Genomic DNA, 57,671 nt, shown 5'->3' on the forward strand with positions numbered 1-57,671 from the left:
CGCTGCTGCCGCTGCCTTCGCTGCCGCCGCCGCCGCTGCCGCCGCCGCCGCTGCTGCCGCTGCCTTCGCTGCCGCTGCCGCTGCCGCCGCCGCTGCTGCTGCCTTCGCTGCCGCCGCTGCTGCTGCCGCTGCTGTTGTTGGTCGCGCTGGTCGTGCGTCCGGTGGCCGGGTCCTCGTCGCTCGTGGTTCCACCGAAGTCGAGGCGGCCGAAGAACAGCGGAGTGGTGGGGTCGTCGGCCAGTTCGGCCACACGACGGGCCAGCGTGCGGCCGAGCATCTCCGCCGCGTAGGGGTCGCCGGCCACCTGGTCGCCGGTCGAGAAGAGGGCTTCGGCCCGCTCCCGCATCCGGCGGAGCGCCGCACGCGAGGTGGCCAGATGGGCGCGTTCGGCGACCAGGTCCGTGTCGGGGTGGGTGTCCAGGTCAGGTGCGGGCATGCTGACGTCCCATCGTTCACATCTGCTGCGCGCTCGCGTGTCCGGTGGCGGATGGCCGCCCGCCCGGCGCGGTGACGTCCGTTCCGGTGCAGCTCACCTCGGCCGTCAAGCGGGCTGCAACCCTACGCCCTTCCGGAAACCCCTTCCACCGAATTACCGACCAGACCACCCGTGAGTGCTGGCGTGGCGTATGACGACGTACCGCTGCGGGCACTGCTCCCACGACCATTGCGTGCGGCCCGGTCTGCGGGGCGCGGTACGTCGCGGGCGGGCCTGGGCGCCGGTGTTTGTGGGCCAGCGGGGGCGGGACCATTCTGGGTCGGCTGATCTCGGGCAGGAACGGCAGGCCGGTCTGGCCGCGCCAGTTGGGCCGGCCGGTGTGTCCGGGTCGGCCTGGTAGGCGCGGGCTCCGCCACCGGGCTGGATCGCCGGCTCAGTCGGTTCGCGAAGGGTGAGCCTTGCGGGCCTCAGCAGCGCCGGTGGTAGAGGTTGCGACGTGGGGTGCGGAGTGGGTCGATCCAGTTGGGCGGGAGGAATTCGGGTCGGCCGTCCGGCGCGATGCGGACCGTCCAGTCGCCCCGATGGAGAAGACGGTGATGGTGGCCGCAGAGCAGGACCGCGTTGCCCAGCGTCGTTGCACCGCCGTCGGCCCAGTGGCGGACGTGGTGACCGTCGCACCAACGGGGTGGTCGGTCGCAGCCAGGGAAGGCGCACCCGCCGTCGCGCAGCACCAACGCGCGCCGCAGGGGTCCGGTGAAGAGCCGGCGCTGACGCCCGACGTCCAGGATCTGGCTGTTGCCGCCCAGCACGGCTGGCAGCACGGCAGAGTCGCAGGCCAGGCGCCGTACAGCGCCCGGCGTGAGCCGCGCACCGGTCTCCAGGATGCCCACGCCCATGCCGTTGACCAGTGCATCGAGCGACATGGTGACCACCAGTTGCGGCCGATCCCCGCCGTTGTCGGGTAGATGGCCGGAGCGCAGTGCCAGCCGGCAGATCTCGCCCAGTGCGTCCGCCCGGCGTTGGCCCGCGCTTCGGTCGTCGTGCTCCCCGGTCGGGGCGCAGAGTGGATCGATGGCCTCACGCAGCAGGCTCGCGGTCTCGGTGTCGAGGTTTCCGCTGAGGCGTACCTGCCCGTCCTTGGGCTCGGAGAGGGTGACGTGCCGGCGAGCCTCGGCCCGCTCGGCGGCCCGGTCGAGGGCGGCCAGCTCGGCCTGGTCGGCCAGGTCGGGTGCGACATGCGTGAGGACGCGTTCCCCGAGACGACTCAGGATGGTCGGGTCGAAGCGATCGGCCCAGGAGATCAGCAGCTCGGTGGCCTTCTCTGCCACCGCCGGCTCGGCCTCGACCGGCAGGGCCGCGACCGTCTCCGCCACCACCCGGCCCTGCTCCACGGTGAGGGTGCCGTGGAGCACGGCGTCGCGCACCGTCGGCGGTGCGGCGTCGATGGTGGCGGCGAGCTGGACCATCTGCCGGGCCGACCGGCCGGAGAGCCGCAGCCGCTCCCGCAACCAGACGGCGGTGGACGACGCTCCCTGGGCGACGGCGACACCACGTGCGTCCAGCTCGCGCACCAGAGCGAGCTGGACGGCCGCCAGACGCTGCGCCGCCAGATGGGCCGCGTCGAGCGACGCGAGCAACTCTTCGTCGGGGAGGGCCCACAGCACGGCCTCGGCGCAGTCGTCGACGGCACCCGCCGCCTGCGCCAACGCCCTCAACATGCAACAACATTAGAACAGGCGTACGACACTTTCGGCCGAGGAACCCGACAGCGCGGTCCCCGATCCGACAGTGCGGCTAGGTGGACGGTCGAGGTCGAGGGGGCGCGGTGCTGCGGCTGGCGCAACTCGAGGGGTCATGGCGGGTCGGGCTGCTGGCCGGGATCATGTGGGCATGACCGAGGCTCGTCCCGAGCCGCGTCGGATGGTCAGTGACCCGCAGGTGATGCGGGCGTTGGCCCATCCGGCCCGGCTCGCGATCATGGAATATCTGAGTAGCCGCGAGGGTGGCGGTACCGCCACCGAGTGCGCGGAGATCGTCGGGCTGTCGCCGAGCGCGACGAGTTACCACCTGCGGGCGCTGGCGAAGTTCGGCCTGGTGCAGCAGGCGCCCAGCCGGGGGGACGCCCGGGAGCGGGTGTGGCAGACGACTAGCTCGAGCCTGATGGTCGACGCGGGCCGCGAGGCCGGGCCCGAGGCGCGGGCCGCGGAGCAGGCGGTGGTGGAGGCGCACGCCGTGCTGGCCATGGAGCGAACCCGGGAGTGGTCGCGTCGGGCCGGGGAGGAGCCCGCCGAGTGGTACGACGCCGTGATGTTCAACGAGGCGCTGCTCGTGCTCACGGCGGAGGAGTTGGTGGGGCTGAACGAGGCAGTCACGGCGCTGCTCAGGCCGTACCAGGCCCGACGCCGAACCGACCCGCCGCCCGGCGCTCGTGCCGTGGCGGTGCAGTACCGGGCGGTGCCGCTGGCATAGCCGGGGGTTGTGTCGATCAGTTGTGAAGGATTATTTTCGAAGTATGTCCTTCAGAACTGAGACATCGCGCTGGCCGGATGTGTGGCTCGCCAGCGCGGCCCGTGGCACCACGATCTGTGGCGACTTTCTCGCCGCCACCGCGCTCGCGCTGGCTCTGCAGGGCGCCGGTGCCGGAGGGTTGGCCGTCTCAGGACTGCTTCTCGCGGCCACTCTGCCCCTGGTGGTGCTGGCCCCACTCGCTGGACGGCTCGCCGATCGGGTGGACAGTCGTACCCTGCTGGTGACCATCGGGTTGGCGCAGACCGTGATCTGCGTGCTGCTCGCCGTCGCCGACGACCCGGTCCTGGTCGTGGTCCTCGTCGCGCTGCTCGCCTGCGGCCTCGCGGTCACGCAGCCCTGCCTGGCGGCGCTGCTCCCGGAGATGGTCCGCCCGGCCGACCTGCCCCGTGCCAGCGCGATCAGCCAGACCGCTGTCTCCCTCGGCGCGCTCGGCGGCCCGGTGCTGGCCGGGCTGCTGGTGGGGCAGTTCGGCACCCGCGTACCGCTGCTTGTCGACGCCGCGACCTACCTGGCGCTGATGGTCGCGGGCCTGCTGCTGCGGACCCGGCGCGGCGGCCGACGTTCCGCCGCCGACCAGGCGGGCCGTGCGGATCAGGCGGGCCGTGCGGATCAGGCGGGCCGTGCGGATCAGGCGGGCCGTGCGGATCAGGCCAGCGAGGCGGGGCAGGTCCCGGCGGGAGGCGAGGGCCGCGCGGTTGGTTCGGGCAGCCGGGTCAACCCGGGTGGTACGGGCCAGGGCTGGCGGCTTCGTCGGGATCCGCTGATGCTCGTCATGGTGGTCAGCACCGCCGTGGTGATCGCGGCGATCGGCGGCATCAACGTGATCGAGGTCTTCTTCATTCGGGAGACGCTGAACGGGTCTGCCACCACCTACGGTCTCGTGGGTGCCGCCTGGATGGCCGGAATGTTGCCGGGCGGCTGGCTGGCCGCGCAGCTGGCGCGTCGGCTCGACGACGACGGCGCGCTGGTCCGCGGAGTGCTGATCACGCTCGCCGGGTGCAGCCTGATGGTGCTGCTGGCCGCGACCGTGCCGGCAGCGGGCCTGTTGGTGCCGCTCTGGCTGGTGGGTGGCGCGGCCAACGGCGCGGACAACGTCTTCGCCAACCTTCTCACCGCTCGGCGGGTGCCGGAGGCGATGCGGGCCCGCGCCTACGCCAGTTACGGCGCGGCCGTGCAGGGCGGCTCGATGGGCGGTTACCTGGTCGGCGGCGCACTGCTCACCGGGTTCGCGCCCCGGCCGCTGATCGCGGCGGCCGGGGCGGCCGGGCTCGTGGTGGTGCTGGTCTTCGTGCCGGTCGTCGCCCGAGCGGCGGCACGCGTGCCACCAGCCACCGACGCGGGCGGGTCGAGCGACCCCGAGCGCGCGGGAACGACGGCGCCAGAGGGCCAGCGACCGGGTGGGGCTGATGCGGGGTTGGCCACTCCGGGCCGGCCCGCCGGGCCGGAGCCGAAGGCCGGGGTTACGGTCGGGTCATGGCTGAGCGCGTCGCACGCCCGCGGGTCGGGCACATCCAGTTCCTGAACTGTCTGCCCATCTACTGGGGGCTGATGCGTTCGGGCACGCTGCTCGACGTGGACCTGCACAAGGACTCGCCGGATCGGCTGAGCGCGGCGCTGGTCGCCGGCGACCTCGACATCGGTCCCATCACGCTGATGGAGTACCTGAAGCACACCGACGAGCTGCTTCTCCTGCCGGACCTGGCGGTGGGCAGCGACGGGCCGGTGCTCTCGGTCAACATGGTCTCCACCCGCCCGCTCGCCGAGCTGGACGGCGCGCGGGTGGCGCTCGGCTCGACCTCGCGGACCGGGGTCATGCTGGCGCAGTTGCTGCTCGCCGAGCGGTACGACGTGCGGCCCGACTACTTCCGCTGCCCTCCGGACCTGACCCAGATGCTGCTGGAGGCCGACGCGGGGGTGCTGATCGGGGACGTGGCGCTGCGGGCGTACTACGAGGCGCCGTTGCGGGGTCTCACCGTGACCGACCTCGGACAGGCGTGGCGGGAGTGGAGCGGGCTGCCGATGGTCTTCGCCGTCTGGGCGGTCCGCCGTGATTTCGCCGCCGCGCACCCGGGCCTGGTCAAGGAGGTGCACGAGGCGTTCCTGCGCTCGCGCGACCTCTGCCTGTCCGAGCTGGACCAGGTCGCCGAGGCGGCGGCGCGCTGGGAGACGTTCGACGCGGCGACGCTTGCCACGTACTTCCGGACCCTGGACTTCTCGCTCGGCGAGCGGCAGGTCGCCGGGCTGCGTGAGTTCGCCCGGCGGGTTGCCGCGCTCGGTGAGGTGCCGGCGCTGCCGGACGGTGGCCCCGAGTTTTTCGCCGGCTGAGCAGCCGGGTTGAGCAGCCCGGCTGGGCCGTCCCGGCCGGGCCGTGCCGACCCCGCCAGGGCCGCGCCGACCCCGCCGGTTCGTGCCGACCCCGCCAGGGCCGCGCCGACCCTGCTGAGGCCGGCCGACCCTGCCGGTCCGAGCTGTCCCTGCTGGGCCGTGCCGGCCACGGCAGCGACTGCCCCGAGCTGGCCTGTAGCCAGGGCCGTGCCGATCCGCGGCCCTGGCCGTCGTGCGCGATCAGGCTCCCGGGCGGAGCAGTGCCTCGGTGATCTTCTCGCAGTTCTTCATGCCGTAGTCGTAGCCCATGTTGATCGGGTACTTGACCATCACGCCCATGGTCCAGGTGTCGCCGATGGCCAGGCAGTTGATGTGCATCTCCTGCTCCTTGGTCCGGTTGATCCACCCGTTCTTGATGGCGATCTTCTTCTGCTCCGCCACCGGGAACGCCTTGCGGATACCGAAGTCACCCGCGCCGCGGACCAGCTTCATCTCGTTGAGCAGCCACTTGGTCCACTTCGGTCCGGCGGCGGTGCCGGTGGCGATGCAGTTGCCCAGCCGCGCGGTGTCGCGGGGCGAGAGCGCCGTTCGGCTCCAGCCCTTGTCGGGGGCGACGCTGCTGTCGGTCAGCTTGCACATGGAGATCAGTCGCTTGATCGAGGCGTCCCGGTCGACCTCGTTGTAGAACTGTTCGGCCCGGGTGTTGTCGCTGTCCCGGATGATCCGGGTGGCGTCGGCGAGCTTCGCGTCGCTCGGCGTCCGGCCGGCGTCGGCGGAGCGGCGCAGGTAGTCGGCGACGATCCAGGATTTGATCATGGAGGCGGTGGTGCTGGTCTCGCCCATGTTCTTCGAGCCGATGATCTTCCCGGTCCGCCGGTCGAGCACGCTCCAGGAGTACCAACCCTGGATGTCGAGTTTGAGGTCCTTGGCCTGGAACGGCAGCGGCGCCAGCGAGGGGCTGGGGCTCGGCGACGGCGGGGACGGCTGACGGGCACTGCGGTCGGTCGCCGCGCCGGTCTGCCGGTCACTTGTCGTCGCCTCGGAATCACCCCACTGGGCGGCCGCGGACGACTCGAACGGCGACCCGGGCAGCAGCCGTAGCGACACCAGTACCAGCCCGATGAGGATGACCGCGACAGCGATCAGGCGCAGCGGTGAGGTCTCGCCCGCACCGCGCCGGGCGGCCCGCCGGTTGCCGGCCATCAGAGCTTCCCGACCGGTTGCTGCGGCACCTTGAGCGCGGCGCCCGGCTGCGGGGTGACCAGTTGGGTAGCCACGCTGGCGCACACCTTCGCACCGTAGTCCAGACCGCTCCTGATCGGGTAGCGCAGCATCACGGCGAGGCTCCACTTGCCGGTGACGGCGAGGCAGTTGACGTGCCAGTTCGCGTCGTAGCCGATCTGCGTCCACCCGTTCTTGATGCTGACCGGCCCCTGCGCGGTGATCGACTTCGGCAGGCCGTTGATGATCCCCCATCGACCGCCCCCAGACCTGGCTTTCTGGTCCTTGGCGGCGGTGGTCCCCGTGACGTGGCTCATCTCGTTGAGCACCCACTTCGTCCACTTGGGGCCGGCGGCCTTGCCGTCGGCGATGCAGTCGCCGAGTCGGACGGCGTCGCGGGGGGACATGCGGGTGAAGCTCCACCAGCCCTCGTACTTCGGCACGTTGCCGCGCTTGGTGTCGGTCAGGCCGCAGATGCTGATCGCGCGCTTGATCACCGGGCCCGGTTGCCCGCCGGGCGGGACGGTGTACGAGCCGCCGGCGGCCTTGTAGACCGTGTTGGCCGCGTCGTCATTGCTGTCCCGGATGGCGGCGCTGGCCGCCTTCTTCATGGTCACCGGCGGCTCTTTGTCCTTGAGCTGTCGCAGGTAGTCGGAGACGATCCACGCCTTGAGCATCGACTCGGTGGAACTGGTCGCGGCCATGTTCGCCGACCCGGAGATCTTGCCGGTCTGTCGGTCCATCAGCGCCCACGAGAAGAACTGACCCTTGAAGGCCACCGACACCGGGCCGGCGGCCAGCGTGGGTGGTGGCGGCGGGGTGGGTGCCGGCGCGGCGACGCTGCTGCTGGCGGCACCGCCGCCGCCACCGCCGCCGCTGCTGTCGTCGGCGGAGAGGCGGGCGTACGCGGTGGGAACCAGCAGCACGCCACCGAGGAGAACCGCCACGACGGCGAGCACCAGAGTCACGCGGGATCGCATGAGTTGGGTGAGCTCCAGATGTCAGGGCCGGGGGGACCGGCTTCGTTGTCCGGGGCGACCGGTGCGTACGCCGAGGCCGGGGGAGGTGGCCTCTGTGGAGCCGGCGAGAGGGCAGCCGATCGTGTGACCGGCAGAAGTCTACGTCCGAGCGGGCCGGCTGCCAGGGTTCGACACCGTTGAACGTTCGATATGGGGGCAAATTCCGGTCGGTATGCGGTTTCTAGGAGGTTTCATCTTCTGCCGGTGACCCAAGTCATAGGTGAATGGGTTGCGCTGCGTGGTCGGGAAATGCCCAACGGTGACGGAACGTGACTCGGGTTTCCTGTTACACCCCCTAGTGCTTCGGGGCGCAAGCTGTAACACTTGTCAGTATGTATGGCAACGACTTCTCCGCCCCCGGCGACGCACCGGACGACACGCCCGGCGCCGGCCTGCTCGGCGAGGTCGAGGCGGCCGAGGCGGAGCTGCGCGCCGCCGCCGCGCGTCAGCGCCGCGGCGGCCCCGCGCCGGACGAGGACCTGGCGGCGTACTTCACCGAGGTGGTCGACGCGGAGCAGAAGATCGAGCCGCGCGACTGGATGCCCGAGGCGTACCGCCGGACGTTGATCCGGCAGATCGCCCAGCACGCCCACTCCGAGATCATCGGCATGCAGCCGGAGGGCAACTGGATCAGTCGGGCGCCCTCGCTCAAGCGCAAGGCGATCCTGCTGGCCAAGGTCCAGGACGAGGCCGGCCACGGTCTCTACCTGTACGCCGCCGCCGAGACCCTCGGCATCAGCCGCGACGAACTGGTCCAGCTGCTGCTCGACGGCCGGCAGAAGTACAGCTCGATCTTCAACTACCCCACGTTGACCTGGGCGGACGTGGGCGCGATCGGCTGGCTGGTGGACGGCGCGGCGATCGTCAACCAGGTGCCGCTGTGCCGGTGCTCCTACGGCCCGTACGCGCGGGCGATGATCCGGGTCTGCAAGGAGGAGTCGTTCCACCAGCGCCAGGGCTACGAGATCCTGCACACCCTGGCGCACGGCACCCCGGAGCAGCAGGCCATGGCGCAGGACGCGGTGGACCGCTGGTGGTACCCGTCGCTCGCCATGTTCGGCCCGCCGGACGGCGACTCCACCCACTCCGCCCAGTCGATGGCCTGGAAGATCAAGCGCTTCTCCAACGACGACCTGCGCCAACGCTTCGTCGACATGTGCGTCCAGCAGGCGGAGGTTCTCGGGCTGCGCATCCCCGACGACGACCTGCGCTGGAACGAGGAACGGCAGGCGTATGACTACAGCCAGCCCGACTACGACGAGCTGATGCAGGTCATCAAGGGCAACGGGCCGTGCAACCGGGAGCGGATGGCGCACCGCCGGGCCGCCCACGCCGACGGCGCATGGGTACGCGAGGCCGCCGCGGCGTACGCCGCCAAGCGGGCGGACAAGAGGGAGAAGGTGGCCGCGTGAGCAACGAGCACTCGCCTCTGTGGGAGGTCTTCGTGCGGGCGCGACGCGGGCTGTCGCACACCCACGTCGGCAGCCTGCACGCCCCGGACGCCGAGCTGGCCCTGCGCAACGCCCGTGACCTCTACACCCGCCGACAGGAGGGTGTGTCGATCTGGGTGGTGCCGGCGGGGTCGATCACCGCGTCCAGCCCGGACGAGAAGGACGCCTTCTTCGACCCGGCCGCCGACAAGGTCTACCGCCACCCCACCTTCTACGAGGTGCCGGACGGGGTGGCACACCTGTGAGCGAGCGGAGCGAGCGAACCAGCCAGCCCAGCAACGGGGCGCTTCGCGCCGCCGCCGAGCGAAGCGAGGTGGTGGCGTGAACGGGCCGTTCGACTTCGCGCTCGCCCTCGGCGACGACGCGCTGATCGCGGCGCAGCGGCTGGCCGAGTGGACGACCCGCGCGCCGGAGATGGAAGAGGACATCGCGCTGGCCAACATCGCCCTCGACCAGCTCGGCGCTGCCCGCCTGCTGCTGTCGTACGCGGGTGAGCTGGAGGCGGCAGGTCGGGACGAGGACGCGCTGGCGTACCTGCGTGACGACCGCGAGTTCCGCAACGTGCTGCTTGTCGAGCTGCCCAACGGCGACTTCGCGGTGACCATGGCGAAGTTGTTCTTCCTGGCGGCGTACCAGTTGCCGCTCTACACCGCGCTCGCGTCCTGCCCGGACGAGCGGCTGGCCGCCATCGGTGCGAAGGCGCGCAAGGAGTCGGCGTACCACCTGGACCACGGCGCGCTGTGGGTCAAGCGGCTCGGCGACGGCACCGAGGAGTCGCACCGCCGGATGCAGGAGGCCGTGGACCACGTCTGGCCGTACACCCACGAGCTGTTCGCCGCGGACCCGGCGGCGCCTGTCGACCCGGCGGGCCTGCGGCCCGCGTTCGACGAGACCGTCGGCCCGGTGCTGGCCGAGGCGACGCTCACCCGACCGGAGCGCGGCTGGGCTCCGACGAGCGGGCGGGCCGGCGTGCACACCGAGCACCTGTCCTACCTGCTGGCCGAGATGCAGGTGCTGCACCGCGCCCACCCCGGGGCGAAGTGGTGACCGACGCGCGAATGGCGGCGGCGAGCGTGGTGGACCCGGAGATCCGGGTGATCACCATCGACGAGCTGGGGATCCTGCGCGCGGTCGAGGAGGACGGGGCCAGCGGACGGGTCACCGTGACCATCACTCCGACGTACACGGGCTGCCCCGCCATGGACGTGATCCGGGCGGACGTGCGGCGCGCGCTGGCCGCCGCCGGTTATCCGGACGCCGAGGTGCGGACGGTCTACAGCCCACCGTGGAGCACCGACTGGATCTCCGACGGCGGGCGGGCCAAGTTGGCCGCCGCCGGGATCGCCCCGCCGGCCCCGGCGCCCACGCCGGGCGTGGTGGCGCTGACCCTCGCGGTCCGCTGCCCGCTCTGCGGCTCGCCGGACACCGAGCAGGTCAGCCGGTTCGGCTCGACCGCGTGCAAGGCGTTGTGGCGCTGCCGTTCCTGCTCCGAACCCTTCGACCACCTGAAGGCGCTGTGACTGTCACCATCTCCCGGCCGGTCCGCCGCCGGCCGGCCTTCCACCCGCTGCCGGTCGCCGCCGTCGACCGGCTCACCGACGACTCGGTCGCCGTCACCTTCGCCGTACCGGAGGAATTGCGGGAGGCGTTCGCGTTCCGCGCCGGTCAGCACCTCACCGTCCGGCGCGTGACCGACGACGGCGACGACGTACGCCGGTCGTACTCCATCTGCTCCACCCCGGACGACCTGGCCCGGCGCGGCCGGCTGCGGATCGGGGTGCGGGAGATCCCCGGTGGCGCGTTCTCGGCGTTCGCCTGCGGCGCGCTGCGCCGCGGCGACACCGTCGAGGTGATGACGCCGCTGGGCACCTTCACCACGGCGTTCGCGGCGGACCGGGTGCGGCACTACGGCGCGGTCGTCGCCGGCTCCGGCATCACCCCGGTGCTCGCGCTCGTCGGGACCGCCCTGGCCGTCGAGCCGGCCAGCACCTTCACCCTGGTGTACGGCAACCGCACGGCCAACCGGGTCATGTTCGCCGAGGAGCTTGCCGACCTGAAGGACCGCTATCCCACCCGGCTGCACCTGGTGCACGTGCTGTCCCGGGAGCAGGGTGAGTCGCCGCTGCTCTCCGGTCGGATCGACGCCGAACGGCTGGAGCGCCTGCTGGGCACCATCGTGCCGGGCGACGTCATCGAGGAGTGGTTCCTCTGCGGCCCGTACGGCATGGTGGTCGAGGCCCGGGACGTGCTGACCGCGCGTGGGCTTCCGGAGTCGGCGGTGCACACCGAGCTGTTCCACGTCGACGCGCCACCGGAGCCGGTGGCCCGCCCCGCCGACCAGCCGGGCACCGGGACGGACGTCACCATCGTGCTGGACGGCCGGTCGTCGAGCTTCACCATGGGCCGCGAGGAGCGGGTGCTGGACGCCGCGTTGAAGGTGCGCGGCGAGCTGCCGTACGCCTGCAAGGGCGGTGTCTGCTCGACGTGCAAGGCGAAGGTCGTCGACGGTGCCGTCACGATGGCCCGCAACTACGCCCTGGAGCCCGACGAGTTGGCGGCGGGCTTCGTCCTGACCTGCCAGTCCAGCCCGACGACCGACAAGCTCACCGTCGACTACGACGCCTGAGGACGCCGAACGAGGCATGACGTGTAGGACATGTCGTACTACACTTGTCGCGTGGAACAGGTCGCTGTTCGAGAGCTGAACCAGCACACCAGCAGGGTGCTGGCCCGAGTGCGTGCCGGAGAGACGGTCGAGGTGACGGACCGCGGCGAGCCGATCGCCAGGCTGGTTCCGATCGTCGCCGGTGGGGCTCTGTTGTCCAGGCTTGTCGCGGAGGGGCGGGCGACGGCGCCGACGGGCGGCGGATCAATACCCTTGCCTCCGGTCCTCGGTGACCCTGACGTCGACGTTGCCGCCGCGCTCGCCGCTGCGCGCGAGGAAGAACGCTGGTGATCTACCTCGACTCGGCCGCCATCATCAAGCTGCTTCGCCGGGAGCCCGCGACCGAGCAGCTGATCGCCTGGCTGAATGAGCGTTCTGGCATGTCACTCGTCGCCTCCGCCCTGGTGGAGGTCGAGGTGCCGAGGGCGTTGCGTCGGTCGGCGCCGCTGGCTCTGGTCGGCGTGCCGGGGGTGCTGTCCCGCCTGTACCGGGTGGAGATCGACGCCACCGTCCGGGCCGTGGCCGGGGCATACGACGACCCGCTGCTGCGCAGCCTCGACGCTGTCCACCTCGCCACCGCGGAAATCCTCGCCACCCAGTCCGGCTCAGACTTTGCCGCCTTCGTCACCTACGACCGTCGTCTCCTGGACGCGGCGAAGGGCGTGGGGCTCCCAGTGGCAAGTCCAGGGATGGACTGAGGCGGCGCCACTGTTGGCACCCGGCCCGGATCGTCGGTGGGTGGGGCACTCGTCACCGGAGATGGAGGGGCGTGTCGGCCGCTGGGCGGGCGACGTAGGCTCGGGACGTGACGGTGAGCCGGGAGATCGACGACATCCTGCAGCGTGGCGCGGACGGCGGGCGGATCACGCCCGAGGAGGCGCTGCTGCTCTACACCGAGGCGCCCTTCCACGCGCTTGGCGAGGCGGCGGACGCGGTGCGCCGGCGGCGCTACCCGGACAACATCGTCACCTACCTGATCGATCGCAACATCAACTACACGAACGTCTGCGTGACGGCGTGCAAGTTCTGCGCGTTCTACCGGGCGCCGAAGCACTCCGAGGGCTGGACCCACCCGACCGAGGAGATCCTGCGCCGGTGCGGCGAGGCGGTCGAGCTGGGCGCGACCCAGGTGATGCTCCAGGGCGGCCACCACCCGGACTACGGCGTCGAGTACTACGAGGAGCTGTTCTCCTCGGTCAAGCAGGCGTACCCGCAGCTCGTCATCCACTCGATCGGGCCGAGCGAGATCCTGCACATGGCCAAGGTCTCCGGCGTGAGCCTGGACGAGGCCATCGCCCGGATCAAGGCCGCCGGCCTGGACTCGATCGCCGGCGCCGGGGCGGAGATGCTGCCCGCGCGCCCGCGCAGGGCCATCGCCCCGCTCAAGGAGTCGGGGGAGCGTTGGCTGGAGGTCATGGAGCTGGCCCACCGGCAGGGTGTCGAGTCGACCGCAACCATGATGATGGGCACCGGTGAGACGCACGCCGAGCGGATCGAGCACCTGCGGATGATCCGCGACGTGCAGGACCGCACACGTGGGTTCCGGTCGTTCATCCCGTGGACGTACCAGCCGGAGAACAACCACCTCAAGGGGCGTACCCAGGCGACCACGCTTGAGTACCTGCGTCTGGTCGCGGTGGCCCGGCTCTTCTTCGAGACCGTGCCGCACCTGCAGGCGTCCTGGCTGACCACCGGCAAGGACGTCGGACAGCTCTCGCTGCACATGGGCGTGGACGACCTCGGCTCGATCATGTTGGAGGAGAACGTCATCTCCTCGGCCGGCGCCCGGCACCGCTCCAACCTGCAGGAGCTGATCGGCATGATCCGCTCCGCCGACCGGATCCCGGCGCAGCGCGACACCCTCTACAACCGGCTGGCCGTGCACCACACACCTGCCGACGACCCGACCGACGAGCGGGTGGTCTCGCACTTCTCCTCGATCGCGCTGCCGGGCGGTGGCGCCGGCCGGTCGCTGCCGCTGGTCGACGTCAACTGAGGTCGATCCCGACCCGACCGTTCGGCTGACCGGGGGTCGTGCTCTCGCCGCGCCACAACGGCGGTACGGGTGGTCCCCGCCGTCGCAGCGGCAGGCTGCCCGTCGCGGGGTGGTGGAAATGATCGCCGGGCCGCTACCGTCCCGCCTCGTATCCGTCGCCGCCGCGGGTTGCGCACGGATCAGTGGAATCTGCCTGACCATGCTGGTGACGTGGTCTGCTGGTGCTGGTCAGGGGCTGTCCTCCATCGGCCCATGAGGGTCGTTCATATAACGCACGGCGGTACGGGCGGGATGGGTGACCATCCCGCCCGTACCGTTTGCCGGGTCCGATCCGGACGGTTGAAATCCGCCCGCCACGCTGGCGCGAAAGATCGACCTCCGATAACGTCCGCTCGTTCCCACAACCATTCATTCTCTTCTTCCCTAAACCCCGGGGGACTGATGACAGCGTTCCACCGCTCGACGCTGGCTCGTGTCGGCGTCGTGGCACTGCTCGCGGCCGGTGGCCTTGCCACCGTTGCCGCCCCGGCGCAGGCCGCCGACACGGCCGAGATCAGCCTCGTTCCGATCAGTACGACCCTTGCCAAGGGTGTCGACGCGGCGCGGGCGAAGCCGTTCAAGTTCACCGTGACCAACTCGGGCCCCGCCGACGCCAAGAACGTCCGGATCCGGGTGAACACCCGTGAGCTGAAGCAGAAGCGCGTCGGCTACGTCATCCCGGCCGACTGCGTGCTGAGCACCACCGCGATCTACAGCTGCCTCCTCGGCGACCTGCGCGCCGGCACCAGCGAGGACTTCGGCCTCCCGCTCTTCAGCACCGGCGCCCGGGGCGACGGCGGGGTGCTGGGCGTTGATGTCACCACCGAAACCCCGCAGCGCAGCATCGAGGACGACAGCGTCGAGGTGCCGATCACGGTTTCCCGGCCGGGCTACGACCTGACCGCCTGGGCGCAGGATGTCCAGGCCAACGTCGTGGTCAACGGCGCGGTGAGCGACGAGCCCAACCTGAAGCCGGTCCCCCGCGGGGTGCCGGTGCCTCTCGACTGGGCCGTGTACAACGACGGCAGTCGCAAGGCGACGGGGATCTTCTACGGCCTGACCCTCCCGGCCGGCGTCAGCTTCGTCACGAAGCCGGCGGGCTGCCTCGAGCAGGAGATCGCCGGCAAGGCCCAGCTGTTGTGCGAGGACTCCGGTGCGGTCGTCAAGCCGGGGCAGTACTACACGGCCGACGTGCGGGTGCAGGTGGGAAACGGCGTGACCGAGCCGGTGCTGCACGAGGGTGATCTCTTCGCGTACGGGCTGGACGGCGCCGAGGGGCAGCCGGAGGAGCAGCCCGAGGCGGCCAACCCGGCGCAGCGGAAGGCCTTCACCGAGGCCGACGAGCTGGACAACCACACCACCTTCGAAGCCTTCGTCGACCTGAGCGCGCAGCCGACCCCGACCGCCACGCCGACGCCGACGGCCACCCCGACGGCGACTCCGACGCCGGGCGGCACGACGACGCCGGGTGCGACCACCTCGCCGACAGCCGGCGGAGGCGGTTCCGGTGGCGGTGGGCTGCCGGTGACCGGTGTGCAGGTCGGCCTGATCGGCGGCATCGGTGGTCTGATCCTGCTCGCGGGCGGGGCGCTGCTGGTGCTCTCCCGCCGCCGCAAGGTCGTCCTGGTCGCCCCCGGCGACGAGACCCCGACCGACTGACACAGGCACCACCTGACACAGGCAGGAAGCGAAGGGCGGGGTGGGCGACCACCTCGCCCTTTCGCGTGCCGAGCCACGCGAGGTCCGCCGCAGCCGGCCGCTGCGTCGTGCGTGCCGGCTGCTGTGGGGGTACGCGGACCCACCGGCCGAGGGCTTGAGCGTGGCTGGCAGAGTGGAGCGGGTGAGCCGTACCCCGCAGGGCCAGCGCGCCAGTCTGGACAAGCAGCCGCACGAGGTCGCCGCGATGTTCGACGGCGTGGCCGAGCGTTACGACCTGACCAACACGGTGATCTCGCTGGGCCAGGACCGCTCCTGGCGCCGGGCCACCCGGGCGGCGCTCGGGCTGCGGCCCGGCGAGCGGGTGCTGGACGTGGGCGCGGGCACCGGCGTCTCGACGCGCGAGCTGGCCCAGTCCGGGGCGTACGCGGTGGGCGCCGACCTGTCGCTGGGCATGCTGTACGCGGGCAAGCGGGCCCGCCCCGAGGTGCCGCTGCTGGCCGGGGACGCGCTGCGGCTGCCGTTCGCCGACGCGAGCTTCGACGCGGTGACCATCTCCTTCGCGCTGCGCAACGTCAACGACACCGACGCGGCCCTGCGCGAGCTGGCCCGGGTCACCCGGCCGGGTGGCCGGCTGGTGGTGTGCGAGTTCAGCACCCCGGTCAACCCGGCCTTCCGGACGGTGTACCTGTCGTACCTGATGCGGTCGCTGCCGGTCGTCGCCCGCGCGGTGTCCAGCAACCCCGAGGCGTACGTCTATCTGGCCGAGTCGGTCCGCGCCTGGCCGGACCAGGCCGCCCTGGCCGGGCGGGTCGCCGCGGCCGGCTGGGGCCGGGTGGCGTGGCGCAACCTGACCGGCGGTGTGGTCGCCCTGCACCGGGGAATCCGCCAGTAGTACGGCGCGTTTCGGGAATTTACGGCTTAAGTCCACTTTGCCCCGTACGCTCGTTCGCATGACCGGAGCAGAGCCGGCGGACCCGGTGGCCGCCACCGACGACGACGCGGCCGAACTCATCGCGCAGCTACGCGCGTTGGCCGGCGCCGACCCGGCGGACGTCCGGCAGGTGGTCGCCGAGGTGCTGGCCGCGCTGGACCGGGCCGCCGGCGGCGCGCTGCGGGAGCACCTGCCGGAGTCGATCCGGGTCGACGCGGGCCTGGACGCCTCCCGATCGGCCTGACACCCGCCCGCTGTGGACGGTCGCCGGCTGTCACATCGCCGAATTAGGTACCCCTGACCCTGCGCAGGTATGACGCCGGTCATACACTCGTCCCGTCTGGCTTGTGAAGCATTTCACGAGCGTGCGGGAGGAGGCGCGAATGACCGCGGTGGAACACGACGCCGACGTCATCGTCGTTGGCGCCGGTCCCGGTGGATCGGCGACTGCGTACCACCTGGCCCGGCACGGCGTACGGGTGTTGGTGTTGGAGAAGACCGAGTTCCCCCGGGAGAAGGTCTGCGGCGACGGGCTGACCCCGCGCGCGGTGCGCCAGCTCATCCGGATGGGCGTGGACACGTCGCCCGAGGCCGGCTGGCTGCACAACCGCGGCCTGCGGGTGATCGGCGGCGGCGTACGCCTGGAACTGGACTGGCCCGAGCTGGCCAGCTTCCCCAACTACGGCCTGGTCCGCACCCGACTGGACTTCGACGACCTGCTCGCCCAGCGGGCGGTGGCCGCCGGCGCCAAACTGCGGACCAACGTCAACGTGCTGGGCCCGGTGCTCGACGCTGACGGTCGGGTGACAGGCGTCGAGGCGGAGGTGGGGCCCGGCAAGGAGCCCGCCACCTTCCACGCCCCGCTGGTCGTGGCGGCCGACGGGGTCTCCGGTCGGTTCCCGCTCGCGCTCGGGCTGGCCAAGCGGGAGGACCGGCCGATCGGCGTGGCCGTCCGCCGCTACTACCACTCCCCGGTGAAGCACGACGACGACTACCTCGAGTCGTGGCTGGAGCTGCGCAGCAAGGACAGCGGCGACAACCTGCTGCCCGGGTACGGCTGGATCTTCGGGCTCGGTGACGGGCGGGTCAACGTCGGCCTCGGCGTGCTCAACTCGTCGTCCGCGTTCGGCAAGACCAACTACCGCCGGTTGCTCACCGACTGGCTGGCCAACACGCCCGCCGACTGGGGCATGACCGACGAGACAAACGCCGACGGTCCGATCCTCGGCGCCGCGCTGCCGATGGGCTTCAACCGGGTGCCGCACTACACCCGCGGTGTTCTGCTCGTCGGCGACTCCGGCGGGATGGTCAACCCGTTCAACGGCGAGGGCATCGCGTACGCCATGGAGTCCGGCGAGCTGGCCGCGGAGGTCGCGGTGCAGGCACTCGCGCGTCCGGCCGGGCCGGAGCGGGAGCGGGCGCTGATGGCGTACCCGAACGAGCTGAAGGCCCGGCTCGGTGGCTACTACCGGCTGGGCGGCATCTTCGTGAAGCTGATCGGCCGTCCGGAGATCATGCGGATCGCCACCAAGCACGGCATGCCCCACCCGACGCTGATGCGCTTCGTCCTCAAGTTGCTGGCCAATCTGACCGACCCCCGAGGCGGGGACGCGATGGACCGGGTCATCAACGCGATGACGAAAGCCGCGCCAGCGGTTTAGAGCGACGGCATCGGCGCTGGTCACAGCCCCGACGCCGACAAAGATCGACCCCCGCCGGCAGCCACCGCGAGGGACGTGAATAGTGTGATTTTCGTCAAGCACCGAGGGCAGGGAAGGACGAGCAGGAGAAAACGATGTCGCTCTCGCCTTACGCACCGATCATCGGGCTGTTCGCCCTCGCCGCGGCGTTCTCGCTGTTCTCCGTCGGCGCCGCCCGCTTCGCCGGTCCACGTCGCTACAACAAGGCCAAACTCGAGGCTTACGAGTGCGGCATCGAGCCCAGCCCCCAGCCGGTCGGCGGCGGGCGGTTCCCGATCAAGTTCTACCTGACGGCGATGCTCTTCATCGTCTTCGACATCGAGATCATCTTCCTCTACCCCTGGGCGGTCTCGTTCGACGCTCTGCCGATCTTCGGCTTCGTGGAGATGGTCCTGTTCATCGTCGCGGTCTTCGTCGCGTACGCCTATGTGTGGCGGCGCGGCGGCCTGGACTGGGACTGAGGAAGGAACGTCAGATGGGCATCGAGGAGAAGCTCCCCGCCGGCGTCCTGCTCACCTCGGTGGAGAAGCTGGTCAACTGGTCCCGGAAGTCGTCCGTGTGGGGCGCCACCTTCGGCCTGGCCTGCTGCGCCATCGAGATGATGGCCGCCGGTGGTCCGCACTACGACATGGGCCGCTGGGGCATGGAGGTCTTCCGGGCCTCGCCCCGGCAGGCCGACCTGATGATCGTGGCCGGCCGGGTGAGCCAGAAGATGGCACCGGTGCTGCGCCAGATCTACGACCAGATGGCCGAGCCCCGCTGGGTGCTCTCCATGGGCGTCTGCGCCAGCAGCGGCGGCATGTTCAACAACTACGCGATCGTGCAGGGCGTCGACCACGTCGTACCTGTCGACATGTACCTGCCCGGCTGCCCGCCCCGGCCGGAGATGCTCATCGACGCGATCCTCAAGCTCCGCGAGAAGATCATGTATGAGCCGCTGGGCCCGAACGGTCGCAAGATGCTGGCGGCCCGCCAGGAGCGCGGCGACGTTCCGGTCGTGCCGTACGGCTCCATGCCGTCCTCGTACCGCAACGACAAGGCCCGGCGTGCCGAGTGGACCCAGGCGGTCCGCGAGGGGCGCGAGGAGCAGTTGCGGATCGAGAACTGGATGAACGCCCAGAACCACCTCCACCCGCAGGCAGGCCCCAAATGAGCGACAAGCCCAACGACGGTGGCGTACCGCTGCCGGTGGTGCCGGCCGGCGCCACCAGCGGCGCTCCGGCCGAGCAGCCGCCGGCCAGCCCGGCCGGGCGCGGCATGTTCGGCAACCAGGGCACCGGCGACGTGTCCGGCTACGGCGGCCTGGTCCGACCGCGCCAGCCCGTCGAGGAGGCGTCCCGGCCGTACGGGGGCTACTTCGACGAGGTCCGCGACGCGTTGGAGGAGGCGTACCCGGCCTTCGCCGACGCGATCGAGAAGGTGGTCGTCGACCGGGGTGAGCTGACCCTGCACGTCCGCCCGGAGCGGATCGCCGAGGTCTGCCAGGTGCTGCGGGACGACCTGGCGCTGCGCTTCGAGCTGTGCTCCTCGGTGTCCGGGGTGGACTACCTCGGCGCCGACGAGCGCCGGCTGCACGTGGTCTACCTGCTCACCTCGATGACCTACCGGCGTCGGATCCGGCTGGAGGCCGCGGTCTCCGTCGAGTCGCCGCACCTGCCCAGCGTCACCGCCGTCTACCCGACGGCGGACTGGCAGGAGCGGGAGGCGTACGACATGTTCGGCATCGTCTTCGACGGTCACCCCAACCTGACCCGGATCCTCATGCCGGACGACTGGGAGGGCCACCCGCAGCGCAAGGACTACCCGCTCGGTGGCGTGCCTGTCGAGTACAAGGGCGCCGAGATCCCGCCGCCGGACCGCAGGAGGTCGTACCAGTGACCACGTCGAACTACGCGACCGAACGCGAGACCACCGAGGGCAGGGTCTTCACCGTCACCGGTGGGGACTGGGACACGGTCGTCTCGGGCACCGACCCGATCAACGACGAGCGGATCGTGGTCAACATGGGTCCGCAGCACCCGTCCACGCACGGGGTGCTGCGGCTGATCCTGGAGCTGGAGGGCGAGACGGTCCGCGAGGCCCGCTCGGTCGTCGGCTACCTGCACACCGGCATCGAGAAGAACCTCGAGTACCGCAACTGGGTCCAGGGTTCGACGTTCGTGACCCGGATGGACTACCTCGCCCCGATCTTCAACGAGACGGCGTACGCCCTCGCGGTCGAGAAGCTGCTCGGCATCACCGACGACGTCACCGAGCGCGCCACCACCATCCGCGTGCTGATGATGGAGCTCAACCGGATCTCGTCGCACCTGGTCTGGCTGGCCACCACCGGCATGGAGCTGGGCGCGATCTCGATCATGCTGTACGGCTTCCGCGAGCGGGAGTACATCCTCGACATCTTCGAGACCATCACCGGCCTGCGGATGAACCACGCGTACGTCCGGCCGGGCGGTGTGGCGCAGGACGTGCCGGACGAGGCGATCGTCAAGATCCGCGAGTTCCTGAAGATGATGCCGAAGAAGCTCAAGGAGTACGAGGACCTGCTCTCCGGTCAGCCCATCTGGCTCGAACGGACGAAGAACGTCGCGGTGCTGGACGTGACCGGCTGCGTGGCGCTCGGCATCACCGGTCCGGTGCTGCGCTCGGCCGGGCTCGCCTGGGACCTGCGCAAGACCATGCCGTACTGCGGCTACGAGACGTACGAGTTCGACGTGCCGACCCACCCCGACGGTGACGTGTGGGGTCGCTACCAGGTGCGGCTCGCCGAGATCCGCGAGTCGATGAAGCTTGTCGAGCAGGCGTTGGACCGGCTGCGGCCGGGCCCGGTGATGGTCGCCGACCGCAAGATCGCGTGGCCGGCGCAGCTCGCCATCGGCGTCGACGGCATGGGCAACTCGCTGGAGCACGTCGCGAAGATCATGGGTCAGTCGATGGAGTCGCTGATCCACCACTTCAAGCTGGTGACCGAGGGCTTCCGGGTCCCGCCCGGCCAGGTGTACGTCGCCATCGAGGCGCCCCGCGGCGAGCTGGGCGTCCACGCGGTCTCCGACGGTGGCACCCGGCCGTACCGGGTGCACTACCGGGAGCCGAGCTTCGTCAACCTGCAGGCCCTCCCGGCGATGGCCGAGGGCGGCCTGATCGCCGACGTGATCGCCGGCGGCGCCTCGCTGGACCCGGTCATGGGCGGGTGTGACAGGTGAGTGCGAGGAGCGAGCTTGCGAGCCCCGCAGTCGCGAACGGAAGGCGGCTCTGATGACGACGACTTTCACTGACGAGACGCGGGAACGGGCGCGCGAGATCATCGCCCGCTACCCGGCGGACCGGTCCCGCTCGGCGCTGCTGCCGCTGCTGCACCTGGTCCAGGCGGAGGAGGGGTACGTCTCCCCGGCCGGGGTCACGTTCTGCGCCGAGGTGCTCGGGCTGAACAAGGCCCAGGTCGGCGCGGTGGCCACCTTCTACACCATGTACAAGCGCAAGCCGACAGGTGACTTCCTGGTAAGCGTCTGCACCAACACGATGTGCAACGTGCTGGGGGGTCAGGAGGTCTACGACACCCTCGTCGAGCACCTGGGTGTCGGGCACGACGAGACCACCGCGGACGGCACGATCACGCTGGAGCACGCCGAGTGCCTGGCGGCCTGCGACTACGGCCCGGTGATGACAGTCAACTACGACTTCTTCGACCGGGTGGATCCGTCCACCGCGGTCGGCGTGGTCGACGAACTGCGCGGCGGTGGCCGGCCGATGCCGACGCGCGGCGCGCGGCTGTGCACGCTCAAGGAGATGGCGGTGCAGCTCGCCGGTTTCGCCGACGAGCGCGACGGCGCTGTCGCCGACGGCGGGCCGGGCGAGCCGACCCTGCGCGGGCTGCGGCTGGCGCAGGAGCACAACGTCTCGGTGCCGGGCTTCGACCCGAACACCCCGATCCGCAGCAAGGCCGAGGCCGACAAGGCCGCCGCCGAGGCGAAGGCGAAGGCGGAGGCCGCCAAGCCGGCACCCGTCGAGGCCAGCGCGGCACCGGTCAAGGGCGGCGACGGGGCGTCCGCCCCGACGCCCGGCAACGCCGGTGCCGGCGAGCCGGCTCCCGCCGCCGCGAGCGGCAGCACCGCCCCGGACGTGAAGGCACCCGACGACAAGTCGCCGCAGGTGCGTACCGCCGAGACCCGGCAGCCGGACGCGGGCACGGCCGTGCCGGACGCCCCCGGCACCAAGGTGCCGACGGACAGCACCGCGCCGGAGCCGCGCGACGCCCGGTCGGCAGAGGCCGCAGGCGTGGCGGCCAACGAGCCGGCCGGCGACGGCAAGCCCGCCGGCGACGAGGCCGGGGCGCAGGAGCGCAACCTCACCGAAGCGAAGGCTGGCACGGACGCCGACGGCGCCGGACCGGCCGACGCGAGCGAAACGGGGGCCCAGAAGTGACCACTCCCCGCCCGGAGACGCTGGCCAAGCTGACGCCGGTGCTGACCAAGCGCTGGTTGTCGCCGGACGCCTGGCGGATCGGCACGTACGAGCAGCTCGACGGCTACGCCGCGCTGCGCAAGGCCCTCAAGGCCCACCCGGACGACCTGATCCAGCTAATCAAGGACTCCGGGCTGCGCGGTCGGGGTGGCGCCGGCTTCCCCACCGGCCTCAAGTGGGGCTTCATCCCGCAGGGCGACGGCAAGCCGCACTACCTGGTGGTCAACGCCGACGAGGGCGAGCCGGGCACCTGCAAGGACCTGCCGCTGATGACCCACGACCCGCACGCGCTGGTCGAGGGCGTCATCATCGCGTCGTACGCGATCCGGGCCAGCCGCGCGTACATCTACATCCGGGGCGAGGCGGTGCACGCCGCGCGTCGGCTGCGCAACGCGGTCCAGGAGGCGTACGACAAGGGCTACCTCGGCCGCAACATCCTGCGCAGCGGCTACGACCTGGAGCTGGTGGTGCACTCCGGCGCCGGGGCGTACATCTGCGGCGAGGAGACGGCGCTGCTGGACTCGCTGGAGGGGTTCCGGGGTCAGCCCCGGCTGCGCCCGCCGTTCCCGGCCACCCACGGCCTGTACGCGAGCCCGACGGTGGTCAACAACGTCGGCACCATCGCCAGCGTGCCGCCGATCGTGCTCGGTGGGGCCGACTGGTGGAAGACCATGGGCACCGAGAAGTCCTCCGGGCCGATGATCTACTCGCTGTCCGGCCGCATCAACAACCCGGGCCAGTACGAGTGCTCGATGGGCGTCACGCTGCGCGAGCTGCTGGAACTGGCCGGTGGCATGCAGCCCGGCCACAACCTGAGGTTCTGGACCCCGGGCGGGTCGTCCACCCCGCTGCTCGCCGCCGAGCACCTGGACGTGCCACTTGACTTCGAGGGGGTGGCGGCGGCCGGCTCGATCCTGGGCACCACGGCCACCCAGATCTTCTCGGACCAGGACTGCCCGGTCTACGCGACGTACCGGTGGCTGGAGTTCTACCACCACGAGTCGTGCGGCAAGTGCACCCCGTGCCGGGAGGGCAACTACTGGATGGTCCGGGTCTACCGGCGGATCCTGTCCGGTCAGGGCACCCACGAGGACCTGGACACGCTGCTGGACACCTGCGACAACATCCTCGGCCGCTCGTTCTGCGGTCTCGGTGACGGCGCGACCAGCTCGGTGACCTCGTCGCTGAAGTACTTCAAGCAGGACTACCTGGACTACATCGAGGGTCGGACCGCACCCAAGCTGTCGGAGAAGACCCTGGTAGGGGCGCACTGATGACCGACGTAGCCAAGCAGACCGAGACCGTCACGCTCACCATCGACGGCGTCGAGGTCACCGCCCCCAAGGGGACGCTGCTGATCCGGGTCGCCGAGCAGATGGGCACCGAGATCCCCCGGTTCTGCGACCACCCGCTGCTGGCCCCGGCCGGCGCGTGCCGGCAGTGCCTGGTCGAGGTGGAGGGGCAGCGCAAGCCCGTCGCCTCCTGCACCCAGACCGTCGCCGACGGCATGGTCGTCCGCACGCAGATCACCTCCCCGGTGGCCAAGAAGGCGCAGGAGGGGGTGATGGAGCTGCTGCTGCTCAACCACCCGCTGGACTGCCCGATGTGTGACAAGGGCGGCGAGTGCCCGCTCCAGAACCAGGCCATGTCCACCGGCCGCACCGACTCGCGCTTCCACGAGCACAAGCGGGAGTACGAGAAGCCGATGGCGATCAGCAGCCAGGTGCTGCTGGACCGCGAGCGCTGCGTGCTCTGCCAGCGGTGCACCCGGTTCTCCGAGGAGATCGCCGGCGACAAGTTCATCGACCTGATGGGCCGGTCGTCCGCCGAGGAGATCAACATCTACCGGGACGACGCGTACGGCGAGGAGGGCGACGCCGGCGACGTGCCGTTCAACTCCTACTTCTCCGGCAACACCGTGCAGATCTGCCCGGTGGGGGCGCTCACCGGCGCCCAGTACCGGTTCCGGGCCCGCCCGTTCGACCTGGTGTCCAGCCCGAGCGTCTGCGAGCACTGCTCGGCCGGCTGCGGGCAGCGCACCGACTGGCGACGCGGCAAGGTGCTGCGCCGGCTCGCCGGCGACGAGCCGGCGGTGAACGAGGAGTGGAACTGCGACAAGGGCCGCTGGGGCTTCCAGTACACCCGGGCCGCCGACCGCCTGACCAACCCGCTGGTCCGCGACGAGCGCACCGGTGAACTGCGGGAGGCGTCCTGGAGCGAGGCGCTGACCCGGGCCGCCGAGGGGCTGCACGCGGCCCGCGAGGGCGGCCAGGGCACGGCGGTGCTCACCGGCGGCCGGCTGACCGTCGAGGACGCCTACGCGTACGCGAAGTTCGCCCGGGTCGCGCTTAACACCAACGACATCGACTTCCGCGCCCGGCCGGTCTCCCGTGAGGAGGCCGACTTCCTGGCCAGCTCGGTCGCCGGGGTCACCGACGTCACCTACACCGACGTGGAGAACGCGCCGGCCGTGGTGCTTGTCGGCCTGGAGCCGGAGGAGGAGTGCCCGATCCTCTTCCTGCGGCTGCGCAAGGCGTACCTGAAGAAGACCCTGACGGTGTACGCGCTGGCGCCGTTCGCCACCCGCGGCCTGGAGAAGCTCGGCGCCAAGCTGGCCCGGGTCGTGCCGGGCGAGGAGGCCAGCGTGCTCGCCGAGCACGCCACGGTCACCGAGGCGCTCAGCGCCCCGGGCGCGATCCTCATCGTGGGTGAGCGACTGGCCGGTGTGCCGGGTGGGCTCTCCGCCGCAGCGGACGTGGCCCGGCGTACCGGCGCGAAGCTGGCCTGGGTGCCGCGGCGCGCGGGTGACCGCGGCGCGGTCGAGGCGGGCTGCCTGCCCAACCTGCTGCCCGGTGGCCGGCTGGTCACCGAGCCGGCCGCGCGGGCCGAGCTGGGCGAGGCGTGGGACATTCCGGCCGGGGTGATCCCGAGCCAGGCCGGTCGGGACACCGACGGCATCCTGGCGGCGGCCGCCAACGGGCAGCTCGGGGCACTGGTGGTGGGCGGGGTCGACCCCGCCGACCTGGCCGACCCCCGGCTGGCCGAGACCGCCCTGGACGCGGTGCCGTTCCTGGTCAGCCTGGAGCTGCGCGCCAGCGCGGTGACCCGGCGGGCCGACGTGGTGCTGCCGGTGGCCCCGGTGGCCGAGAAGGCCGGCAGCTTCCTCGACTGGGAGGGCCGGCTGCGTCCGTTCGAGGCGGTGCTGAACACCGCCGCGATGACCGACGGCCGGGTCCTCGACGCGCTGGCCGCGCTGCTCGACGTGCGGCTCGGCACCGCCGACGTCCCGACTGTGCGTCGGGAGCTGGGCTCCCTGCCGGCCACGCGCATGGCCCGGCCGGCCGCCCCGTCGGTGTCACCGGGGGCGGTGCCGCACCCGCGTGCCGGTGAGGCCGTGCTGTCGACCTGGCACCAGCTCGTCGACCTCGGCACCCTGACCGACGGCGACGAGCACCTCGCCGGCACCGCCCGCCCGCCGGTCGTCCGGCTGGGCAAGGGCACCGCCGAGGCGCTCGGTGTGGTCGACGGGGACGCGGTCACGGTCGGCACCGACCGCGGGGCGTTGACCCTGCCGGCGGAGCTGACCGAGATGCCGGACGGCGTCGTCTGGCTGCCGACCAACTCACCCGGTTCGACAGTGCGACGCAGCCTCGGGGCGACGTCCGGCACTGTCGTCCGGATCTCCGTTCCCGCACCGAGCGCGGCCGTCCCGGCCGGGCGGGTAGCGGCGGACGAGGCCGGTCTCCCGGGTCCGCTCCTCAACACCGGGGGTGTCCAGTGAGTCCGTCAATCCTCGCCCAGGACCCGACGCTTGCCGACTTCGGTCGGGATCCGTGGTGGCTGGTCCTCGGCAAGATCGTCTTCGCGTTCGCCTTCGGCCTGCTGGCCACCCTGCTCGGTGTCTGGTTTGAGCGGCGCGTGGTGGGTTACATGCAGGTGCGGCCCGGCCCCAACCAGGTCGGCCCGTTCGGCCTGCTGCAGACCCTCGCCGACGGCCTGAAGATGGCCTTCAAGGAGGACATCCTGCCGAAGGCGGCCGACAAGGTCGTCTACTTCTTCGCCCCGACGATCTCGGTGATCTGCGCGGTCACCGCGCTGTCGGTGGTGCCGTTCGGCCCGATGGTGAGCATCGGCGGCCACCACACGCCGTTGCAGGTCACCGACGTGCCGGTGGCGGTGCTGCTGCTGCTGGCCTGCTCCTCGATGGGCGTCTACGGCATCGTGCTGGGCGGCTGGGCCTCCGGCTCGACGTACCCGCTCCTCGGCGGCCTGCGGTCGAGCGCCCAGATGATCTCCTACGAGGTCGCCATGGGGCTCTCCATCGTGGCGGTCTTCATGACCGCCGGCACGATGAGCACCAGCGGGATCGTGGCCAAGCAGGCCCACGGGACGCAGCTCAGCATCGGCGGTTTCGACCTGCCCGCCCCGGGCTGGTACGCGATCCTGCTGCTGCCCAGCTTCGTCATCTTCTTCATCGCCACCGTGGGTGAGACCAACCGGGCGCCGTTCGACCTGCCCGAGGCCGAGTCCGAGCTGGTCGCCGGCTTCATGACGGAGTACAGCTCGCTGAAGTTCGCGCTCTTCATGCTCAGCGAGTACGTCGCGATGGTGACCATGTCCGCGGTCACCACCACGCTGTTCCTCGGCGGCTGGCGGGCGCCGTGGCCGATCACCCTCTGGGAGGGCGCCAACTCCGGTTGGTGGCCGATGCTCTGGTTCTTCGGCAAGGTGATCGCGCTGGTCTTCGTCTTCGTGTGGCTGCGCGGCACGCTGCCCCGGCTGCGCTACGACCAGTTCATGCGCTTCGGCTGGAAGGTGCTGCTGCCGATCAACCTGGTCTGGATCCTGGTCCTGTCGGGCCTGCGCTCCATCGAGGACTGGGACTCGCGCGGCAAGCTGATCGCGGTCGGCATCCCGGCCGGCATCCTGCTGATCGCCACGCTGTTCTGGCCCAACCGTCGACCGCAGCCGAAGCCGACCACGCAGGAGCAGGTCGACAGCCGGCCGTACGGGAGCTTCCCGCTGCCGCCGATGGATCTTCAGGTACCACCGAGCCCGCGTATCACGCGCGTGGTCGCCGAGCGGGAGCCGGCCAACATCGTTGCCGGCTCGGACTCCAGGGAGGTGTGACGTGGGCGCGATCACCGGAACGTTCAAGGGATTCGGTGTCACCTTCTCGCACATGTTCAGGAAGGTCGTCACCACCGACTATCCGTTCAAGCCGCCGGTGTCGGCGCCGCGCTACCACGGGCGGCACATCCTCAACCGGCACCCGGACGGCCTGGAGAAGTGCATCGGCTGCGAGCTGTGCGCCTGGGCCTGCCCGGCGGACGCGATCTACGTCGAGGGCGGCGACAACACCGACGAGCAGCGCTTCTCGCCCGGTGAGCGGTACGCCAGCACCTACCAGATCAACTACGCGCGGTGCATCTTCTGTGGGCTCTGCATCGAGGCCTGCCCGACCCGTTCGCTGACCATGAGCAACGAGTACGAGCTGGCCCGGGACAACCGGCAGGATCTGATCTTCACGAAGGAGCAGCTGCTCGCCCCGCTGCTCGAGGGCATGGAGCAGCCGCCGCACCCGATGCGGCTGGGCGACAGCGAGAAGGACTACTACGTCGGCGCGCTGGACAACCCGGGCACCTCCGCCGGTGCCGAGACGTCCCCGATGGGCCCCGGCCGCTACCAGGTCGAGGAGCACCCCGGCGTGACGTTCCCGGGCGCCGAGCAGGCCGCCCAGCGCGCGGCGGCCGGCAAGGGAGAGGGAGCATGACCACGTCTACGGTGCTGGCCGCGGCCGGTGGGGTGTCCGGCGGCGAGGAGGTCACCTTCTGGATCCTCGCGCCGCTCGCGCTCATCGGCGCGATCGGGATGGTGGCGGCCCGCAACGCGGTGCACTCGGCGCTCTGGCTGGTGCTCACGATGCTCTGCCTGGGCGTGTTCTACATCCTCCAGGCCGGGCCGTTCATCGGCATGGTGCAGATCATCGTCTACACCGGCGCGATCATGATGCTCTTCCTGTTCGTGCTGATGCTTGTCGGCCGGGACGCCTCGGACTCGTTGATCGAGACCCTGCGCGGTCAGCGCGTCGCCGCGATCCTGCTGGGGCTCGGCTTCGCCGGCCTGGTCGGCAGCGCCGTCTACAACGCCATGGACAAGACCACTGCGGTCGGGCTGGACCAGGCCAACGCCGAGGGCAACGTGCAGGGCATCGCCCGGCTGCTGTTCACCAAGTACGTCTTCGCGTTCGAGCTGACCTCGGCGCTGCTGATCACCGCGGCGGTCGGCGCCATGGTGCTGGCGCACGTCGAGCGGCGTAAGCAGGACAAGGTCGACCAGGTGTCGACAATGAAGGCACGCTTCGCCCCGGGCAACTACCCCGGCCCGAAGCCGGGCCCCGGCGTCTTCGCCACCTCCTCCTCGGTGGCCACCCCGGCACGGCTGCCGGACGGCCAGCTCACCGAGCGGAGCACGCCGGACATCCTGCCGGTACGCGAGCTGACCGCGCAGGAGACCACGCTGAAGGGGACCGACAGGTGACGCCCAATCATTACCTCGTGCTGGCGGCGGTGCTGTTCACCATCGGCGCGTCCGGGGTGCTCATCCGGCGCAACGCGATCGTGCTGTTCATGTGTGTCGAGCTGATGCTCAACGCGGCCAACCTGACGCTTGTCACCTTCAGCCGGATCAACGGTGACCTCAACGGCCAGATCATGGCGTTCTTCGTGATGGTGGTGGCCGCGGCCGAGGTCGTCGTCGGCCTCGCGATCATCATGTCCATCTTCCGGACCCGGCGCTCGGCGAGTGTCGACGACGCCAACCTGCTCAAGTACTAAGGGGCAAGCGAGTGGAAGAGACTGTGCAGTACGCAGAGGCCACGGGCTTGCTCGGCAGCGTCTGGCTGCTGGTGGCGATCCCGCTGGTCAGCGCGGCCGTCCTGCTGCTGCTCGGCCGGCGGGCCGACCGCTGGGGGCACTGGTTGGGCGTCGCGGCCATCGGCGCCGCGTTCGTGCTCGGGCTGGCGTCCTTCTTCCAGCTGCGTGGCCTGGAGAACAAGTCGGTCGAGCTGAGCCTCTGGGACTTCATCGCGGTCGGTGACCTGCGGGTCGACTTCGGTCTGCTGTTCGACCCGCTGGCCGCGGTCTTCGTCATGCTGATCACCGGCGTCGGGTTCCTGATCCACCTGTACGCCGTCGAGTACATGGCGCACGACGGGGGTCGTCGCCGGTTCTTCGCGTACTTCAACCTGTTCGTCGCGGCCATGCTGCTGCTGGTGCTCGGCAACAACTACGTGATGCTCTACTTCGGCTGGGAGGGCGTCGGTCTGGCGTCGTACCTGCTGATCTCCTTCTGGTACGGGCGGCCGAGCGCCGCGACGGCCGGCAAGAAGGCGTTCCTGATGAACCGGGTCGGCGACACCGGCCTCGCCATCGGCATCTTCATCATGTTCGCGACGCTGGGCACCACCCAGTACGACGAGGTGTTCAACGGTGTCGGCGCGCTGACCGGCACCACGGTGCTGGTGCTCGGCCTGCTGCTGCTGCTCGGCGCGGCCGGCAAGTCCGGTCAGTTCCCGCTGCAGGCGTGGCTGCCGGACGCGATGGAGGGCCCCACTCCGGTGTCGGCGCTCATCCACGCCGCCACCATGGTCACCGCCGGCGTCTACCTGATCGCCCGGTCCAACCCGATCTTCTCCGCCAACTCGACGCTCCAGCTCGTGGTGGTGAGCGTCGGCGCGCTCACCCTGCTGATGGGCTGCATCATCGGTGCGGCGAAGGACGACATCAAGCGGGTGCTCGCCTGGTCGACGGTGAGCCAGATCGGCTACATGTTCCTCGGCGTCGGCCTGGGCGGCGGCGCGTACGCGCTGGCCATCGTGCACCTGCTGGCCCACGGCTTCTTCAAGGCCAACATGTTCCTGGGCGCCGGCTCGGTCATGCACGGGATGAAGGACCAGGTGGACATCCGCCGCTTCGGTGGGCTGTCGACGTACATGAAGGTCACCTGGTTGACGTTCATGATGGGCTGGCTGGCCATCATCGGCATGTTCCCGTTCTCGGGCTTCTTCTCGAAGGAGCCGATCATCGTGGCCGCCTTCGAGCGGGAGGACTGGACCGCCTGGCTCTTCGGCGGGGCGGCGCTGCTCGGCGCGGGGCTGACCGCGTTCTACATGACCCGGCTGTTCGTGCTCACCTTCCACGGCCCCAAGCGGTGGACCGAGGACATCGAGCACCCGCACGAGTCGCCGCGGCTGATGACCATCCCGTTGATCCTGCTGGCGGTCGGCTCGGTCGGCGCCGGTTTCCTGCTCTCCACGTCCGTCCCGGACTGGCTGACGGCGACCGCGGGGCTGGGCGGCGAGCATGCGGAACACGAGGCCGTCCTCCCGCACGCAGTGCTCACCACGCTCTCGTTGGTGGTCACCGTGCTCGGCGCCGGGCTGGCCTGGTTCCTCTTCCGGACCGGTACGGCCACCGCGCCGCAGCCGGCCGGGATCCTGGTCACCGCCGCCCGGCGCAACCTCTACACCGACGCGGTGAACGAGGCGGTCTTCGAGAAGCCGGGCATCTTCCTCACCCGGGCGCTGGTCTTCCTCGACAACCGGGGCATCGACGGGCTGGTCAACGGACTCGCCGCGGGTGTCGGCGGCGGTTCGGGCCGGCTCCGGCGGCTGCAGACCGGTTTCGTCCGCTCGTACGCCACCTCGATCCTGGCCGGTGCGCTGCTGGTGATGGCGGCGTTCCTGGCGGTGCAGGCGGGGTGGTTGGCGTGACCGACCTGAATACGCCCGCCCCCGCCGGCGGACCACGCATCCACGACGGAGGTAAGGCCGCATAATGTCCAACTTCCCGTTCCTCTCGGTGCTCACCGTGGCGCCGCTGGTGGGCGCCCTGGTGGTGGCCTTCCTGCCGCGCCACCGGCCGGAGCTGGCCAAGCAGGTGGCGTTCGCCTGGTCGCTGCTGGTGCTTGTGCTCTCGGTGGTGATGTGGGTCAGCTTCAACGCGGGCGGTGACCGGTTCCAGTTCCGGGAGTCGTACTCGTGGATCCCGAACTGGGGCGTCAGCTTCACCTTCGCCGCGGACGGCATCGCGCTGGTGATGCTCATGCTGATCGCGGTGCTGGTGCCGCTGGTGATCCTGGCGTCCTGGCACGACGCGGAGTCCTCCAAGCGGTCCATCCCGGTCTACTTCGCGCTGCTGCTCATCCTCGAGAGCACGATGATCGGCGTCTTCGCCGCCGCCGACGTCTTCCTGTTCTACGTGTTCTTCGAGGTCATGCTGGTGCCGATGTACTTCCTGATCGGCAGCTACGGCGGCCACCAGCGGCAGTACGCGGCGGTGAAGTTCTTCCTCTACTCGCTTGTCGGCGGTCTGTTCATGCTGGCCGCGGTGATCGGCCTCTGGGTGGTCGGCGGAAAGACCTTCGACTGGCAGGCGCTGTCGCAGGTCGACATCAGCACCGGCACCGAGCGGTGGCTGTTCCTCGGCTTCTTCCTCGCGTTCGCCATCAAGGCCCCGTTCTTCCCGTTCCACACCTGGCTGCCGGACGCCGGTGGCGCCGCCCCGGCGGGCGCCGCCGCGCTGCTGGTAGGTGTGCTGGACAAGGTCGGCACGTTCGGGATCCTGCGCTACTGCCTGCCGCTGTTCCCGGAGGCGTCGAAGTGGTTCGCCCCGTGGGCGCTGGCGCTTGGCGTGATCGGCATCATCTACGCGGCGCTGCTGGCGGTCGGCCAGAACGACCTCAAGCGGCTCGTGTCGTACACGTCGATCGCGCACTTCGGGTTCATCGGGGTGGGCATCTTCGCGTTCACCACCCAGGCCGGCACGGGCGCGGTGCTCTACATGCTCAACCACGGTCTGGCCACCGGCCTGCTGTTCCTGGTGGTCGGCATGCTGATCTCCCGGCGTGGCTCGGCGCTGATCAGTGACTTCGGTGGCGCCGGCAAGCTCGTCCCCGTGCTCGCCGGTGTGCTGTTCTTCGCCGGTCTCGCCTCGCTCGCGCTGCCCGGCACGGCGCCGTTCATCTCCGAGTTCCTGGTGCTGATCGGCACGTTCACTGTGAACAAGCCGGTGGCGGTCATCGCCACGGTCGGCATCATCCTGGCGGCGGCGTACGTGCTGTGGATGGTGCAGCGAACTACGCAGGGCACGCTCAATCCGACGCTGACCGAGGTCGACGGGATGCGCCGGGACCTCAACCTGCGCGAGAAGGTAGTGGTCGCCCCCCTCGTCGCGCTGATCCTGCTGCTCGGCTTCTATCCCAAGCCGGTCACTGACGTGATCAACCCGGCCGTCCAGGCGACCATGGACGACATCGGCAGCACCGACCCGGCCCCGTCCGTGGGCGGCACCGTCCAGGAGGCAGGCCGGTGAACGCGAGGAGCGCAGCGCGGCGGAGCCCCGCAGTCGTGAACGAAAGGCCGGCACAGTGACCGAGTTGAAATTGCCGTCGCTCGACTACGCGGCGCTCGCCCCGATCATGATCATGCTGGGCACCGCGTTGCTCGGTGTGCTTGTCGAGGCGTTCGTGCCCCGGCGCACGCGGCACGTGGTGCAGCTGACGGTGGCGCTGCTGGCCGTCCTCGCCGCGCTGACCATGGTGGTCCTCAACGCCGACGACCGGCTCGTCACGGCCGGTCAGTCCATCGCGGTGGACGGGCCGACGCTCTTCCTCCAGGGCGCCATCCTGGTGCTGGCCGCGATGGCGCTGCTGCTGATCGGTGACCGGACCGTCGAGCGGGGCGGCGCGTTCGTCGCCCAGGCCGCGGTGACCGCCGAGTCGGCCGACGACCGCAAGCAGGCCGAGGGGCGCAACGGGCTCACCGAGGTGTACCCGCTTGTCACGTTCGCGATCGGCGGCATGCTCATCTTCGTGGCGGCCAACGACCTGCTGACCATGTTCATCGCGCTTGAGGTCTTCTCCCTGCCGCTCTACCTGCTCTGCGCGCTGGCTCGCCGCCGGCGTCTGCTGAGCCAGGAGGCGGCGATGAAGTACTTCCTGCTCGGCGCGTACGCCTCGGCGTTCTTCCTGTTCGGCGTGGCCCTGATCTACGGCTTCACCGCAGGCGTCCCGGGCCGTTCGGCCGGGGTCGACTTCGCCACCATCAACGCTGCGGTGTCCGAGTCGCCGGCCAGCCCGGTGCTGCTCTTCGCCGGCATGGCGCTGCTCGCCATCGGTCTGCTCTTCAAGGCCGCCGCGGCCCCGTTCCACGTGTGGACGCCGGACGTCTACCAGGGCGCGCCGACCCCGGTCACCGGCTTCATGGCCGCCTGCACCAAGGTCGCCGCGTTCGGCGCGCTGCTGCGCGTCTTCCACGTCGCGTTCGAGGGCGGGGGCTGGGACTTCACGCCGGTGCTCGGTGCGGTGGCGGTGCTGACCATGCTTGTCGGCGCGGTGCTCGCGGTCACCCAGACGGACATCAAGCGGCTGCTCGCGTACTCCTCGATCGCCAACGCCGGCTATCTGCTGGTCGGTGTGCTGGCGCCGAGCCGCGACGGGCTGTCCGGCACGATGTTCTACCTGGTCGCGTACGGCTTCTCGGTGCTTGCCGCGTTCGCGGTGGTGACCCTGGTGCGCGACGCCGACGGTGAGGCCACCCACCTGTCCCGCTGGGCCGGTCTGGGTCGGCGCTCGCCGTTCTACGCAGGTCTGTTCACGTTCATCCTGCTGGCGTTCGCCGGTATCCCGCTGACCAGCGGCTTCACCAGCAAGTTCGCGGTCTTCGGGCCGGCGCTGGAGGGCGGCCAGGCCTGGCTCGTCATCGCGGGTGTGCTGACCAGCATGGTGCTGGCGTTCCCGTACCTGCGGGTCGTGGTGATGATGTGGCTGTCCGAGCCGGGCGAGTCCACGCCGACGGTCACCGTGCCGGGCGGCCTGACCTCCGCCGCGCTGATGATCGGCGTGCTGGCCACCCTGGCGCTGGGTGTCGCCCCCGATCCACTGCTCGACCTGGCTACCGGAGCCGCCGAATTCGTGCGGTGAGACGTACCTCGGACACCGGGGGCCGGCGCGTGACCGCGTGCCGGCCCCCGCTGCGTATCCCCGACCCGGAGCAGGTCGAACGGGTGTGGCATGGTTGATGGTGTGGTGATTCCGGCTGGCGAGCGTTCAGGTGCCACCGGTTCCGGCGGTCGCCGGGGCCGGGCGAGCACGAGTCAGTTCGGCGCGCTCGGCCTCCATCTCGCCGATCCCCGCGTCGAGGCGTCCGTGCTGGGGCTGCTGGACGCGGTCGAGATCGAGCTGCGCGACAGTGTGGCAAGCGCCGACCCGTTCGTCTCGGAGGCGGCCCGCCACCTCCTGGAGGCCGGCGGGAAGCGGTTCCGGCCGCTGCTGGTGGCGCTCGGCGCCCAGTTCGGCGATCCGTCGGGCGCGCAGGTGGTCCCGGCGGCAGTGGTGATGGAGCTCACCCACCTGGCCACCCTCTACCACGACGACGTGATGGACGAAGCAGCCGTGCGGCGGGGCGCCCCGAGCGCCAACTCGCGCTGGACCAACTCCGTCGCCATCCTGGTCGGCGACTACCTCTTCGCCCGCGCCGCGGACATCGCGGCCGACCTGGGCCCCGAGGCCGTCCGGTTGCAGGCGCGCACCTTCGCCCGCCTGGTGCACGGGCAGATCGCCGAGACGGTGGGGCCGCGCGCCGGGGAGGACCCGGTCGCGCACTACCTGAGCGTGATCGCCGAGAAGACCGGATCGCTGATCGCCACGTCGATCCGGTTCGGCGGCATGTTCGGTGGCGCCCCCGCCGAGCAGATCGAGGCCCTCGCCGGGTACGGCGAGACCATCGGCGTCGCGTTCCAGCTCACCGACGACCTGCTGGACATCGCGTCCGAGTCGGTGCAGTCGGGCAAGACTCCCGGCACGGACCTGCGCGAGGGTGTCCCGACGCTGCCGGTGCTCTACGCCCGCGCGGCCGACGACTCCGACGCCTCGTCGGTGCGGCTACGGGAGATCCTGGCGACCGGCCCGTTGACCGACGACGCGCTGCACGCCGAGGCCCTGGGGCTGCTGCGGGAGAGCCCGGCGCTCAAGCGCGCCCGGGAGACCGTGCGCAGCTACGCCGAGGACGCCCGCGCGCGCCTGGCCCCGCTCCCCGCGAGCCCGTCACGCCGGGCCCTGGAGTCGCTCTGCGACTACATCGCCGACCGCACCAGCTGACGCACCCCGTCGGGCGGGTCAGGGGCGGGGCGCGGCGGTCAGCAGGCGGCTGCCCACCAGCATGAGGGCGGCGGCGAGCAGCATCGCCACCGAGGCCGTGGCCCACATCGCCGGGTAGCCGACGTGCGCGGCGAGCGGGCCGAGGCTCAACGGGCCGAGGCAGCCACCCGCGTACACCCCCGTCTGTGTGATCGAGGTGGCGGCGGCCGGGGCCTGCGGATGCAGCCGGACCACCGCGAAGTTCATGAGGCCCGGCCACGCCCAGCCCAGGCCGAAGCCGAGCACCACGCCCGCCACCAGCGGCACCGGGCCGGCCACCGCCAGCAGACCGAGCCCGGCCGCCCCGACCACAAGCATCGCGGCGATGAGCGCGACGTGACCGCCGGCCCGCCGGTCGGCCAGCCCGCCGGCGCCCACCCGGGCGGCCACGCAGACCGCGCTGCCCAGGGTCAGGGTGAGGCCGGCCAGGCCCGGCGAGAGACCCCGGGCGGCGGCCGAGTCCACCAGGAAGGTGCCCAGCGCGTTGGCCGCGCTCGCCGCCAACGTCGCCGCCGCGCCGATCACCACCAGGGCCGTCGTGGCCCGGCCCGCGCGCGTCGCGTCGGCCCGTCGGCCCTGACCGGGCACCTGGCGGGGTACGGCCGGCAGCGTCGTCAGCGCCGCGACGGCCGCGGCCACGAACGCCCAGCGCCAGCCGGCGGTGAGCGCGATCGTGGGCACCGCCGCGCCGGCCAGCAGGGTGGAGACCGGAATGGCCGCCTGCTTGACACCGAACGACAGCCCCTGCCGATGGGGTGGCACGTGCTGGGCCAGCGCGGCGTTGCTCGCCAGTTGGCCGAGGGCGTTCGCGGCGGCGCTGAGCGCCAGCAGAGCGAGCAGCACCCCGTACGAGCGGGCGAACGCCGCCACGGCCAGCATCGACCCGGAGGCCAGCACGATGCCGCTGCGGGCCACCACGGCCGGCCCGTACCGCTCGACGAGCCGGCCGGAGGGCACCGAGGCCAGCGCGCTCACACCGAAGTAGACGGACACGGCCAGGCCCAGCCCGGCGGGGGAGAACCCGAGGTCGGCTCCCATCTGCACGGCGAGGCCGCCGAGGAGGAAGACGGGCAGCACGCAGGCCACGGTGGTGGCGACGGCACCGGCGCTGGCCCGGATCGGGCGGGTCCGGGTGCGGTCTTCGGTGGGGGTGAGGGCGGTGTCGGTCATCGTCCGGCAAACCTACGCGAGTCCGGCTCGGACCACTCCTGGTGACCGGTGGCCTACGAGGAGTGGATGGTGATCTGGCATCCTCGACCCGAACAGGCATTTCGCACCCGGCCTGTTTTTCATATGGTGTAAGTCCCCGGCGGCGGAGGTGGTTGTGCGCGACCCCTTGGCAGAACCTTCGGACCTGATCCGCAGCGTCTCCCGAGCACTGCGGGTGCTCGAGTCGGTCGGTCGCGCCCCGAAGGGCCTGACCGTCAAGCAGATCGCCCGCCGGTGCGAGCTGACCGTGGCCACCACCTACCACCTGGTCCGCACGCTCGCGTACGAGGGTTACGTGATCCGTCGGGAGGACGGCACGTACATCGTGGGGCTGGAGGTGGCCGACCGCTACCGCGAGCTGGTGACCGCGTTCCGAGGCCCGCCCGTGGTCGGTGAGACGCTGCGCCGGGCCGCCCTGGACACGGGTTACAGCCACTACCTGGGCCGCTTCGTCGGCGGTCAGGTCGCCATCACCGCGGTGGCCGAGGGGCACCGCTCGCCCTACCTGGAGGACCTGGTCCCCGGCTTCGACGAGGGGGCGCACGCGACAGCCCTCGGCAAGTCCCTGCTCGCCACCCTCACGACCGAGCAGCGTTTCCGCTACCTGCGTGAGTACGGCATGCGCCCGTTCACCACCGCCACGCTCACCACCACCGAGGCGTTCGAGGCCGACCTGGCCGCCGGCGACCGGCGCGGGATGCAACTGGAGCTGGGCCAGTTCCGTCAGGGCGTGGCCTGCGCGGCGGTGCTCGTCACGCCGGACAAGGACATGGAACGTCGGGTCGTGCTGGCCTGCGCCCTGCCGGCGAGCGAGATGATGACCTCCGCGCGGGTCGTCCGGGCCAAGCTGCTCACCGTCGCCCGGACGGTCGCCGACGGCATCGCCTCCGACCACTAGGGCGTGTGTCAGAGCCTCGGTCGAGCCGAGGCGTCCCGCCGCAGGCCGGTTGCCACACGCCCTGGACCCGCTGGACGCCGAGAGGCCCTCTCCCGGGCTGGGAGAGGGCCTCTCGGGGCGGTCCAGCGCCGGACCGCCGGGGGTGGACGTCAGCGAACCGTCCGGGGTGCCGTCAGCTGCCCACGGGGCCGCCGTCGAGACGCCAGGTGACCACCACGCCCGGCTTGGCGTAGTCGCCGTCCGGCCAGTTCGAGGCCGGGTTCTCCACCGACGCACCGGTGATCTCACCCGGGTGCTGGACGGCGACGAAGACCGAGCGGTTGTCGCCGGTGATGAACGGGCCGCAGGTCTCGGCGCCGATCGGCACGGTGAGGAACTGCTTGAGGTGACCCCGCTCCGGGCCCTCCACCGCCGTCGCGAAGAGACCGTCGTTGCTGCCCAGCGCGTTGCCGTCGGTGGAGATCCACAGGTTGCCCGTGGCGTCGAAGGCGACGTTGTCGGGGCAGGAGATCGGGGAGACAGTGGCCTTGTCGTACCCGGCGAAGAAGGTCGACGGGTCGGTCGGGTCGCCACAGACGATCGGCAGCGACCAGGCGAAGGTCTCCGCGGTGTTGTCGTTGCGGTCCTCGACCAGCTCCAGGATCTGCCCGTGCTTGTTGGCGTTGCGCGGGTTTGCCTCGTCGGCCGCCGCCTTGCCGGCCTTGCCGCGGTCGGTGTTGTTGGTGAGCGCCACGTACACCTTGCCGGTGAGGTGGCTCGGCTCGACGTCCTCGGGCCGGTCCATCTTGGTCGCGCCGACCTTGTCGCCGGCGAGCCGGGTGAAGGTGAGCACGTCCGCCGCGGTCATCCCGTCGACGAACGAGCGGTTGCCGCTGACCAGCTTGATCCAACGCCCCCGGCCGTTGAACGCGCCGTCGGCGGGAAGCTTGCCCGTGCCGTCGATCTCGGCGGCGCTGGTCTGGTCGAGCTGCGCGACGTAGAGCGTGCCGGACTCCAGCAGGGTGAGGTTGTGCTTGCGGGCGGCCCAGGAGTTGCCCTTCAGGAACTTCTTGTCCGAGACGAACTTGTAGAGGTAGTCGAACCGCTCGTCGTCGCCCATGTACGCGACCACGTGCCCGTCCCTGGCGACGATGACGTTCGCGCCCTCGTGCTTGAGGCGGCCCATCGCCGTGTGCTTGCGCGGGCGGCTCTCCGGGTCGAACGGGTCGATCTCGACGATCCAGCCGAACCGGTGCGCCTCGTTGGGGTGCTTGGCGAGGTCGAAGCGCTCGTCGGCGCGCTCCCACTTGCGGCTGCCGCTGGGGTAACGGGAGGCGGTGGTGATGCCGTAGCGGTCCAGCTTCGGCTTGAGGTCGGCCGGAGCGGCGTCCGCGCCGACGAAGTACTGGTTGAAGTTCTCCTCGCCGGAGAGCACGGTCCCCCACGGCGTCACGCCACCGGAGCAGTTGTTGAGCGTGCCGACGACCGTACGGCCCTTCGGGTCGGCGGCGGTCTTCAGCCAGGCCGAGCCCGCGGCCGGGCCGGTCAGATCGAACTTGGTGCTCAGGGCGGTGACCCGCCGGTTGTACGGCCGTCGGCCGTTGTCCACGGGCTTCCACTGCCCGGTGCCGGCGACCCGCTCCAACTCGACCACGGACATGCCGTGCGCCGCCATGGCCGTGCGCAGTTGCTCCGCCGAGAGCGCGTCCAGGCCGGGGAAGGCGGGGAACATCAGGTCCTCGTTCGTGTACTCGTGGTTGACCACGAGCAGCGCGCGCCTGCCCTGCTTGTCCAGCGGCAGCACGCCGACGAAGTCGTTGTTGTAGCCGAACTGCTTCGACTGGGCGGCCGCGGTCTGGTGGTGCAGATTGAACTCCGGCGCGCCCGGCAGCACCGGGTCGCCCCACTTGATCACCACGGCGTGGTCGTAGCCGTTCGGCACGACCAGGGTGTCCAGCTTGTTCGGCGGGATCGGCTTGAAGGTCAGCGCGCCGCTGCCGACGCCGGTGCCGGGGCGGCCGAAGCCGAACCCCTCCGGCACGTCCGGGGTGGTGGGCGCCGCGGCGGCGGGGGCCGCGCCGGCCAGCGCGCCGGCCGCCGCGCCACCGAAGCCGAGGACCAGGGCGCCGACCGCGCCGGCCCGGACCACGCCGCGCCGGGAGACCTCCGCGTTCACCACGTCCCCGAAGTACGCGTTGTCGGACGTGTTCGGGACGGGGTGGTCACAGGCGTTGCCGCAGCGGTACAGACAGGTCATGGCGTCACGGGTGCCGTGACGGTTGCCGGTCAACAGGGGGAGCAGCCGGGGACGGTCGCTCATGGGAGTGGCCTCCAGGAAAGTCGGTGGCACGACAGGCGGCGTACCAGCCGGACGCTAGGAGGACGTGGTGAGCGGTCGTCGGCCGCAGTGTGAACCAGGCGTGAACACCTGCCCGGACGCGCCGCCGGCGCAACCGGCCTGACCTCGGGCTGAACCGTTGGGCGTCACCGCACGTATTCCCGAGCGGACACACCGCCGGACGCGCGCCGGAAGTGAGGAGACCGCCATCAGCGACCATGACGCCCAACTGCTGCGGGCGCTGCACGACGAGCACGCGGAGGCGCTGTACGCACACGCCCTGCGGCTGGTCAACGGCGACCGGCAGCGGGCCGAGGACCTGGTGCAGGAGACGCTGCTGCGGGCCTGGCGGCACCCCGAGTCCCTCGACCCGCGACGCGGCTCCGTACGCGCCTGGCTGTTCACCACCGCCCGTAACCTGGCCATCGACGCCTGGCGGCGACGGTCCACGCGGGTCGGTGAGGTGTTCACCGACGAGCTGCCCGAGCCACCCGAGGTGGTCGACGAGGCGGAGCGCGCGGTGGAGGCGTGGACAGTCGCCGAGGCGTTGAACCGGCTCAGCCCCACCCACCGCGAGGTGCTGATCGAGTGTTTCTACCAGGGGCGGTCGGTGGCCGAGGCGGCGTCGAGGCTGGGCGTACCGCCGGGCACGGTGAAGTCGCGCACCCACTACGCCCTGCGCTCACTACGGTTGGTCCTGGCCGAGATGGGGGTGACGGGATGACCAGGTGCGAGTTCGCGCACGACGACGGCGCGTACGTGCTGGGCGCCCTGGCCCCCGCCGAGCGGGCGGCCTACGAGAGGCACCTCGCCGGCTGCGCCTCCTGCCGGGACGCGGTCGCCGAGATCGCCGTCCTACCCGGACTGCTCGGCCGCCTCGACCCGGCGGGTCTGGAGCAGTTCCTGCCGCCGCCGTCCCCACCTCGGGTGCCCGCGCTGCTCGAGGAGGCCCGCAGCCGCCGGCGCCGCGAGCGCGCCGCGACCCGTCGGCGGTACGCCCTGACCACGGTCGCCGCCGCCGCGCTCGCCCTGGTGGTGGGCGTCGGCACGGCAGCGGTGCTGCCCCGGCCGGCCGCCCCGCCGGTCACCCCGGGGGCCCAGGGCACGCGCCCCGGCCCGCAGGTGTCGATGGTCGCCATGCGGCCGGTGGCCACCACCGGGCCGGTGCACGCCGAGATCGGGTTGGCCGGCAGCAAGTGGGGCACCGAGGTGACCATGCACTGCGGGTACGACGCGCGGACGAGCTACGGCAAGGCGTACCCGTTCCGGCTGGTGGCGCACGGTCCGAACGGCAGCAGCGAGCAGATCGGCTCCTGGCTGGCGGCCCCCGGCGACGATCTCAGCTTCACCGGCGTCACCCGCTTCACCGACGCCGAGCTGGTAAGCGTGGAACTCCAACGATCCGACGGCACACCCCTGCTGACGTACGCGGTCCCGTGACGCTCCCGCCTCCGACCCTGCGCGGGGTCAGGGGGTGGGGACGGGCGCCTCGGTGGCGGTGGCGCGGGTGTGTGCGCGGGTGCGGCGGGACTGGTTGACGGCGTCGGCGGTGAAGACGATCAGGGCCAGCCAGACCAGCGCGAAGCCGGCGAGGCGGGCCGGCGGCATCGGCTCGTGGAAGATCAGCACGCCGCAGGCGAGCTGGAGGATCGGCGCCAGGTACTGGATCATGCCGAGGCCGGTCAGCGGTAGCCGGTTGGCGGCCCCGGCGAAGAGCAGCAGCGGGATCGCGGTGGCCGCGCCGGCCAGCACCAGCAGCGCGGTGTGACCGGCCGAGACGTGCCCGAAGGTCAATCCGGCGTGTCGGCTCAGCCAGGCGAGATAGCCCAGCGCGGGCAGCGCCAGCACCGCCGACTCGACGAAGAGCCCCTCGGCCGCCGGCAGTCCGAGCCGCTTCTTGATCAGGCCGTAGCCGGCGAAGCTGAACGCCAGGGTCAGGGCCAGCCAGGGCAGCCGGCCGTAGTCGACGGCGAGCACCGCGACTGCCGACCCGCCGATGCCCAGCGCCACCCACTGCGCCGGGCGCAGCCGTTCGCGCAGCACCGTCACCCCGAGCAGCACCACCACGAGGGGGTTGATGAAGTAGCCGAGCGCGGTCTCCACCACCCGGTTGGAGCTGACCCCGTAGATGTAGGTGCCCCAGTTGACGGCGATGAGCGCGGCGGCGGCGACGATCCCGGCGACCGCCCAGCGCCGGCGCAGCAGCGCCCGCAGGAAGCCGACGTTGCGCAGCGCGCCGAGCAGCAGGGCCACGAAGAGCACCGACCAGACGATCCGGTGGGCCAGGATCTCCAGCGGGCCGGTGGGTCGCAGCAGCTTGAAGTAGAGCGGAAAGAAACCCCAGAGCAGGTACGCGCCGATGCCGTAGAGGTATCCCAGGCGGAGTGGCGTCACGCCTCCACCGTAAGGGGTGAACCTCCGCTTTGTTCCTTTCCGGTGATCGGCGTCACCGATGGCCGCCGGTCGAGCTGCATCCACCGCTGGGGAACGTCCAACGGGGTGAAGCCGACCCGCGCGTACACCTCGTGCGCGTCGTTGGTGGCCAGCAGGATCCGGCGTACGCCCAGCTCGGCCAGGTGGTCGCGGACGGTGCCGGCCAGCCAGCCGCCCAGCCCGACGCCCCGGGAGGCCCGGTCGACGTACACGTCGCAGAGCCAGGCGAAGGTGGCGCCGTCGGTGACCACCCGGGCCACCGCCACCTGGCGGCCGTCCCCGGGTCGGTAGACGCCGAACGGAAGCGACCCGGCGAACGCCCGCACGACCGTCTCCCGGTCACGCCCCAGCGCCCAGTACGCGTCGGTGGACAACCAGTGGTGTATCCGGTCCAGGTCGAGCCGGGCGGGATCGGTGCAGATCAGGTGGCCGTCGGCGCGGGTCAGCGAGAACACGTCTGCGAGGCTAACCAGCCCGACCGGTTCGCCGACCGGCCAATTCCCGAACTCCGGTCACCGGACCGCCCGGCCCATCGGAGGCCGGGCGGTGCGGATCGGTGAGGTCGGTCGCCACTCAGTCCCGGTCGAGAACGGCGCCGAGGATCCAGGTCACGATGCTCACGAACAGGGCGCCGAGCACAGCGGCCGGCCAGAAGCCGTCCACCGAGAACGGCAGCCCGGCCTGGTCGGCGATCCAGCTGGTGAGCAGGAACAGCAGCCCGTTCACCACAAGCGCGATGAGACCCAGCGTGAGCAGGTAGAAGCCGCAGCCGACGGTCTTGATGACCGGCTGGAGCACCGCGTTGACGACACCGAAGATCACCGCCACCAGGATCAGCGTGGTGACCGTCTGCACGGCCGAGGTCGACTCCAGGTCGATGCCCGGAATGAGCAGCGTGGCCAACCAGAAGGCCAGCGCCGTGGTGGCCAGCCGAATCAGCAACCCCTTCAGAAAACCCATGGCCGGGATCGTGCCACGGACCACTCATCGGCGTAACCCACCAGTTGACCATCCAGGACAGCGTGACCCGGGTCGGCGCCCTCCGCCGGCTCAGCCGCGCGCCGGCCGGCCGATCAGCTGGGCCTCGATCGGGGTGGGGGAGAGCAGCGCCCACCGCAGGGCCCGGCGGTTCACCACCGCCACCATGTCGTCCCGGATCCGGGTGAGCCAGTCGGCCGACCCGCCCAGCCCCAACGCCGCGCCGGCAAGCGCGGCCTCGGCCGCGTGCAACGGTTGCAGGACCGCCAGGTCGGCGCGGCTCAACGCGTCCACATCGGCCGGGGTCAGCTCGTCGCGCACCACGAGAGTGGCCCGCCACGCCGGACCCGGCTCGGTCTCGGCCGGCATCGGCCCGGCGTCGACCACCAGCAGCAACGGCTGGAGCGCGGTGCCCACCGACTCGGCGACCGGCCGGCCCGGCGGGATCAGCGGGATCGTCCCGCCCGGAGCGCCGACCCCTCGCACGAACGGCTCCCAGGCACGGGGTCGTGCCGTCTGCACCACCACCAGCGCACCCAGGGCCATCGCGCGCAGCGCCACCAACTGCGCGGCGCGCACCCCGCCCACCAGCAGCACACGGGTGCTCTCCGGCCGGAAGAACCGCACGGTGACCGCGCCGCCGTGCCGGTTGGTGCCGACCATCATCCCCGCCTCGCCCAGGGTCAGCTCCCAGTCGTCCAGCGCCACCGTCGGATGCGCCCCGACGGTGGCCAGCGCCAGCGGCAGCGTGCCCGCCAGCCCGGTGAGGTGCGCGCCGTCGAGTCTGCGCAGCGCCCCGCCCGCGCCACTGACCAGTTTGCCGAGCGCGTCGACGGCCACGGTCAGCTCGGCGGTCGACGCGGCGGCCAGGCGTACGGCCATCTCGGTTGGCGCGGCCCCGGTGTCGCCGGCCGGCGCCGGCCCCACGCAGAGCGACACCGTCGTCGCGGTCGCCGGCAGCGCGAGCAGCCGGGGCACCAGCCGCCGCGCGGCCGGGGCGCCGGCCTGCGGCCAGTCCACCAGGCGGAACGTGGCCTGGACGAGAGCGCCCGAGCGGAGCAGCGGCCACGACTCCCGCACCGGCTGGCCGTCGTGGTGGGCCAGCTCGCCCAGCACGCGCAGTGCCGCCGGCACGCCGAGCGGCCGGGCGGTCAGCGGCCCGAGACGCCGAACGATCCGGCGTACCGTGCCGGCGAGCGCCCGCCGCAGGGCCTCGGGCGTCCACCCGTCCGCCCGCAGCACCCGGACCGCCAGCACCGCCCGCTCCCGTCCGGTGAGCCGTCCGTCGGTGAGCTGCCGGTACGACGTTCCGACGGTGCCACCCGCCGTCGGGACGGGTGCCGGCGTTCCGCTGAGGAGCAGTTGGATCCGCAGCGGCGGGACGTCCGGACCGGGCGTCGGCAGCAGCGCGGCCGGCGCGGGGATCGCCCGGGACGCGTCGCCGAGCAGGTCGCCCGGATCGCCGAGCTCCAGGAGCACCACCATGCCGGCCGTGTCCTCCAGCACCGCCGCCGGTCCCCCGGGCAGCTCCGTCGAGTGGACCACGGCACCGGGTGCGACCAGGTCGAGCAACTCGGCCGGGCCGGCCTGCTCGCCCAGCGCACGACGTCGGGTCGCATGCCCGGCGGCGGTGCCCAGCCACTCGAAGAGCCACCGGCCGCGGACCCGGACGCCGGCGACCGCCACGAGGAGCGCCGCCACCAGCAGCGCGGCGACGGTGACAGGTGTGCCGCGGCCCAGCGCGGCGAGGACGACCGCGACGGCGACCTGCCCGGCGACCAGTTGACCAGCGCGCATCCCCACGCTTCGCCGAACGGACGCGGCCCACCGGCCGCGAGATCGCCGAGCGGGTACGCCGTCGCGGGTCGCGCCCAGCCCGAGGGCGACCGGCGCGGTGCTGAGGGCGGCGGTCGCGGTTGCTCCGCCGTCGACGTCCGGCGCGGTGCCGACAGACGTGATTGTGCCGGTGACGGCTAAGGCGACCGGCCCGGCTGTCGCGACGTTGTCGGCCGGGGCCGGGCCCCGACCGGGCCGGCTCGCCGGCTGCGGGCCTCCGGTGGTGATCGGCGACACCGCGCCTCCTCGACCAGTGTGGACGTGCCGGGCGGCCGACCGCCCTGGAATGCCCGTCACGCGCCGCGACGTGGCTGCCGCACATCGTAAGCGACCGATGGCTGCAGTGGTTGTCCACAGCTGCCGTGGTTGTCCACAGGGGAGACGCGCGGGGTAGCAGAACGGCTACCAGGCCGCTACCGTCAGCCACGAAGTTCATCGCTGACCCGCGTCCTCCCTTGCTCGTCGACCGGGCCACGCGATCGGTGCGCTCCCACGGTGGGCGCACAGCCGGCCAGGCACGACCGAGGAGACGAGGTGATGTTCGGGTGTCCCAGACCCAGGCAGAAGCGGCGGTGATGCGGCATACCGCCGCGAAGTTCGAGCAGGTGGACCAGTCGTTGCAGTCCATGCTTACCGGCCTGCTGGCCGAGCTGGAGGTGTTGCAGCAGGCCTGGCGCGGCGCCGGCGGGCGGTCGTTCGAGCAGGTCAAGCGGCAGTGGTCACAGGATCAGGCGGCGTTGCACCGGGCCCTGCGGGAGACCGCCGGGGCCATCCGCACCGCCGGCCGACAGTACGACGTCTCGGACGACGAGGCGGCCAGCCGGGTGGCCGGCACCAACCGCGGCGGCATCCAACTGCCGCTCTGACCCGCCGGGAGGGAGTTCCGATGGACAACGGTGTGCTGGTCGTCAACTTCGCCGCGCTGCAACAGGCCGGCGCGGACATTCAACGGGCGCTGAACACGCTCGACTCGCAGCTCGGCCAACTCGAACGCGACGCCGCGCCGCTGGTGTCGGCCTGGGAGGGCGACGCCCGACAGGCGTACGAGCAGCGCCAGGCGCGGTGGCGGTCCGCCTCGCAGGACCTGCAGGCGATGCTGCGCGCCATCAAGTTGGCGGTGGACGACTCCGCGGCCGACTATCTGGACACGGAGAAGAAGAACACCGGGCTGTTCCAGTGACGCCGGTGGGCCGGGAGCGCTGACCGTGCCCGCGTCAGCGCCCCGGCCGCCCTCCGACGAGGGGTGCCCGGGCGGCGGGGTCGGGTCAGGCTGGCTCGGCCGGTCGCCAACGCCGGCGCGCGCCGCGGGGCAGCACGACGGCGAGCAACACCACGGCCACCGCCGTCACGCCGATCACCCCACCGGCCACCAGGGCACGGTCCCGGGCGGTCGCGCGGCGGGCCTGGCGGGCGAGCACCGCCGGATCGGGCCGGTCGTCGGCGAGTGCGGCAACCGGCCGCGGGGCGGTCGGTCGGCCGCCGCCGGTCTCGGTGACCGCCCGGTAGGGGTTCAGCACGCCGGCGCCGTATCCGCCGCCGTGTCCCGTGCCGGGCGCCGGATCGACAGTGGCGACGATCCGCTCCACCACCTCGGCGGCTGTCAACTCGGGTCGGTACGCGCGCAGCAGCGCCGCGGTGGCGGCCACGAACGGCACCGCGTAACTGGTGCCCTCGACCTGCTGGTGACCCTGCGCCGGCGCGGCGACCAGCACCGCGCTGCCCGGTGCGACCAGATCGACGTACGAGCCGGTCTGGGAGAAGGTCGCCCGTGCCCCGTCCGCCCCGATCGCCCCCACCCCGAGCACCCCGTCGTACGCGGCCGGGAACGGGCGCGGGTCGCCGCTGTCGTGCAGGTTGCCCACGGCGGCCACCAGCACCACGTCCCGTTCGACGGCGTACCGCACGGCGGAGCGCACCTCCGGGTCGTCGGCGTACAGCACCACGGAGAGGTTCACCACGTCGGCCTCGTGGTCGACGGCCCAGCGGATGGCGCTGGCGAACTCGTCGGCGCTGACCGTGCGCCCCGACTCCCGGCCCTGCACCACCTGCTGCTCACTCACGCGTACCGGCAGGATCCGGGCTTCCGGGGCCAGGCCGTGGAAGGCGACACCGGGCCGGGGCGCCGCCGCGATGATGCTCGCCACGCCGGTGCCGTGCCCGGCGCAGTCCCGGCTGCCGTCCCCACCCGGGTCGAGCAGATCGGTGCCGGCCAGCACCCGTCCGGTCAACTGGGGGTGCGCCCGGTCGACTCCCGAGTCGACCACCGCGACCGTCACCCCGGCCCCGGTGGTCAGCGGCGTGAGCCGCGCCGGGTCGTACCGCTGCTGGGGCCAGGGTGTGGCCTCGACCGGCCGGACGGGCGCCAGCGGGGTCGCGCAGGCCGGGGCCATCCGGCGCCCGGCGCTGGCCGCGACGGCCGGCCCGGTCGCAGCGGTCAGCAGGGCGGCCGCCAGACCTGCCAGGACGGGGCGCACGATCGACCGGGACATCGACAGCCTCCGTATCGTGTCGGCTCCGGAACGGGATGTTATCGCCTCGCCGCCGCCCCGGCGGACCGCCACCGGCCAGCCATTGTGATCTTGATACCACCTTGTAGGTTGTACGCGATACCTGTGGCCTGTTCTCGGAAGGAGAGGTGGCCGTGACCGAATGGGAGCCGGCCACGGAGGCCGAGGTGGCGATGCGGGACGCGCTGCGCGCCAACGACCAGGAGCTCTACTTCCGGCTTTTGTCCCGCACCGATCTGTTGTTGCCGGTTTCCACGCCGGCGCCGTCCGGTCAGGCGTCCGCCGGCTGGGGCACCTGGACCACAGGTGGCCGGACCCACGTGCTGGCCTTCACCTCCGCTGCGGCGCTGCGGGCCTGCCTCGGTGAGCACGGCGGCACCAACCGGCGCGTTCCGTTCACCGACCTCGCCCTCGGCTGGCCCAATCACGAGTGGTGGCTCGCGGTCAACCCCGGGTTGCCGGTCGAGGGCTACCTACCCGCCTGGTTCGTGTCCCAGCTCTCCCGTGGTGACGTCCGGCTGCCGGGCCGTGCCATGGGCGCCCGCGCCCGGCTGGAGCGGGCCGAGACGCTGGCCCGGTCGAGAGCGGGTACGACCGGCCGGGACTCCTCGCCCACCACCGGTTTCGTGCCACCCCCGCCGCCCGTGTCGGACCCGACACCTTCGGGACGACCCGCGCCGACGACCGCGGGTACGTCCCCGGCCCCAGGCGTCCCGACCCGGTCGCCCAGCCCCGGCGAACTGTCGCGCCGGCCCGGCTCGGAGGACCTGCCCGCCGCCGGTCAGCGGCAGCCGGCCGCCCCGCCCCGACCGGCCCGTCCCGGTGTCGGTCCCGTGCCGGGCGCGAGTCGCACCGGCGCATCCCGGTACGTGCCGCTGGCCTCCACCGATCGCACCCAGGTCGCCCCGGCCGACCAGCCGGGCCCACGCTCGGGCCAGCCGGGTCCACGCGCAGACCAGCCGGGTCCACGCGCCGGCCGGCCCTCCGCGAGCCGCCCGGCCAGCGACGGCGACGGCCCGGCAGCCGGTGACGGCAGCGCCCCGGGCGGGAGGCGTTCCTTCTTCGAACCCACGTCCGGTCGGGCGTCCGGCCCGGTCTCCACCGATGGCCGGTCGGGCGACCGCGCGGTGCCGCCGTCCCGGTTCGGGCGGGGCAGCCAGCCCTTCCCGCGCCGCCGTCCGGCGGACGCGCCGGGCGGCGACAGCCCGGGCCCGGCCTTCCCGATGCCGGACGCCACCCGGCCGCTGCGGCCACCGGCCGGCGACCTGGGCGCGCCCCGGGTGGTACGAGCGCCCGCGACCGACGACGAGGCCACCCAGCCTCTGCCGCCGCGACGGCCCAACCCGCTGGCCGAGGAACCCACCCACGCGTTCCGGGTGCCCGGCCCAGCCGGAGGTGAGCCGTCACCGTCCCGCGCCGGACGGTCCGTTCCCTCGGCGGACGAGACCCAGCCGATCCCGCGTGGCCGGCCCGGTGACCGGCAGCGCTTCGAGCCGCTGGAGGAGCTGTCGCCGTCGGTCGCGGAGCCGGTTTCCGGCCCGCCCGCCCCGCGTCGCGGCTTCACGCCCATCGTCATCGAGGGCACCATCATCGAGTCCCGGGATCTCCTCGACCCGAGCGAGGTCGGCCCCCCGTTCGACGCGCCACGGCGACCCGGCCCGACCACGGCCGCTCCGTCGGCGTTCGGTCCGACCCCCGCCGCCCCGTCGGCGTTCGGTCCGACCCCCGCTGCCCCATCGGCGTTCGGCCCGGCCGCCCCGCCCGCGTTCGGCCCGACCGAGCCCGACGCCACTGTCCCCGGCCCGTCGATGCCCGGCCCCTCGGGTTCCGGGCCGTCGGGTTCCGGGCCCTCCGCTCCCAGCCCGGATCCGTTCGGCGCGCCGACGTCCTTCCACCCCGCGTCGTCCGGCGCCGGTCTGTTCGAACCGGCGGACACCGGCGCGGGCCCGCGCGACGCCACGGATACCGGCGCGGGCCTGCGCGACTCGGCAGGCACCGGCGCGGGACTCCTCGACGACACGGGCACCGGCGCGGGCCTGTTCGGCCCGGCGGACGGCGGCCCGGATGGTGGTGACCCACTGCGCACCGACATCGGTGACGGCCTGAGCGAGGCTGACCGGGTACCGCTGGCCGATCTTCCCGACACCGGCGCGACCGGTGAAGGCGCGGGAGCGGACGGCCAGCCGGCGCTCGTCGACGAGCCGACGCCGGTGCAGTTCGAGCCGGCCAACACGGTCGAGGAGGACCTGCTCGGCGCTGCCGGCGCCGGCAGCACGGACACGTTCCTGTCCACCCTGCTGCTGGCCCGGGTCCTGCTGCCGGCGGCAGCGGATTCGGTGCGCGGCAGCCGTCCGGGCGACCCGGGCTTCGTCTGGCGTACCGCACAGCTCGACGGCGAGACGTACGTGGTGGTCTACACGTCGCCGGAGCGCCTCGCCGACCACGTCGAGGGTGACGTCGACACGGTCCGGGTGAAGTTCGCCCAGCTGATCCGGCGCTGGCCCGACGAGGACTGGTCGTTCGCCGTCAACCCGGGCACGCCCGTCGGCGCGAAGCTGCCCGGCGACCAGATCGTCGCGTTGGCCAACTGGGCCGCCGAGGTGGGGCTCGGTGACGACCTGGAGGTCGACCCGCAGGAGCCGGCGGTCGAGGCGGAACCCGCGGCCCGCACCCGGTACGCCCCGGCGGCGGTCGATCCGGCCCGACCGACGGTGATGCAGAAGGCGATAGCGCCCAGTCAGCTCGCGTACTACCTGGAGCGGGGGTACGACCGGGTCTCCGGTTTCGTGCACCGGGCCGGCGAGTTGGCACACCTGACCACGCCGGCCGAGCTGCACGACGCGCTGGGTCTCAGCTACCCGGGTTCGCCGTTCGTGCGGGACGCCGAGGAGATCTACGTGCTGCGCTGGCCGGCGCACCGCCCCAGCCTCTACCGGATTCCGTACGGCGGCCAGAACGAGCCGGCGATGCGGGCCATGGAGGGCTGGGTCATCGAGCGCCCGCCGTTTCGGGGCAACGGCTTCGCCCCGGGCGAGAGCAGTGACGTGGTGGCGGAGTTCAAGGTGGATAGCGCCCGCCTCCCGCACGGCGCGCAGCTCTGGCGCATCGGCGGGGACGGCACCGAGCGGGTGGTCGCGGTGCTCGACACCGACGCGGTGGTCTGGCGACGGGTCGGGGAGGCGTGATGCGCGACGGTTACGTGGCGCGTTGGCAGGGCCGGGAGTACCAGGCGAGCCCGGGCGGCGACGACATCAGGCTCTACCAGCCGGAGCCGGGTGAGGGCTTCGAGGAGGTCCGCCCGGGCCGGTACGTGCGGGTGCTGCCGGCGAGCGAGATCGAGGACCTGGCGTACGTGCGGACCACCTGCACGTGGCAGGGGCAGCCGTTCATCGTGCTCGGCAAGCACGACGCCTGGCTGCGCGTGGAGTACACGGGCGGTCGTTGGCCGGTGGCCGAGGCGATGCGGCTGGAGGTCTTCGACTTCGGCGTCTACCAGGGCTGGGCGCCGGCCGCCGAGGTCACCGACCTTCGGGAGCAGCGGGTCTGACGAGCGCCGTCGCCGTCTGCCCGAACACGGCCGGTCAGGACTTGGCCCAGCGCAGGATCTCGCCGAGCACCAGCTCGGGGGCTTCCAGGTGGGGGAAGTGCCCCACCCCGTCGAGCAGGCGCCACTCGTACGGAGCCACGACGTACCGGCCGGACCCCAGGGCGGTCCGTGGCAGGGCGGCGACGTCCTGTGCGCCGTGCAGTTGGAGCGTCGGGGTGACCAGCGGCTTCTGCATGAGGCGGACGAACCGGTAGCCGTGCAGCCGCAGCACCGAGCGGAAGGCCCAGCGGTAGCCCTCCAACGCGCAGAAGGCGGCCTGCGGGATGCGCATCGCCTCCCGGCACCGCTCGGCGTACGCCTCGAAGCCCGGACTGGCCGCCCAGCGCGGCCCGGCCCAGCGGCGCAGGATCTCCTCGACGGCCGCGCCGCCGTCCCTGGTGAGCACGTGCTCGTAGCGGGGGAGCTGGAACTTCAGCGCCGGGGTGGAGGCGGCGAACTGCCCGCGCGGGTCGGCGAAGATGGCGGCGCGCAGGCGCAGTGGGTGGGGCGCTCCGAGCACCACCAGCCGGCGGACGAGGGCGGGGTGGAACGATGCGACAGTCCAGGCCACCATGCCGCCGACGCCGCTGCCGACAAGCGTCGCCGACCGTTCGCCGAGGGCCCGGATCAGGCCGGCGATGTCGGCGGCGAGGGTGTAGCCGTCGTACCCCCGGGGTGGTTTGTCGCTGGCGCCGTAACCGCGCAGGTCCACGGCGACCGCGCGGAAGCCGGCGTCGGCGACCGCCGGGAGCATCTGGTTCCAGGCCCACCAGTGCTCGGGGAAGCCGTGCAGGAAGAGCACCATCGGTCCGGTGCCGGCCTCGACCACGTGGAACCGGGTGCCGTTGGCGCCGACGAAACGGTGCGTCCACGGCCCCTCGGTGAGGACGCAGGACTCGTCGACGACTCCGCCGCGCTGGTCGGTCATGGCAGACAGCCTAGGACCCGCTTGCCCCGGGCGGCCCTGGTGGTCGCGTTGAACAGGGAGAAGCCCGGGTTGTCACCCAGCGGCGCGCGGGTTGCCGGTCGGCAGAGTCAGCGGGTGACGATGCTGGCGCGAACGCCCGGGCCGCAGTCGACCTCGGACGAGCGCGTGCTGATCCGCAGGGTGACGAAGCTGCCCTCGGTCAGTTTGCCGTAACCGATGCCGTGCAGGGCGTACTCGACGCCGTCCTCGGAGACGAGCCCGTAGCAGGGGCCGGATCCGCCCCGGGTGATGTGGCCGATGACCAGGTTGGAGGCCCGTACGTCGGTCGGGTCCGTCGGCTTTGGTGGCTTCGGCACGGCGGGGATCGTCGGCGGAACGGTGCGCGACAGGGGCGGCGGGGTGGCGCGGCCGGGCGGGAGCACCGGGGACGCGGGATCGGCCGGGGTGACGGCCGGTTCGGGCGCCTCCGCGGTCGCGGCGCCGGACGTCGTCGCGGCGCCGGACGTCGTCGAGGTGTCGGACCCGGCCGTGTCGGACGCGGTGGTGTCGGCGGCCGTGGTGTCGGTGGGTTCCTGGGCGGCGCACGCGGTCAGAGTCAGCAGGACGAGCGCGGCGAGACCCGCTGCCGTTCGGGTGGTGCGTGGGGTGAGGAGCACGGTGATGGGACGTTCCGGCAGGTCGGACGGTTCCCCGGGCCGGTGGCACAAAGGGCGACGCCCGGGCAGGTGGCCTGCCCGGGCGTCGCTGGGTGGTGCGGGATCAGTGGTCAGCTGATCTTGATCTTCATCGAGGTGCCGTCCTGCTCCAGAACCTGGATCTTGACACCGGTCGCGGGGAGCTTGACGCCGTGGTTCGGCAGCTCCTCGTAGAAGTACTTCTTGGTGTCGTTGAACACGGGCTCCGCATCCTGGCCGCGGATGTACTGCGGCTGGCTGTTGAGGTGCAGGGTGAACGAGTCGGCCTTCTTGAGGCTGAACGGTGCGTCGTACACCTGGACCCGGGCGCGCCACGGAGCGCCGGTCAGGTTGTAGATCGGGCGCGGGTGCGCGTCGATGTACAGGTTCCGACCCTCACCCGGGTGACCACCCGGGTTGTTGACCGGGTCGTACGGCGCGGTGTTGTTGTCGGAGAACCGGGTGTTCCAGTACGAGATGAGCAGGCCCTCCTGGTACGCGTAGTGGTCCACGTAGTCCGGGCGGGTGTTCGAGTAACCGAAGAAGTACGGGCCCGTCTTCAGGTACTTGTCGTACGAGACGTACGACCGGTTACCGGCGATGTAGTAGTTGTCGAACAGCCGGGTGTAGGTCGCACCGACCACCTCGAACTTCTCGAGGGTCCAGCCGGCGTCGGTCTCGGCGCCATCGCTGAACACGGTCTGGCCGTCGGCGGTCACGGTGATCGCGTCACCGAAGAAGCCGCCCTCGGAGACGCCACCGTCGGTGACGTAGTGCAGGCGGATCTGCGCCACCTTGCCGGCGACCGAGGTGAGCGGGATGTTGATGTCCGCCCATGCGCCGTTGCTGGTGCCGTCGAGGGCCGGGCGGCCCGCGCCGTCGACGCCGATCGGCTCACCGTTGACGGTGCCGTCCAGGTCGGACCAGGTCTGGCCGCCGTCCGTGGACGCCTCGAAGTACAGGTAGTCGTAGTTCTCCTCGATGCTGTACTTGCCCTTCAGCGACAGCGCCGCGGCGGACTTGCCGGTGAGGTCGAACGTCCTCGTCATCTTGCTGTCGAGGTCGTCCTCGTTACCGGAGAAGTACTGCTTCGAGCCCTCGAACGGAGGGCCGTAGTTGAACGTGTACTCCCGCTGCGGAAGCACCACCACCGCGGCCTGCGCCTTGGCGGAGTTGTACTCCTGCGGGCCGAGCGGCAGCGTGCGCTTCTGGCCCGCGACCACGACCTCGTAGTCGAGCCAGCCGAGCTGGAGCTTGTTCCACGCACCGAGGTCGCCGCCCCGGTCGCCGATCGCCGGGTCGTTCTTCGCGCCGAGCCGGCTCTGGGCCATCAGGGTCCAGTGCTCGTTGTTGTTGTCCGCGGGGCCGTAGTCGTCCGGCAGGCCCAGGTCGTGGCCGTACTCGTGGTAGAAGACGCTGCGGCCACCGTTTTCCGGCTGGATCGTGTAGTCGCGGATCCAGACGCCGGTGTTGCCGATCTGGGTGCCACCGATCGGGAAGTTCGGCGGACCCACCGGGGAGCTGTTGAAGGCCGACCAACGGTGGCTCCAGATGGCGTCCTCGCCCTGCTGCGGGTCACCGTCGGCCTGGTCGCCGCCGGAGTGGACGATCTGGAAGTGGTCGATGTAGCCGTCCGACTCGTTGAAGTCGCCGTCACCGTCGTAGTCGAACCGGTCCCACTGGTCGTAGGACCGCATCTCCTCGGCGATCTGGGCGTCCGTCCGGCCCTTGGCCTTCTGGTCGGCGACCCACTGGTTGGCGGCGTCGCGGATCAGGGCCCAGGTGTTCGAGCAGACGTTGTCGCCACAGACGGCGGGGTCGCCGGTCGGGTCGTCGTCGGCCTTCGGGTCGTCGGAACGACCGTAGCGGGCCTCGTTGTACGGGACCTTGACCCAGTCGGTGACCTGGCCGTCGACCGTGTACCGCCCGGAGGACTGGGCCTCGTAGTACTGCTTCAGCGACTCGTCGCCCGGGTTGGTGCCGAAGTACAGCTGGCGGAAGTGGTCCGGGCTGAAGTCCGGCTGCCAGATGGTGGAGTTGTCCACGGCCCGGTTGGGCTGCGGGATCTTGTTGTGCAGCGGCCCGCTGAAGGTCGTCGGACCGGCGATGTTCGGGTCCGTGTCCTTGTCCGGGTAGGACGGGTGCCGCTGGTCCCCGAACTCGGCCAGGATCACGAAGATCTTGTCGGTCCGCTCACGCTGAAGCTCGACGTACTGGTCCTGGGTTGCCGGAGCGCCGGCGGTCCGGGCGTTGGCGTTGGTGGCCGTCTTGCCGACCTGGCCAACCTTGACGACCGTGCTGCCGTTGCGCTGAATCGGCTTGCTGCGCCCACTCAACACGTCGCTGAGACCCTGCTCCCGCAGTTCGCGGCGCTTGTCCTCGAGCTTGTCGGGAAGTTCGTCCTTCAGTGCCTGCGGTTCGGCGGCAGACGAAGCTGCTGCCGGCAGTTTGGGCTGAGGCGCCGCCGAGGCGGACGGGCCGAAAGCCAGGCCTGTCGCCGTCAGTGAGAGCCCGAGCAGACCCACTGCGACTTTGCGCACGTGGTACCTCCGGTGTGAGGGAACCGGCCCAACGGGGGTGAGGGCCGGCGATAGATCGATCCCACTAGTGGGACCAATGGTGAACATAGACACTGCCGGGACGGGTGGGAAGATGCGCGCGTCGATTTGTTGCAAGATTTTGTTGGGAATGCTTTCCACCGTCACACCCCTGCGCTTCATCAGCGCACGAACCAGGCTGCTCAGGGCGTGAGTGTGAACAGCGATGTATTTCGATCAATAAGATCGGACGTACGACAGTGGGGCCGGCGGCGTTCCCGCCACCGGCCCCACCATCAGTTCTTGATCAGTAAAACAGTTACTTCTTCGCCGGGGTGACGAAGATCGTCGCGGACGTGTTGTCCCGCGCCGTCTTGCGGATCGTCAACGAGACGCCGTTCTGCACGCCCGCGTCGCCCGGGTTACCGGTGCCGAGCACGATCGCACCGCCGCCCAGCGTCGTGCCGTAGAACTCCGGCGCCGGGCTGCCGTCCGGGTTGGTGACCCGGGTGGTGTACGGCGCGTTGCCACGCGACGGCACCACCACGGAGGCGTCGTTGTCCCGCGCGTACGGAGCACCGTCGCGCATCTCGATGCCCGGGTACCAGCCCTTGGCGTCGGTGAAGGACTTCACCGGCGCCTGCGCCTTGAACTTCGTGCAGTACGCGCTGTACGGCTCGTCCGCGGCCTCCAGGCACTCCGTGAAGGGGTACGTCTTCTGGAGGGTGAACGCCGCGTTGGCCGACTGCGGACGGCTGGGCAGGTTGTCCGTCACCGACGGGTCCTTCTCCGCGGCCGTGCCGGTGCGCCGGTACGGGTCGAAGTGCGAGTCCACGATGAGCAGCCCGCCCTTCGCGCCGTAGCTGGGCAGCGCGGTCATCTGCGCGGTGACGTGGTTGACGTCGCCGAGCGCGCTGTCCCGGTACCACACCAGCATGCCCGGGGCGTTGTAGGAGATCCGGTCGACCTTCCACGCCTCGTGCGAGTAGATGGTGTCGTAGGCGTACTTCAGGCCCTTGTCGAAGCCGTCGAAGTTGCGCCACTCGGCCAGGTAGTACTGCGCGTGGGTCTCGGTGCCGCTGGAGACCTTCCAGCCCCCGCCGGTGGTGTCGACGAAGGTGCCGCCGGTGGCCGTCCAGCCGTTGGCGCCGCCCTCCACGTCGTCACTCCAGGTGGTGGCGCCGCCGCCGGTGACCGAGAAGTCGTCGGCGAACCAGTTGCGCTCCTCGAACGCCTCGTCGGTGGCCTGGCGCAGCCGCAGCTGCACGGTCGTGCCCGCGTACGCCGACAGGTCGACGTAGTCGTGGCGCCAGCCGTCGGTGCTGCCGGTCAGGCCGTACTTCTTGCCGCCGAAGTCGTTCATCCGGCCGTTCGGGTCCTGGTAGTCGTCCGGGGTGGTGACGACGGCGCCGCCCTCGGCGTACACCTTCTGCTCGGTCCAGGACGCGCCGCCGTCGGTCGACAGCTCGACGAAGCCGTAGTCCCAGTCCTCCTCGATGATGTAGTTGTTCCACATCCAGAACTTGGCGTCCGCGGCGTTGGGCACCTCGACCGAGCGGCTCAGCTTGACGTCGGCCCACTCCTGGTCGTTGTTGCTGTGCCACATCTTCGTGCCGCTGTGCGGCGTGGCAAGCGTCGTCACCTTGTCCGGCAGGTCGATCTTGATGCCGTCCTCGGAGTCGATAGGCGTCCGCGAGGTCTGCCCGAGCTTCACCTCACGCGGGTTGGAGCCGGGGCGGATGGTCAGCGGGTCGGCCCAGCCGAGCACCCACTTGTCCCAGATGCCCATGTGCGTCGGCAGCGCCTGGAAGACCTCACCCGAGTGCGAGCCCGAGGCCATCAGGTCCCAGAAGTCGATGTCGGAGTCGGCGTTGCCGGACGTGTCGTAGAGGTCGGGCAGACCCAGGTCGTGGCCGAACTCGTGGGCGAAGACACCGACGCCGGCGTCCTCCGGCTGCACGATGTAGTTCGACACCTTCAGGTTCGTGCCCGGGATGCTGTAGCCACCGGCGACAGTGGACGAGTGCGCCCAGACGGCGTAGACGCCCTGGTCGCCGCCGCCACGCGACTTGCCCTGCCCGGCGTGCACCAGCACGAGGTGGTCGATCACGCCGTCCGGCTCGAAGAGGTTGCCGTCACCGT

General features: G+C 71.5%; 51 protein-coding genes and 1 pseudogene (1 of these 52 cut by a window edge). 37 read left to right on the plus strand and 15 right to left on the minus strand.

Translation table 11 applies throughout. From position 1 onward, the window contains the following. Nucleotides 1-436 (minus strand): annotated as a pseudogene (locus MILUP08_RS36500) (AAA family ATPase); the annotation flags it as partial. Nucleotides 437-903: 467 nt separating this feature from the next. Next, nucleotides 904-2,154 carry an HNH endonuclease signature motif containing protein gene (locus MILUP08_RS02835; RefSeq protein ID WP_007454553.1) on the minus strand — a complete coding sequence of 417 codons (1,251 nt, stop codon included), beginning with the start codon at nt 2,152-2,154 and terminating at the stop codon, nt 904-906. Between the two features lie 172 nt (nt 2,155-2,326). On the opposite strand from MILUP08_RS02835, the gene MILUP08_RS02840 reads away from it, so the two are divergent. Genes MILUP08_RS02840 through MILUP08_RS02850 form a run of 3 tightly spaced genes read left to right on the plus strand, consistent with a single transcriptional unit; the run spans nt 2,327 to nt 5,290 of the window. After that, nucleotides 2,327-2,905 (plus strand): winged helix-turn-helix domain-containing protein, encoded by a 579-nt coding sequence (locus MILUP08_RS02840; protein WP_007454556.1) that lies wholly within the window; start codon nt 2,327-2,329, stop codon nt 2,903-2,905. A gap of 43 nt (nt 2,906-2,948) precedes the next feature. Next, nucleotides 2,949-4,487, plus strand: a complete 1,539-nt coding sequence (locus tag MILUP08_RS34315; protein ID WP_007454558.1) for an MFS transporter — start codon at nt 2,949-2,951, stop codon at nt 4,485-4,487. Beyond that, nucleotides 4,439-5,290, plus strand: coding sequence for a menaquinone biosynthetic enzyme MqnA/MqnD family protein (locus MILUP08_RS02850; RefSeq protein ID WP_007454560.1), 852 nt, complete (start codon nt 4,439-4,441; stop codon nt 5,288-5,290). The genes MILUP08_RS34315 and MILUP08_RS02850 overlap by 49 nt, the downstream gene beginning before the upstream one ends. Nucleotides 5,291-5,530: 240 nt before the next feature. Here MILUP08_RS02850 and MILUP08_RS02855 read toward each other — a convergent pair whose 3' ends face one another. Both MILUP08_RS02855 and MILUP08_RS02860 read right to left on the minus strand, forming a co-directional pair. After that, a complete protein-coding gene (locus MILUP08_RS02855) occupies nt 5,531-6,493 on the minus strand; it encodes a serine hydrolase (RefSeq protein ID WP_007454562.1) in 963 nt (320 codons plus the stop codon). After that, entirely contained in the window at nt 6,493-7,491 is a 999-nt protein-coding gene (locus MILUP08_RS02860; protein WP_007454564.1) for a hypothetical protein, read from the minus strand. Before MILUP08_RS02860 ends, MILUP08_RS02855 begins: the two co-directional genes overlap by 1 nt. Nucleotides 7,492-7,862: 371 nt before the next feature. Here MILUP08_RS02860 and paaA point away from each other — a divergent pair, with 371 nt between their 5' ends. From paaA to MILUP08_RS02995, 27 genes are all read left to right on the plus strand, one after another. After that, the gene (gene paaA, locus MILUP08_RS02865) at nt 7,863-8,942 is read left to right on the plus strand and encodes a 1,2-phenylacetyl-CoA epoxidase subunit PaaA (RefSeq protein WP_007454566.1); all 1,080 of its coding nucleotides are present in this window, start codon (nt 7,863-7,865) and stop codon (nt 8,940-8,942) included. After that, on the plus strand, nt 8,939-9,226 hold the full coding sequence (gene paaB, locus MILUP08_RS02870; RefSeq protein ID WP_007454569.1) for a 1,2-phenylacetyl-CoA epoxidase subunit PaaB: 288 nt from the start codon (nt 8,939-8,941) through the stop codon (nt 9,224-9,226). The genes paaA and paaB overlap by 4 nt, the downstream gene beginning before the upstream one ends. 76 nt (nt 9,227-9,302) lie before the next feature. After that, a complete protein-coding gene (gene paaC, locus MILUP08_RS02875; RefSeq protein ID WP_007454571.1) occupies nt 9,303-10,028 on the plus strand; it encodes a 1,2-phenylacetyl-CoA epoxidase subunit PaaC in 726 nt (241 codons plus the stop codon). Next, on the plus strand, nt 10,025-10,501 hold the full coding sequence (gene paaD, locus MILUP08_RS02880) for a 1,2-phenylacetyl-CoA epoxidase subunit PaaD (protein ID WP_007454572.1): 477 nt from the start codon (nt 10,025-10,027) through the stop codon (nt 10,499-10,501). The genes paaC and paaD overlap by 4 nt, the downstream gene beginning before the upstream one ends. Continuing rightward, entirely contained in the window at nt 10,498-11,607 is a 1,110-nt protein-coding gene (gene paaE / locus MILUP08_RS02885; RefSeq protein ID WP_007454574.1) for a 1,2-phenylacetyl-CoA epoxidase subunit PaaE, read from the plus strand. The genes paaD and paaE overlap by 4 nt, the downstream gene beginning before the upstream one ends. Before the next feature lie 51 nt (nt 11,608-11,658). Continuing rightward, nucleotides 11,659-11,937 (plus strand): type II toxin-antitoxin system Phd/YefM family antitoxin, encoded by a 279-nt coding sequence (locus MILUP08_RS02890; RefSeq protein ID WP_039907191.1) that lies wholly within the window; start codon nt 11,659-11,661, stop codon nt 11,935-11,937. Then, entirely contained in the window at nt 11,934-12,344 is a 411-nt protein-coding gene (locus MILUP08_RS02895) for a type II toxin-antitoxin system VapC family toxin (RefSeq protein WP_007454577.1), read from the plus strand. Before MILUP08_RS02890 ends, MILUP08_RS02895 begins: the two co-directional genes overlap by 4 nt. 107 nt (nt 12,345-12,451) lie before the next feature. Then, the gene (gene mqnC, locus MILUP08_RS02900; RefSeq protein WP_007454578.1) at nt 12,452-13,642 is read left to right on the plus strand and encodes a cyclic dehypoxanthinyl futalosine synthase; all 1,191 of its coding nucleotides are present in this window, start codon (nt 12,452-12,454) and stop codon (nt 13,640-13,642) included. A gap of 441 nt (nt 13,643-14,083) precedes the next feature. After that, entirely contained in the window at nt 14,084-15,340 is a 1,257-nt protein-coding gene (locus MILUP08_RS02905) for an LPXTG cell wall anchor domain-containing protein (RefSeq protein WP_007454581.1), read from the plus strand. A gap of 181 nt (nt 15,341-15,521) precedes the next feature. Then, nucleotides 15,522-16,232 carry a demethylmenaquinone methyltransferase gene (locus MILUP08_RS02910; protein WP_039907192.1) on the plus strand — a complete coding sequence of 237 codons (711 nt, stop codon included), beginning with the start codon at nt 15,522-15,524 and terminating at the stop codon, nt 16,230-16,232. Between the two features lie 58 nt (nt 16,233-16,290). Then, nucleotides 16,291-16,515: a hypothetical protein gene (locus MILUP08_RS02915; RefSeq protein WP_007454584.1), complete on the plus strand. Its 225-nt coding sequence runs from the start codon at nt 16,291-16,293 to the stop codon at nt 16,513-16,515. Between the two features lie 139 nt (nt 16,516-16,654). After that, nucleotides 16,655-17,932 carry a geranylgeranyl reductase family protein gene (locus tag MILUP08_RS02920; RefSeq protein ID WP_007454586.1) on the plus strand — a complete coding sequence of 426 codons (1,278 nt, stop codon included), beginning with the start codon at nt 16,655-16,657 and terminating at the stop codon, nt 17,930-17,932. 134 nt (nt 17,933-18,066) lie between these two features. Further along, a complete protein-coding gene (locus tag MILUP08_RS02925; RefSeq protein WP_007454588.1) occupies nt 18,067-18,432 on the plus strand; it encodes an NADH-quinone oxidoreductase subunit A in 366 nt (121 codons plus the stop codon). Nucleotides 18,433-18,446: 14 nt separating this feature from the next. Continuing rightward, nucleotides 18,447-19,124, plus strand: coding sequence for a NuoB/complex I 20 kDa subunit family protein (locus MILUP08_RS02930; RefSeq protein ID WP_007454590.1), 678 nt, complete (start codon nt 18,447-18,449; stop codon nt 19,122-19,124). After that, nucleotides 19,121-19,849, plus strand: coding sequence for an NADH-quinone oxidoreductase subunit C (locus MILUP08_RS02935; RefSeq protein WP_007454591.1), 729 nt, complete (start codon nt 19,121-19,123; stop codon nt 19,847-19,849). Before MILUP08_RS02930 ends, MILUP08_RS02935 begins: the two co-directional genes overlap by 4 nt. After that, nucleotides 19,846-21,171 (plus strand): NADH-quinone oxidoreductase subunit D, encoded by a 1,326-nt coding sequence (locus tag MILUP08_RS02940; RefSeq protein ID WP_007454592.1) that lies wholly within the window; start codon nt 19,846-19,848, stop codon nt 21,169-21,171. The genes MILUP08_RS02935 and MILUP08_RS02940 overlap by 4 nt, the downstream gene beginning before the upstream one ends. A 52-nt stretch (nt 21,172-21,223) precedes the next feature. Beyond that, on the plus strand, nt 21,224-22,390 hold the full coding sequence (nuoE, locus tag MILUP08_RS02945) for an NADH-quinone oxidoreductase subunit NuoE (protein ID WP_007454593.1): 1,167 nt from the start codon (nt 21,224-21,226) through the stop codon (nt 22,388-22,390). After that, on the plus strand, nt 22,387-23,703 hold the full coding sequence (nuoF, locus tag MILUP08_RS02950; protein ID WP_007454594.1) for an NADH-quinone oxidoreductase subunit NuoF: 1,317 nt from the start codon (nt 22,387-22,389) through the stop codon (nt 23,701-23,703). The genes nuoE and nuoF overlap by 4 nt, the downstream gene beginning before the upstream one ends. Beyond that, nucleotides 23,703-26,210: an NADH-quinone oxidoreductase subunit G gene (locus tag MILUP08_RS02955; protein WP_007454595.1), complete on the plus strand. Its 2,508-nt coding sequence runs from the start codon at nt 23,703-23,705 to the stop codon at nt 26,208-26,210. Before nuoF ends, MILUP08_RS02955 begins: the two co-directional genes overlap by 1 nt. Continuing rightward, nucleotides 26,207-27,559: an NADH-quinone oxidoreductase subunit NuoH gene (gene nuoH, locus MILUP08_RS02960; protein ID WP_007454596.1), complete on the plus strand. Its 1,353-nt coding sequence runs from the start codon at nt 26,207-26,209 to the stop codon at nt 27,557-27,559. The genes MILUP08_RS02955 and nuoH overlap by 4 nt, the downstream gene beginning before the upstream one ends. Before the next feature lies 1 nt (nt 27,560). Then, nucleotides 27,561-28,202 carry an NADH-quinone oxidoreductase subunit NuoI gene (gene nuoI / locus MILUP08_RS02965; RefSeq protein WP_007454597.1) on the plus strand — a complete coding sequence of 214 codons (642 nt, stop codon included), beginning with the start codon at nt 27,561-27,563 and terminating at the stop codon, nt 28,200-28,202. Then, nucleotides 28,199-28,969 carry an NADH-quinone oxidoreductase subunit J gene (locus MILUP08_RS02970; protein WP_007454599.1) on the plus strand — a complete coding sequence of 257 codons (771 nt, stop codon included), beginning with the start codon at nt 28,199-28,201 and terminating at the stop codon, nt 28,967-28,969. The genes nuoI and MILUP08_RS02970 overlap by 4 nt, the downstream gene beginning before the upstream one ends. After that, nucleotides 28,966-29,265, plus strand: coding sequence for an NADH-quinone oxidoreductase subunit NuoK (gene nuoK, locus MILUP08_RS02975; protein ID WP_007454601.1), 300 nt, complete (start codon nt 28,966-28,968; stop codon nt 29,263-29,265). Before MILUP08_RS02970 ends, nuoK begins: the two co-directional genes overlap by 4 nt. An 11-nt stretch (nt 29,266-29,276) precedes the next feature. Next, nucleotides 29,277-31,202: an NADH-quinone oxidoreductase subunit L gene (gene nuoL / locus MILUP08_RS02980; RefSeq protein ID WP_007454602.1), complete on the plus strand. Its 1,926-nt coding sequence runs from the start codon at nt 29,277-29,279 to the stop codon at nt 31,200-31,202. A 64-nt stretch (nt 31,203-31,266) separates the two neighbouring features. Beyond that, nucleotides 31,267-32,802, plus strand: coding sequence for an NADH-quinone oxidoreductase subunit M (locus MILUP08_RS02985; RefSeq protein ID WP_007454603.1), 1,536 nt, complete (start codon nt 31,267-31,269; stop codon nt 32,800-32,802). A gap of 55 nt (nt 32,803-32,857) precedes the next feature. Then, nucleotides 32,858-34,411, plus strand: coding sequence for an NADH-quinone oxidoreductase subunit NuoN (gene nuoN, locus MILUP08_RS02990; RefSeq protein WP_007454604.1), 1,554 nt, complete (start codon nt 32,858-32,860; stop codon nt 34,409-34,411). 90 nt (nt 34,412-34,501) lie between these two features. Next, nucleotides 34,502-35,587: a polyprenyl synthetase family protein gene (locus tag MILUP08_RS02995; RefSeq protein WP_039905261.1), complete on the plus strand. Its 1,086-nt coding sequence runs from the start codon at nt 34,502-34,504 to the stop codon at nt 35,585-35,587. A gap of 18 nt (nt 35,588-35,605) precedes the next feature. On the opposite strand, the gene MILUP08_RS03000 is transcribed toward MILUP08_RS02995, so the two are convergent. Beyond that, entirely contained in the window at nt 35,606-36,796 is a 1,191-nt protein-coding gene (locus MILUP08_RS03000; protein WP_007454606.1) for an MFS transporter, read from the minus strand. Between the two features lie 154 nt (nt 36,797-36,950). Between MILUP08_RS03000 and MILUP08_RS03005 the strand changes: the two genes are divergently transcribed. Then, nucleotides 36,951-37,733 (plus strand): IclR family transcriptional regulator, encoded by a 783-nt coding sequence (locus MILUP08_RS03005; protein ID WP_007454607.1) that lies wholly within the window; start codon nt 36,951-36,953, stop codon nt 37,731-37,733. A 172-nt stretch (nt 37,734-37,905) separates the two neighbouring features. Here the strand turns inward: MILUP08_RS03005 and MILUP08_RS03010 are convergent, their stop codons facing one another. Continuing rightward, a complete protein-coding gene (locus MILUP08_RS03010; RefSeq protein ID WP_007454609.1) occupies nt 37,906-40,032 on the minus strand; it encodes a PhoX family protein in 2,127 nt (708 codons plus the stop codon). Nucleotides 40,033-40,258: 226 nt separating this feature from the next. Here MILUP08_RS03010 and MILUP08_RS03015 point away from each other — a divergent pair, with 226 nt between their 5' ends. Continuing rightward, nucleotides 40,259-40,774 carry a sigma-70 family RNA polymerase sigma factor gene (locus tag MILUP08_RS03015; protein ID WP_083915957.1) on the plus strand — a complete coding sequence of 172 codons (516 nt, stop codon included), beginning with the start codon at nt 40,259-40,261 and terminating at the stop codon, nt 40,772-40,774. Further along, nucleotides 40,771-41,490, plus strand: a complete 720-nt coding sequence (locus tag MILUP08_RS03020; protein ID WP_007454613.1) for an anti-sigma factor family protein — start codon at nt 40,771-40,773, stop codon at nt 41,488-41,490. Before MILUP08_RS03015 ends, MILUP08_RS03020 begins: the two co-directional genes overlap by 4 nt. Before the next feature lie 27 nt (nt 41,491-41,517). On the opposite strand, the gene rarD is transcribed toward MILUP08_RS03020, so the two are convergent. The 4 genes from rarD to eccE all read right to left on the minus strand — a co-directional run bounded on the left by rarD (nt 41,518) and on the right by eccE (nt 45,534). After that, a complete protein-coding gene (rarD, locus tag MILUP08_RS03025) occupies nt 41,518-42,444 on the minus strand; it encodes an EamA family transporter RarD (RefSeq protein ID WP_007454615.1) in 927 nt (308 codons plus the stop codon). After that, nucleotides 42,441-42,938, minus strand: coding sequence for a GNAT family N-acetyltransferase (locus MILUP08_RS03030; protein WP_007454616.1), 498 nt, complete (start codon nt 42,936-42,938; stop codon nt 42,441-42,443). The genes rarD and MILUP08_RS03030 overlap by 4 nt, the downstream gene beginning before the upstream one ends. 118 nt (nt 42,939-43,056) lie before the next feature. Further along, nucleotides 43,057-43,443 (minus strand): phage holin family protein, encoded by a 387-nt coding sequence (locus tag MILUP08_RS03035; protein WP_007454618.1) that lies wholly within the window; start codon nt 43,441-43,443, stop codon nt 43,057-43,059. Nucleotides 43,444-43,533: 90 nt separating this feature from the next. Beyond that, nucleotides 43,534-45,534 (minus strand): type VII secretion protein EccE, encoded by a 2,001-nt coding sequence (gene eccE, locus MILUP08_RS03040; protein WP_007454620.1) that lies wholly within the window; start codon nt 45,532-45,534, stop codon nt 43,534-43,536. 308 nt (nt 45,535-45,842) lie between these two features. On the opposite strand from eccE, the gene MILUP08_RS03045 reads away from it, so the two are divergent. Beyond that, nucleotides 45,843-46,163: a WXG100 family type VII secretion target gene (locus tag MILUP08_RS03045; RefSeq protein ID WP_007454622.1), complete on the plus strand. Its 321-nt coding sequence runs from the start codon at nt 45,843-45,845 to the stop codon at nt 46,161-46,163. Between the two features lie 20 nt (nt 46,164-46,183). After that, nucleotides 46,184-46,477 carry a WXG100 family type VII secretion target gene (locus tag MILUP08_RS03050; RefSeq protein WP_007454624.1) on the plus strand — a complete coding sequence of 98 codons (294 nt, stop codon included), beginning with the start codon at nt 46,184-46,186 and terminating at the stop codon, nt 46,475-46,477. Nucleotides 46,478-46,562: 85 nt separating this feature from the next. On the opposite strand, the gene mycP is transcribed toward MILUP08_RS03050, so the two are convergent. Next, a complete protein-coding gene (gene mycP / locus MILUP08_RS03055) occupies nt 46,563-47,786 on the minus strand; it encodes a type VII secretion-associated serine protease mycosin (protein WP_007454626.1) in 1,224 nt (407 codons plus the stop codon). A 152-nt stretch (nt 47,787-47,938) separates the two neighbouring features. Here mycP and MILUP08_RS03060 point away from each other — a divergent pair, with 152 nt between their 5' ends. Both MILUP08_RS03060 and MILUP08_RS03065 read left to right on the plus strand, forming a co-directional pair. Further along, nucleotides 47,939-50,989, plus strand: a complete 3,051-nt coding sequence (locus MILUP08_RS03060) for an SseB family protein (RefSeq protein WP_007454627.1) — start codon at nt 47,939-47,941, stop codon at nt 50,987-50,989. Continuing rightward, nucleotides 50,986-51,351, plus strand: coding sequence for a hypothetical protein (locus tag MILUP08_RS03065; protein ID WP_039905265.1), 366 nt, complete (start codon nt 50,986-50,988; stop codon nt 51,349-51,351). Before MILUP08_RS03060 ends, MILUP08_RS03065 begins: the two co-directional genes overlap by 4 nt. A gap of 34 nt (nt 51,352-51,385) precedes the next feature. Here MILUP08_RS03065 and MILUP08_RS03070 read toward each other — a convergent pair whose 3' ends face one another. The 4 genes from MILUP08_RS03070 to MILUP08_RS03085 form a co-directional block, all read right to left on the minus strand. After that, nucleotides 51,386-52,318: an alpha/beta fold hydrolase gene (locus MILUP08_RS03070; RefSeq protein WP_007454631.1), complete on the minus strand. Its 933-nt coding sequence runs from the start codon at nt 52,316-52,318 to the stop codon at nt 51,386-51,388. Between the two features lie 107 nt (nt 52,319-52,425). Beyond that, nucleotides 52,426-52,974, minus strand: a complete 549-nt coding sequence (locus tag MILUP08_RS36505) for a hypothetical protein (RefSeq protein WP_237747024.1) — start codon at nt 52,972-52,974, stop codon at nt 52,426-52,428. A gap of 110 nt (nt 52,975-53,084) precedes the next feature. Continuing rightward, a complete protein-coding gene (locus tag MILUP08_RS03080; protein WP_039905267.1) occupies nt 53,085-55,517 on the minus strand; it encodes an immune inhibitor A domain-containing protein in 2,433 nt (810 codons plus the stop codon). A gap of 331 nt (nt 55,518-55,848) precedes the next feature. After that, a protein-coding gene (locus MILUP08_RS03085; RefSeq protein ID WP_007454637.1) for an immune inhibitor A domain-containing protein crosses the window boundary here: on the minus strand, nt 55,849-57,671 show its 3' portion. 970 nt of this gene lie beyond the right edge of the window; only the last 1,823 of its 2,793 coding nucleotides appear in the window; its start codon lies off the right edge, out of view; its stop codon occupies nt 55,849-55,851.

This window comes from Micromonospora lupini str. Lupac 08, assembly GCF_000297395.2.
Taxonomy (GTDB): domain Bacteria; phylum Actinomycetota; class Actinomycetes; order Mycobacteriales; family Micromonosporaceae; genus Micromonospora; species Micromonospora lupini.

Bases quoted from the DNA above. Each gene is read 5' to 3' on its own strand.
- MILUP08_RS02840 (WP_007454556.1), top strand. From the start codon at position 2,327: ATGACCGAGGCTCGTCCCGAGCCGCGTCGGATGGTCAGTGACCCGCAG.
- MILUP08_RS02855 (WP_007454562.1), bottom strand. From the start codon at position 6,493: ATGGCCGGCAACCGGCGGGCCGCCCGGCGCGGTGCGGGCGAGACCTCA.
- MILUP08_RS03010 (WP_007454609.1), bottom strand. From the start codon at position 40,032: ATGAGCGACCGTCCCCGGCTGCTCCCCCTGTTGACCGGCAACCGTCAC.
- MILUP08_RS03050 (WP_007454624.1), top strand. From the start codon at position 46,184: ATGGACAACGGTGTGCTGGTCGTCAACTTCGCCGCGCTGCAACAGGCC.
- MILUP08_RS02930 (WP_007454590.1), top strand. From the start codon at position 18,447: ATGGGCATCGAGGAGAAGCTCCCCGCCGGCGTCCTGCTCACCTCGGTG.
- MILUP08_RS02920 (WP_007454586.1), top strand. From the start codon at position 16,655: ATGACCGCGGTGGAACACGACGCCGACGTCATCGTCGTTGGCGCCGGT.
- MILUP08_RS02995 (WP_039905261.1), top strand. From the start codon at position 34,502: ATGGTTGATGGTGTGGTGATTCCGGCTGGCGAGCGTTCAGGTGCCACC.
- paaA (WP_007454566.1), top strand. From the start codon at position 7,863: ATGTATGGCAACGACTTCTCCGCCCCCGGCGACGCACCGGACGACACG.
- MILUP08_RS02850 (WP_007454560.1), top strand. From the start codon at position 4,439: ATGGCTGAGCGCGTCGCACGCCCGCGGGTCGGGCACATCCAGTTCCTG.
- MILUP08_RS02925 (WP_007454588.1), top strand. From the start codon at position 18,067: ATGTCGCTCTCGCCTTACGCACCGATCATCGGGCTGTTCGCCCTCGCC.
- MILUP08_RS02935 (WP_007454591.1), top strand. From the start codon at position 19,121: ATGAGCGACAAGCCCAACGACGGTGGCGTACCGCTGCCGGTGGTGCCG.
- MILUP08_RS02860 (WP_007454564.1), bottom strand. From the start codon at position 7,491: ATGCGATCCCGCGTGACTCTGGTGCTCGCCGTCGTGGCGGTTCTCCTC.
- nuoE (WP_007454593.1), top strand. From the start codon at position 21,224: ATGACGACGACTTTCACTGACGAGACGCGGGAACGGGCGCGCGAGATC.
- MILUP08_RS02905 (WP_007454581.1), top strand. From the start codon at position 14,084: ATGACAGCGTTCCACCGCTCGACGCTGGCTCGTGTCGGCGTCGTGGCA.
- MILUP08_RS02955 (WP_007454595.1), top strand. From the start codon at position 23,703: ATGACCGACGTAGCCAAGCAGACCGAGACCGTCACGCTCACCATCGAC.
- MILUP08_RS02970 (WP_007454599.1), top strand. From the start codon at position 28,199: ATGACCACGTCTACGGTGCTGGCCGCGGCCGGTGGGGTGTCCGGCGGC.
- MILUP08_RS03070 (WP_007454631.1), bottom strand. From the start codon at position 52,318: ATGACCGACCAGCGCGGCGGAGTCGTCGACGAGTCCTGCGTCCTCACC.
- MILUP08_RS03020 (WP_007454613.1), top strand. From the start codon at position 40,771: ATGACCAGGTGCGAGTTCGCGCACGACGACGGCGCGTACGTGCTGGGC.
- MILUP08_RS03000 (WP_007454606.1), bottom strand. From the start codon at position 36,796: ATGACCGACACCGCCCTCACCCCCACCGAAGACCGCACCCGGACCCGC.
- MILUP08_RS03035 (WP_007454618.1), bottom strand. From the start codon at position 43,443: ATGGGTTTTCTGAAGGGGTTGCTGATTCGGCTGGCCACCACGGCGCTG.
- MILUP08_RS02835 (WP_007454553.1), bottom strand. From the start codon at position 2,154: ATGTTGAGGGCGTTGGCGCAGGCGGCGGGTGCCGTCGACGACTGCGCC.
- mycP (WP_007454626.1), bottom strand. From the start codon at position 47,786: ATGTCCCGGTCGATCGTGCGCCCCGTCCTGGCAGGTCTGGCGGCCGCC.
- MILUP08_RS02985 (WP_007454603.1), top strand. From the start codon at position 31,267: ATGTCCAACTTCCCGTTCCTCTCGGTGCTCACCGTGGCGCCGCTGGTG.
- MILUP08_RS34315 (WP_007454558.1), top strand. From the start codon at position 2,949: ATGTCCTTCAGAACTGAGACATCGCGCTGGCCGGATGTGTGGCTCGCC.
- MILUP08_RS02915 (WP_007454584.1), top strand. From the start codon at position 16,291: ATGACCGGAGCAGAGCCGGCGGACCCGGTGGCCGCCACCGACGACGAC.